The following is a 57,671-nucleotide window of genomic DNA, read 5'->3' on the forward strand; positions in this document are numbered from 1 at the left end:
ACCTCAGACTCTGACCCCACTATTTTATTTGAGGTTGCGGAGGCCTTGGGTGAGGAGTCGGTCTAGTGCGTTGGCGAAGTTTTGTTTGTCACGTTGGGAGAAGGCTTTTGGGCCGCCTGTGTGTTCGCCGCTTGAGCGCATGGTATCCATGAAGTCTCGCATACCCAGTATCTGCTTGATAGACGACTTGTCGTATTCTTCACCTCTGTTATTTAACGCAAGCGCATTTTTTGCCAGTACATCAGCAGCTAGTGGAATATCGTTGGTAATAACCAGATCACCCGCTACGCACTTCTCTACTATATAGTCGTCAGCAGCATCAAACCCTGAGGGAACTTGCGTTAAAGTTATGTGCTTGTCTGGTGGCACAGACATAAAATGGTTAGCCACCAAAGACAAAGGCAGCTTGGTACGTCTAGCTGCCTTAAAAAGAATGTCTTTGATCACTGCAGGGCACGCGTCGGCGTCAACCCATATATGCATGGTCGTATCTCGTAACTGTATCCAATTACGCTAGCATACCACCATCTACCACCACTGTCGTGCCAGTCGTGTAGGTTGAAGCGTCTGATACTAAATACAATACTGTGCCCGCCATTTCATCGGGGTCAGCGACACGACCTAGTGGAATAACTTTAAGCGCGTGCTTCAAGATTTGCTCGTTAGTTGTTAACGCTGACGCAAATTTAGTATCGGTTAAACCTGGCAATAATGCGTTTACGCGAATGTTCAAGCTACCGCACTCTTTTGCAAATGACTTAGTCATGCTGATGACCGCAGCTTTCGTAATAGAGTAGATACCCTGCATGTCGCCCGGTGTTATACCGTTTACCGATGCCGTGTTGAGAATGACGCCACCACCCTGCTCTTTCATCATTTTGCCCGCTTCAATCGACATGAAGAAGTAGCCACGAATATTGACGTCTACAGTTTTATTATAGGCGCCAAGGTCAGTATCTAAGATATGCCCAAAGTAAGGATTGGCTGCCGCGTTGTTTACTAGAATATCCAGTTTTCCAAAATCCCGTTTAATGACGTTAAATGCTTCTGTAATTTGCTCCATTTCACCCACGTGACACGCTAGCGCTGTCGCCTTACCACCTGCGTCACGAATTGAAGAAGCCACGGCTTCACAGCCGTCAATTTTGCGGCTTGATACAATTACATGCGCGCCATACTGGGCAAGCAAACGGGCAATAGACTCACCGATACCGCGACTTGCACCTGTAACCAGTGCCACTTTTCCTGTTAAATCAAAAAGGTTCTTCATTGTCATATCCTTAATTCTTGCTGATAAAGTGCTGTGTGCTTAATTTCTCTTATTAACGCTTGTTACGGTGCCTGCTCTAGGCCAACATACCACCGTCGAGTACTACTGACTGACCCGTCATGAATGACGATTCATCACTACACAACCAAGCAATGGCGTTAGCAATCTCTTCTGGTTTACCCAAACGCTTCATTGGATTTGCGCCAATAAGCCCTTTTTGGCCTCTTTCATCCAATTTTGATAAAACGCCTTGCACCATAGGGGTATCTACAAAGCTTGGACAAACAGCGTTAATGCGAATGTTCGCCCTTGCGTATTCCACCGCCGCCGATTTAGTAAGCCCCACTACCCCATGTTTGGAAGCGCTGTAAGCGCTAATCATAGGCGCAGAGCGCAATCCAGCTACAGAGGCAATATTGATGATGTGGCCACCGCCTGTCGCCGTCATATGCTTAAGGGCGTTCTTCATGCAATACCACACGCCAGCTAAGTTGACCTGAATATTCTTCATAAACATGGCGTCATCGACTTCAGTTAGCGGAGCTGGAAAATGGTCGATACCCGCGTTATTAATAATTACGTCAATCTTGTCGTTATGTGAAAGCGCCGTGTCGAACATCGCTTTGACCTGAGCCGGTTCGGTAACATCCACCGCCACCGCATAGGCTTTGTCACCTGAGGCAACAATTTCTTCAGCCAATGTTTTGGCATTACCTTCGTTTAAGTCGGCAATTCCAACAATTGCACCCCGTGCACTTAATACGCGGGCCGATGCAGCGCCTATCCCCGAGCCACCACCAGTAATAAGAATGTGTTTACCTTCAACATTTGCAGCTACATTCATTAGCTGTACTCCAATTTCGTGAACAAGCGCAACGCTGTTAAATAAAGGTCACTGCGCATGCTCTTTGTTTTGAATGATTAAAAATAACTCGCTTTTACGTTGTTACACGTTGCCTCGCGTGAAGAAAGCACTTCAATATCGCGACTGACCAGCGGTAATTCCCAATTTAAGAAGTATTCCGCGGCCGCTAATTTACCTTCATAAAAATCAGCATCTTGCTCGCCTGCACCGTTAGCGAGTGCTTGTTCGGCAACATTTGCCTGGCGCAGCCAAATCCAGCTCACCACACAACTTGAAAATACATTTAAGAAGCAACTCGCATTGGTTAACAAAACTGGTTGCTTATCTGAACGCAGATCTGCCGCTGCTTGTTGGATTAAACCGCCAAGCTGATCTAGATAAGGTTTTAATTTTGCAACCAGCGCCTGTGCTCTTGGCGTTTCTGCGCGCTTCATATCGCTTGTTACACGAGAAAGCAGCACCTGAAGACCTTTGCCGTCGTGCTGCCATAACTTTCTTCCTAGCAGGTCTAACGCCTGAATACCATTTGTGCCCTCGTGAATTGGGTTTAAGCGATTATCTCGCCAGCACTGCTCAACAGGATATTCACGGGTGTAGCCCGCACCACCTAGAATTTGAATAGCCAAATCGTTGGCTTTAGGGCCAAACTCCGAAGGCCATGCTTTGAACACGGGTGTTAAAAGATCTAAAAGCTGAGAAAGCTCGGTGCGCTTTTCGCTGTCAGTTTCTGTCTCCATCTCATCGATGAGCATGCTGCCGTACAAGCAGAGGGACATACCGCCTTCACAGTAGGCCTTTTGCGCTAGCAACATACGTCGCACGTCACCGTGATTGATAATAGGTGTTGGCTCATCTTCTGGTGCGAGATTTGGCGCGGCACGACCTTGTGTACGGTCTTTGGCATATTCTAGTGAGTAACGGTACCCGCGATATCCTATCATGGCAGCACCATAGCCCACGCCAATGCGTGCTTCGTTCATCATCATGAACATGTAGCGCAAACCTTGGTGTGGCTCGCCAATAAGGTAGCCGTGGCAGTCACCATTTTCGCCAAAGGTTAGTGCGGTTGAAGTTGTACCTCGGTAGCCCATTTTGTGGATGAGGCCAGCAAGGGTAACGTCGTTGCGCACATCTGGATTGCCGTCAGCGTCGAGGCGGTATTTAGGTACAGCAAATAAGGAGATGCCTTTTACACCAGCTGGGCCACCTGGAATTTTCGCCAACACCAAATGTACGATGTTGTTAGAAAGCTCATGCTCACCACCTGAGATATAAATCTTGCTGCCTTTGATTCGATACGTACCATCATCTTGCGGCCTTGCAGATGTACGAATATCAGCAAGTGACGAACCGGCATGGGGCTCAGTAAGTGCCATGGTTCCAGTGAAATCACCCGCTAGCATTTTTGATAAAAACGCACTTTTGATATCTTCAGAGGCAAAGTGTTTAATGACATTAGCAGCCGCTGCAGTTAAGAAAGGATAAGCAGTTGACGATGGGTTAGCCGCCAAGAAGTAGCCCGCACAGGCATTCATAACGGTAACAGGAAGCTGCATACCGCCATCTTCAAAATCAAAATGACCCGCGATAAACCCAGACTCTCTATATGTGTCAAAAGCCACTTTTACGTCATCAATCATAGAGACTTTGGTGCCGTCAAAAGTAGGCTCATTTTTATCAGCAACAGCGTTATGAGGAAGAAACAGTTCTTCTGCCATCTTCTCAGCCATGTCGATAACGGCGTTGAAAGTTTCCACATTGTGCTCTTCGAAGCGTGCTTTTTCACATAAGGCAGCGGTATTTAAAACTTCGTACAGCTGAAATTGCATTTCACGGCGGGGAATAAGTTGGTCGGCCATGGTGTACTGTCCTCTACGAATACTTGTTAACACATTGTGTCATATTCGTTATCGTGCCATTATTGTCATTAATGACACAATAATGGTCAATCACGCCAACAATCACTGAACTTTATATTACTTTATAACTCGAATTATTTTTATGAATAACACGAAATTCACCGTGACCGTACTCGGATTTAATCAAGCGTTAGCATCTGCCATTACGGGAGCCCTCGATGTATTTGCTTTCGCAGGTATTAGTTGGCAGCGAATACACAGCTTACCGACCAGCCCACAGTTCAAAGTACAGTTGGCCAGTCACCATGGGCAGCCTATTCTCTGCTCTAATCAGGTAATATTGCAGCCAAATATCGCCATTGAAGATGTGTCGCACACCGACATTCTGTTAATTCCAACAATTGGTGGCGATATTGATGAAGTGCTAGAAAGCACAGCGCCTCTGCTTGTACATATAAGGCGCCTTCAAAAGATGGGGGCCGACATCGCGGCCAATTGCACGGGCACTTTTCTTTTGGCCCAATCCGAACTACTAAACAATAAAACTGCCACCACCCACTGGGGGTATGCAGATAAATTTAAGACCATGTACCCTACCGTAAACTTACAACCCGAGAAAATGGTCACTGAAGACGATACAGTGTTTTGTGCAGGCGGCGGCATGGCGTGGATTGATTTATCTATCTTGTTGATAGAACGCTACTGTGGCCATCAAATTGCCAGTGATACGGCAAAATCCCACGTGTTAGATGTGTCTAGAACGAGCCAAACTGTTTACGCGAGCAGTCGTCAGAGGCATTTTCACTCAGACAAGGACATTAAAGCAGTGCAATCCTTCTTAGAGAAAAACGTGCAGAACAAATTTACGCTCGGCGAATTAGCGCAAAGGCATAATATGACCGAACGTACACTTATACGCCGTTTTAAAAACGCGTGTGATATTACACCAGGTCAGTATTTACAGTCGCTACGCATTGAGCATGCGAGAAAGCTTTTGGAAACCTCCGGGATGCCGTTAGAGCGCTTAATCAGCGCCGTGGGATATGAAGACCTTAGTTCTTTCACACGTCTCTTTAAAAAAACTACTGGATTATCACCATCTCAGTATCGTGCAAAATTCAAGCGCAGCTAGGAACTGGTGGAATGCTTTTATATAAAACGCACCAAAAAATATCTTTGTTCTAAGACAAATGTTCCACGCCTGTGCACAAAGGCGTTTTGAGTACATGCGCTCTAACTAATATTGTGCATTTGCGATGAAAAACGCGTCGTATTGCACAAATTTGAAGTTTTTACGCAAAAGTTTGTGTAAAATGCAGCGCCAAGCATAGATTGTTAATTTTTGTGCTAAAAACACTACAAAAGTATAAATTTAAAATCATCTTGGTGGAAACATGAGAACACACAAAATCGCCACACTAGCGTTAGCCGTTAGTGCTGCGTTCAGCTCTTCAGTTCTTGCACAAGAGGCCGCGACGACAGAAAAAAAAGAAGCCTCACTTGAACAGATTACCGTCACTGCGCAAAAGCGTACTCAGTCAATTCAGGAAGTACCTATTTCTGTTGCGACGCTAAGCGGTGAGAAATTCGAAAGCCTTTTCTCTGGCGGTGAAGATATTCTTGCTCTAGCAGTTCGTGTACCTGGTCTTTATGCTGAGTCATCAAATGGTCGTGTTGCACCGCGTTTTTATATTCGTGGTCTAGGTAACACCGACTTCGACCTTGCTGCATCACAACCTGTTTCTATTATCATGGACGAAGTGGTAATGGAAAACGTGGTACTTAAAAGCTTCCCGCTTTTCGACGTTCAACAAGTTGAAGTACTGCGCGGTCCACAAGGCACATTATTCGGTCGTAACACTACAGCCGGCATAATTAAATTTGACACCGTTAAACCTACACAAGATGTTGAAGGTTATGCGAAAGCTGGCTTTGGTTCATACGGAACTATGAATTTTGAAGGCGCGATTAGCGGCGGTCTTACTGACGAGCTTTCTGCGCGTTTATCGCTACTATCGCAAGAACGCGACGATTACATCGATAATGCCTTCACCGGAGAAAACGATGCCATCGGTGGTTACGACGAAAAAGCCTACCGTCTACAGCTTCTTTGGGAGCCGTCTGCTGACTTTTCTGCTTTGCTAAACGTACACGGCCGCGAGCTTGAAGGTACAGCGTCTATTTTCCGCGCTAACGTGTTTACTAAAGGCAGCAACGAGCTTAACGAAAACTACGATCGCGAAACTGTATTCTATGACGGCGATCTTCAAGGCGACGGCATTGATAACAACCCACAAGAATACGACGGTTTTGGTGCTTCACTTAAATTAGAGTACGATATGGATGAAGTTACATTCACGTCGATCTCAGCCATTGAAACAGCTGAAGGCTCTAGCCTAGGTGACGTTGATGGTGGCTTTAATCGTGCTGACGGCACTTCAGGCCCTGGGTTTATTCCTTTCTCTGCGGTAACGCAAGATAACCTTGACGACCTAGAGCAATACACCCAAGAATTCAGATTTTCAAGCAACACGCGCGATGCTTTGAACTGGCAGCTAGGTGCGTTCTACTATGACGCATCGTTTAACGTTACCAGCATCGACGGATTCTTTGGTGCAACAACCGTATTCCACGAAAACCAAACATGGGCGGTATTCGGTCAGACGTCTTATCAAGTTAACGAAAAACTAAACGTTACGGGCGGTATTCGTTACACCCATGACTCAAAAAGTTTAGTAGTCGGCGATCAAAACGTTGACGGTTTTGCTCTAGTAATTGGCGCTGCTCAAGTTCAAGACTATGAAGACATTGACGTAGATGACGGTCAAACGAGCTTTGAATTAAGCGCAAACTACCGCGTTACTGATGATATGTCTGTTTTTGCTCGCTACGCTAATGGCTTCCGTGCTCAAACAATTCAAGGCCGCGATGTTGCATTCGAGGGCTCGCCTTCCGTTGCAGATGCAGAAACCATCAACTCATTTGAACTTGGTATTAAGTCGGACTTGTTCGATGATTCACTACGTCTAAACGCAGCAGCATTCTACTACACAGTAGATGACATGCAGTTCTCAGCAATCGGTGGTGGCAACAACTTTACTGCGCTTGTAAACGCTGACAAAGGCGAAGCGTATGGTTTTGAAGTAGACGCACAGTGGCTAGCTACTGATGAGCTCACGTTTACAGCAGGTTACAGCTATAACCACACTGAAATTAAAGATGACTCTTTAACTGTTTCACCGTGTGGAACAAGTGCTGCTGATGGATTTACCGGTAACTGTACGGTAACGGACCCTCGTCCAGACGGCTTCGTGGCCTCTATCGACGGTAACCCATTCCCTCAAGCACCAGAGTCTATCTTTAACTTCACAGCACGCTACACCATCCCTATGGGTGATGATGGCGAGTTCTTCGTATTTACTGATTGGGCGTTCCAAGGTGAAACAAACATCTTCCTATACGAAGCGGTTGAGTTCACTACTGACGACAACTTTGAAGGCGGTCTACGTATTGGTTACGAAAACTTCGCGCACAACTACACGGTAGCGCTATTTGGTCGTAACATTACTGACGAAGACAATGTTAAAGGTGCAATCGACTTCAACAACCTTACAGGTATCGTAAATGAGCCGCGCGTTTGGGGTGTTGAGTTCAAGTACACTTACTATTAAGCAAAAATAAGTAGCTACTTTCATTTATTGTGGCTATTGAGATTATCAAAAGCGGTGGCGTTGAAAAACGGCACCGCTTTTTTATGTCTATCATGCAGCCATATGAATATCAGACGTAGGCATTTGCACTAGCTGCTGCAGTTTTCTACAAACCTGCACCCAGCGCGCGACTTTTTGATAGTAGACTTGCTCTATCAATTGCCCTTTTTCATCAAACAGAAAGCTTGCTAACTTTCCTTTGTTACTCGGCATATAAAAGTGGTGCACAGTAAACTGCTTTGATAATGGGGCATGTGCCACTTTTTGATACATACAAAATGGCAATGCGTTAGCGCGCTCATCGCCACCGGTTAGGCGAGTACGGCGTTGAAACGTGTCTGCACCTAAATCAGCCATAATGCCGTGTTTTGAAATAAGTTGATCAACCGCTTTAATGCCTGTTTGCATAATTTTCTCCTAAAGGTTGTGCAAAGTCGCTCAACCAAATAAGACTCAAAATAAACCATACTGATATTTATACAGTATATGTTCATTTGTTTAAAATGCAAACAAAAAAGCCGCTTTTTACGGCGGCTTGTTTTCTTTGGAAATAGTGCGAAGTTAATTGAGAGCGGATTCCAAAAACGCCCATTGGTCTGCATACCCTTCAATTTGCATCCATGTTGGCGTGCCAGCACCGTGACCTGCGCGGGTTTCTACACGAAGTAATACCGGGTTATCACAGCTTTGATCGGCCTGTAGTTGCGCAGCAAACTTGTAGCTATGCCACGGTACAACGCGGTCATCGTGATCGCCTGTTGTTACCAATGTAGCAGGATAACACGTACCAGGCTTGGTGTTGTGAAGTGGCGAATAGGCATAAAGCGCTTCAAATTCTTCTTTATTTTCACTTAACCCATAATCGGAAGACCAGGCTCGCGCATTTGCACTTGGCGTGTGATAGCGAAGCATATCTAATACACCGACTGCTGGTAAAGCGGCAGAGAAGAGATCCGGGCGCTGTGTTAAGGTCGCACCAACAAGCAAACCGCCATTCGAGCCACCTTGAATACCCATTTTCTCAGGCGTAGTGTAGCCACTTTCAACCAAATACTCGCCCGCTGCAATAAAGTCATCAAATACGTTTTGCTTATCTAACTTAGTCCCAGCCTTGTGCCACTGCTGCCCATATTCGCCACCACCACGTAAGTTAGCTATGGCTAGCACATTACCCTGCTCTACCCATACCATGCGTGATACTGAGTAGCGTGGCAGCAGTGAAATATTAAAACCACCATAACCATATAGCAGGGTTTTATTATTGCCATCCAGCTTTAAGCCCTTTTTATGCACAATAAACATGGGCACCTTAGTGCCATCTTTGCTGGTATAAAACACCTGCTTAGTTTCATAATCGTCGTAGTTAATTCCCGTGTCGATTGTTTTGAATAGTGATGATTCGCCACTTTCAACATTATAGGCATATACCTGACCCGGGTTAGTAAACCCAGTAAGTTTATAAAAAGTGGTACCTGCATTTTTACCGCCATAAAAGCCGCTTACGCTACCGATATCGGAAAACGCAATTTCATCGACCTTTTTGCCGCTTAAATCAAAGACACTTACCTGCCCCTTTACGTCTTTTAGATACTGAGCAAAAAGCTTTTCACCTAAAAGTGAGACACTAGACAAGGTATCTGGAGAACTTTCAATTACAGTGTCTGTTGCTTTAACGCTATTATCAAAAGTGACTTTGATAACCTTACCTGTTGGCGCGCCTGCAGTAGACTTAAAAAATAGCGCATTTTGTTGTTCGCCGATTAAATCGTAACGCCCATCCCACTTATCGAAAACGGGAACAAGTTCACTGTTTTCTTTTTCAAGAGATTTAGCGTAGACACCATTAGCCTGGTACCCCTCGAAAACGGATATAAGCAACGTTTTTCCGTCTTGCACAACTGATGGGTATGGGTTCCAAGTGGGTTTATTATCAAAAGCAAAGACCTTTTTATCTGCGCTTTGCTTCGTACCCATAGCGTGAAAATAGATAGATACGGTTTGGCTATCATCGTATTTGCCTGACTCATTTTTAGGATAACGAGAATAGAAAAAACCGCTTTCATCGGGCAACCACGCAATATTTGAAAACTTAATGCCTTCAATGGTGTCGATTAAGTCTGTTTTGCTGCTGGTGTTACGAACGTGGATAGTTTTCCAGTCGGTACCGCCGTCAGACAGCATATAGGCAAGATATGAAGCTTTAGGGCTAAGTTCAGTCGACGCCATTGAAACGGTGCCGTCATCACTCAATGTATTCGGATCGATAAGTACTTGAGGTTCATCGTTCACGCCATCAGCCATATAAAGCACGTATTGATTTTGAAGGCCATTGTTATATGAATAAAACAGCTTGCCGTTTACCATATAAGGAGTTGAATACTTTTCGTAGTCCCAAAGTGCGGTTAAGCGTTCCTTGTAAAGCTCTCTAGAAGATAGTTCGGTCAGATAAGGGCGAGCAAGCGCGTTCTGTGAGTCAACCCAAGCCTTTACTTCTTCGCTCTTTTCTTCCTCTAGCCAGCGGTATGGATCGCTGACTATCGTACCGTGGTAGTTATCTTTGTGTGCCACAGTTTTAGTTTCCGGATAACTCGAGATCTTAGGCATGGAGGCGCTATTTACTTCATTTTGCTTCGATGCGGTTGTTTCGTTTTGCGAACTTGTACATGACCAAGTTAGGCCTGCAGATGCTGCAACCACGGCAGCGTATATCAGCTTTTTCTTCATGTTTTATTCCTTTAAAGAAAAATGCCGGTATTACCCGGCATTATCTTTTTAGCTTTCTGTCGTAACTTCTGCGTGTTTTCGACCTTTAAACACATTTTTAAGGTCGTTTAAAATAAGGTACAAAGCGGGCACTAACAGTAAGGTAATCACCGTGGCAAATAAAATACCAAAGGCTAAAGAAATAGCCATGGGGATCACAACTTGAGCCTGAAGACTACGCTCAAATACGATTGGCATAAGACCCATAAAGGTTGTTAATGAAGTCAAGATGATAGCTCTAAAACGCTGTGTACCAGCGCTAATAGCCGCATCCATAAGCGACATGCCTTCTTTACGTGCGCGGTTAACAAAGTCCACCATAATTAAGCTGTCATTAACTACGACACCCGACAATGCGATAATGCCGCAGAATGAAAGTACGCTTACTGCCATCCCCAGTACTAAATGCCCGACAATAGCACCGACAATACCAAAAGGAATGACTGACATAATAATGAAAGGTTGGCTGTAAGACCTAAGCGGTATGGCAAGTAAGGCATAAATAGCAAACAATGCAAACAAGAGCCCTTGCATCAGGCTTACCATAGCATCAGCTTGCTCTTTTGAGTTGCCTTGAAGCTGAAACTCTACACTTGGATAGCGGGCTAGTAGGTCTGGCATCAAATTTTCAATTACATCGTTGGTGACTTCTGATGGATCGAGCAGAGCTTTATCCACTGCGGCTGTTACCGTTACCGAACGTTTTCCATCGACACGAATAATCGAATCAAACCCCTGACCCACTGTAAATGTTGCCACTTGCTCAAACGGGATTTCTTGGCCGTTAGGTGCTCGAATTCGCATATTTTCAAGGTGTTCTACAGAGCTTCGCTCCGCTTTAGGATAGCGAACCATAACCTTGATTTCTTCATCATCTCGCTGAATACGCTGAACTTCTGCACCGTAAAAACCAAAGCGAACTTGCTGCCCTAGGTCGCGAAGTGAAATACCTAAAGCATCAGCCTGAGGCTTCAATGCTAACTGAATTTCTTCACTGCCGCCTGAGAAAGTATCGTTGATGTCAGTGACGCCTTCGTATTTATCTAACGCCTCTTTTAGCTGGTCACTGATTGCTCGAAGCGCTTTAATATCGCTAGAACTAAACTCAAAGCTAAGGTCAGAGCCGCCCCCAGGCCCTCCCGGTGAACTGATATTGAACGACTTTACCCCAGGAATTTCGGGTAGCTCTTGGCGCCACAAGTCTTGAATCTCAAAATCAGTCAGCGTACGGGTTTCACCCTTGGTAAGCTCCGCAAAAATTTCACCACCTAGATTGCCATTATCAAAGGCGATGGCGTGCTTAATGACATTTTCCCCCGTCTCTTCTGCGACTTTGTCATCCATGCGGTGCATAGCTTCACGAAGTGTAGTTAGTACCTTGTCTCGCTGCTCAAGTGACGAACCAGGCTCTAACTCAAAGCTGGCCATCATAAAGTCACTAGGAATACTCGGGAAGAATACGAAGCGCACGATGCCACCACCGAATAGCCCCACAGTAAGAATAAGCATCGCCAAAAAAACGGCCACTGTAGTGTAGCGATTGCGTATTGCTTTTGCTAAAAACGGCGCATACTTATTATTAATGAATGTCTTTATGCCTTCACTAAAGAAGTCTCGAAACTTTTGGAACGCGTTAGCTTTTTCCGGATCATAAGGCTTAAGCTTCATGTGCACTAAGTGCGCCGGAAGGATTAACTTCGATTCAATAAGCGAGAAAATAAGACAAACGATTACCACCATACCTATGGTTTTCCAGATAATCCCAAATGGCCCTGATACCATAAGCATAGGTGAAAACGCAGCAATAGTGGTTAAGACACCAAAAGTTGCGGGCATAGCAACTTTTTTAACGCCAGCTATAACGTTGTCAGCACTATGCCCTTTTTTATCAATCTCAGAGTAAGCCGATTCACCCATAATAATTGCATCGTCGACCACAATCCCCAGTACAAGAATGAATGCGAATAGACTCAGCATGTTGATGGAAACACCAACCATATCTAAAGGCATTACCAGTAAGGTGCCAAGAAAGCAGACTGGCAAGCCCACAATTACCCAGAACGCGAGCTTAATTTTCAAAAACAGTGAAAGAACTAAGAATACAAGCAGTGCACCGAAAAACATATTTTCAAGCATCATGTTAAGTCGGTCAGCCAAATAGAAAGAGCTATCCCCCCATGTATCGGCAGTGATGTGTGCTGGAAATTCCGATTTTTGACTGTCAATGTAAGCGTTAACTTGCTCTGAAATTTCTAACGCGTTTTGGTCTCCTACTGCTTGTACCCGAAGACTTACCGCTGGTTTATCATCAAAGAGCGCATATTGATTATTCTCAATAAAACCATCGTTGATATAGGCTACGTCACCAAGCGTAACGCGCGTCCCGTTAGCGTTTGTTACAAGAACAATTTGTGAAAAGTCCCAGCCAGTATAGGCCTGCCCTTTTGTTCTAAGCAGTATATCGCCGTTTTCAGTGCGAATTGAGCCACCGGGTAAGTCCACACTGGTTTGACTTAAACGCGCCACCACATCAGCAAACGTAAGATTGTACTTTTGCAAGTCAACTTCAGATAGCTCAACAGAAATTTCATAGTCTCTTGCGCCAACCACCTGAACACTTGAAATACCTGGCAAATTAGCAATGTCGTCGCGTAAGTCTTTAGCAAATTCCTTAAGCTCCCTTTCAGAAGCATCACCGTAGACTGATAGCCATATCACGTCTTGTTGAATCTTTTGACGATAAATAACAGGCTTTTCAGTATCTGCAGGAAAGCTTGGAATAGCGTCTACTTGGACTTTCACTTCATCAAGTAGTGACTGAACATCGTAATCTTCTTCAACTTGTATACTCACTGTTCCCATGCCTTCAACGGCGGTCGAGTTGAGTTGTTTTATGCCTTCTAAATCTTTTATAGCCTCTTCAATTTTAAGGAGTACCCCTTCTTCAACTTCTTGAGGCGCTGCACCCAGATAGGGTACACGAACGCTAATAACGTCTATTTCAAAGCTTGGAAATACTTGTTTTTGTATACTAAAAGCACTGAACAAGCCGCCCACAATAAGCAAAATCATTAGCAAATTTGCTGCTACATTATTGCGTGCAAACCAGGCAATAATGCCTTTATTAGTATCGATGCGACTCATTAGTTTTCACCTTCCGAGCGTTCACTTTCCACCTTTTCAGAGCTATCGGAGATATCCGCTTCGGCAGTATCGGCAAGTACGGGCTCATCACCGGGAAGTCGAACTTTCATCCCGTTATATGGGTTAGGTACAGCACTAGTTACCACTAAGGCTCCCTCAGTTATACCAGAGCGCACGAACACCTCTTTTGCGGTTGTGCGTGCAACCTCTACAGGTTTAATTTTTATTTCGCGGTTGTCGTTAACAGTCAAAACCGTATTGTCTAAACGCAATATACTGCGGGGAAGCACCACAAGCTCTTCGTTTTGACGAGACGTAATTTCAGCTTCAACGAATTGACCAAAACGCAAAGGTGACTTGTGTGAAGACTTCAAGTTGTATGGGTCTCTCACCTCTACAATGGCGTACACTACGCGGCTGCCCGTATCTAATATACCTTCGGAACGCACCAGCTTACCTTCCCAAGTTCGCTTCATCCCCCCTACAGAAGCTGTTAACGTGACCGGAGCACTGTCACTAGACTGCCCCGCAATGTTAATAAACATCAAATCGCTGTCAGTGATAGGCAACCTTACTTCAGCAGTATCGGTTGAATAAATCGTACCAAGCACGGAGCCCATTGCCACAAACTGACCAAGGTCGATATTGCGCTCAACGACAATACCGTTATAAGGGGCGGTAATTTGCGTTCTGGCCAAGTTGCGCTTGGCGCGCTCTAACTTCGCTTCTGCTGCTTTAACGTTTGCTTGTTCTTTTGCCAACTGCGGTTTTCTTAAACCTAACTCTGGAGGAGCTACACTGCTGACCGAACGCCATTCTTGCTCGGCCACTTTACCCCGTGCGATTTCTTCTTGAAGCGCAGCCTGAGCTTGGGCCAGTTCTGCTTCGGCAAGCTTAAGGTCAGTGCGGTAATCATCTTGTTCAAGTGTTGCCAACACGTCGCCTTTCTTAAACGTGCCACCTGCAATAAACACATCAGATAAACTGATCACTTGCCCACTCACTTGCGCACTTAATGCCGTTTTATTTCGTGGGACCACATTACCTTGAGACTTAACGATAAAATTTACTGGTTCTGCAAAGACTTCTTTTGCATCGACAAGGAAAGCAGGGATTTCTACGGGAACTTGCTCGGGAGGCTTGCGAGACTTGATCATAAAGGCAGCCGCGATAAACGCGACCAGCAATATGACTAATGGAAGACCACTTTTCATCAACATGGAGTTTTTCATTTACTATCCCTAGGAACGAAGGCAAGCAGCGTGAATGAGGTTGGCGCAGCGACTCACTGCACGCATCATTAAACACCCGATAACCCACTAAATTCTATTATTATTGTTACAACACTAGTGTACTAATTTTATGTTTTGCATGCCCAATTTAGATTGTTAAATTTTGTGTATATTTATTGTTTTCAATGTGCACACTTAAATCAGCTTTCCTAATATAAAAAATTATCAAAAGAATACAAAGTAAGATTGATAATTATCAGTTTTTCGTTGATTATTTAATCACTCATTGGTTATGAGTTAACCGACGGCTGCTAGTTAAGTGCAGTCTTAACAGATTGTAGCCTCGGAAATGATTTCGCTACGTTGAAGGGAAAACACATTATGAGTCTTAAGAAACAATACCTTAAATCAAAACCTCTGTGCAAAGTGACATTTCGACTTAATGCGGAAGCGGCGAAGGACGCCAAAGAAGCATCGTTGTGCGGAGATTTTACTGACTGGAAGTCACAGCCACTTACGATGAAAAAATTGAAAAGTGGTGATTTCACGTTAACGGTAGATTTGGAGAAAGATCACGAGTACCAGTTCCGTTATCTGCTTGACGGAGAGAAGTGGGAAAACGACTGGGAAGCCGATGCTTATATTCCCTCACCTGTTAGCATTGAAGATAATTCAGTTGTGCGCGTTTAACTCATTGCTTTAAAAATAGAACATGCCTGTAATACCTCTGGGCGTAGAATAACAATTCCCTACAAAAAAGGCTGCAAGAATGCAGCCTTTCGTTTTATTATCGTTTATAGACGCAGATTAAAGAGAGCCTTCCAACTCTGGTAATACGTCAAACAAGTCACCTACTAACCCGTAGTCGGCAACCTGGAAAATTGGCGCTTCTTCGTCTTTGTTGATAGCAACAATAACTTTAGAGTCTTTCATACCCGCAAGGTGCTGAATAGCCCCTGAAATACCAACAGCGATATAAAGTTGAGGCGCAACAATTTTGCCTGTTTGGCCCACCTGCATATCGTTTGGAACAAAGCCAGCATCTACCGCAGCGCGTGATGCACCAATGGCTGCACCAAGCTTGTCTGCAATACCTTCAAGAAGCTTGAAGTTGTCACCGTTTTGCATACCGCGGCCACCTGAAATAACGACTTCTGCAGCAGTAAGTTCAGGACGCTCTGATTCAGTAAGCTCTGCTGAAACGAAGTCAGACTTCTCACTACCTTTAACAACATCAATTGCGGCTACTTCAGCACTACCACCAGTTGCAGCTGCATCGAATGATGCTGCACGAACCGTAATCACCTTTTTTGCGTCAGATGATTGAACGGTAGCAATCGCGTTACCTGCATAAATAGGACGTACAAAAGTATCTTCGCTCTCTACGCCAATAATGTCAGATATTTGAGCAACATCTAACAATGCAGCTACGCGAGGCATAAAGTTTTTACCTGTAGTGGTTGCAGCGGCAACAACATGGCTGTAGTCGCCAGCAAGTTCTACTACTAGGTCAGCCGTATTCTCAGCAAGCTGGTACTTATAAACCGCATTGTCAGCAACAAGTACTTTTGCTACGCCGTCAATTTGCGCTGCTGCTTCAGCTACCGCTTGGCAACCTTCACCCGCTACTAATACATGGATATCACCACCCATTTTTTGTGCGGCGTTTACAAGCTTATGCGTTTCAGTCTTTAAGCTTGCATTGTCGTGTTCTGCATATACGAGTACGCTCATGAGATCACCTTTGCTTCATTCTTTAACTTATCTACCAACTCAGCAACGTCTGCTACTTTAATGCCACCTTCACGCTGAGGCGGAGGTGTAACTTTGAGTACCTTTACGTTTGATTCAAGCGCAACACCAAAGTCTGCCGCAGCTTTAACATCAAGAGGCTTACGCTTTGCTTTCATAATATTTGGAAGCGATGCATAACGCGGTTCATTCAAACGAAGATCTGTCGTTACAACAGCTGGAAGCGAAAGTGCAACCGTTTGAAGGCCACCGTCAATTTCACGTGTTACATTCACCTTCTCGCCATCTACAACCACTTCTGATGCGAAGGTACCTTGAGGCATACCTGTTAGCGCTGCAAGCATCTGACCAGTTTGGTTGTTGTCAGAGTCAATGCTCTGCTTACCAAGAATAACAAGTTGAGGCTGTTCTTCTTCAACCACTTTCGCCAAAAGCTTTGCCACTTGAAGTGAATCAAGATTTTGGTCGGTATCAATTTGGATTCCACGATCAGCACCTAGGGCAAGTGCTGTGCGTATTTGTTCTTGGCAGCTTTTGTCACCAATTGAAACAACAACGATTTCCGTTGCCACGCCTTTTTCTTTTAATCGAACGGCTTCTTCAACAGCAATTTCACAAAAAGGGTTAATGGCCATTTTCGCGTTTGTAAGATCTACGCCTGATTCATCAGCCTTCACTCTTACCTTAACGTTGTAGTCGATCGCGCGTTTGACCGGTACGAGTATTTTCATATTTACCTCAATTGTTGAGTTCGTCAGTGCTAATTACGTTTCATTAATAATTAACTATTAATAATTAAAAACGTATTACTTCACCACGCTTTTTGAAACTTTAACAATGCTTATACGTTAAAAAAGAAACTGTGGAACGTACGTTTTTTAAAGGCTAGCCTTAAAACGACGTTAACACCACGTTTACGAGCAGGTATAATACGCTGCCAGTTAACGTTAACGTAAACTGCTTTGCAATGTACTTACTGTTGACGTAAACGTCAACCTGCATTACCTTGCAAAACGACAATTAATTTACATGTTTTTGACACAAAGCATTATTTGTTTCATCAATAGTGCACTATAAAAATACAAACATAAGGAGCCTCCCGTGGAACGAGAATCGATGGAGTTTGACGTAGTCATCGTCGGTGCCGGCCCAGCTGGATTATCAACTGCTTGCAAGATTATGCAGCTTGCGAATGAAAAAGACCAAGAACTTATGGTTTGTGTGGTCGAAAAGGGCTCCGAGGTAGGTGCACATATTCTCTCAGGCGCGGTATTTGAACCTCGTTCTCTTAACGAACTATTTCCCGATTGGAAAGAAAAAGGTGCGCCACTTAACACCCCGGTAACCGAAGACCACATTTATTTACTTAATGATGAAACGTCAGCTAAGAAGTTACCAAACGGCATTACGCCCAAAACTATGCATAATGACGGTAACTATATCGTATCTATGGGTAATGTTAGTCGTTGGCTAGCAGAACAGGCCGAGCAGCTAGGCGTTGAAGTATTCCCCGGTTTCGCAGCTTCTGAAGTTATTTACAACGAAGACGGTAGTGTTGGCGGCGTACTTACCGGTGACATGGGCGTGAGTGAAAATGGCGAACCGAAAGACGGTTACATGCCGGGTATGGAACTACGTGCCAAATACACGGTGTTTGCAGAAGGCTGTCGCGGACACTTAGGAAAAGAGCTGATTTCACACTTCAAATTAGATGAAGATAGTTCACCGCAACACTACGCCATCGGCTTTAAAGAAATTTGGGATATAGATCCATCTAAGCATCAGCCAGGCCTTGTTGTTCACAGTGCAGGCTGGCCACTTGATGATGCAACAGGTGGTAGCTACCTTTATCACGCTGAAGATAATCAAGTGTTTGTTGGCTTAATCGTCGACCTTAATTACGCCAACCCCTACTTGAGTCCCTTTGACGAATTCCAACGTCTAAAACATCACCCAGTATTTAAACAGTACTTAGAGGGTGGCAAACGTGTTTCTTATGGCGCAAGAGCCATCGCAAAAGGTGGGTTTAATTCGTTACCTAAAATGACCTTTCCTGGCGGTTTGCTAGTTGGCTGTGAGGCGGGCACGCTTAATTTCGCCAAAATAAAAGGCAACCACACGGCAATGAAGTCGGGCATGTTAGCAGCAGAAAGTATTTTCGAAGCAATATCAGAAAATGCTGAAGCGCCTGTAAAAGAGTTAACCAGCTTTACAGAGAAATTCAAATCATCGTGGCTATATGATGAGTTGTTCCGTTCTCGTAACTTCGGCCCCGCTATTCACAAGCTAGGTAATTTCTGGGGCGGAGCTTTCAATACGCTAGAACAAAATTTCTTTAACGGTAATTTGTTCTTCACTATGAAAGATGAACACAAAGATTATGCGCAGCTTAAGGAAGCAAAAGACGCGAAAGAAATTTCTTATCCAAAGCCGGACGGTGTACTCAGCTTTGACAAATTATCTTCCGTATTTTTGTCGAATACGAATCACGAAGAAGACCAGCCTTGTCACTTAAAATTAAAAGATCCGTCTATTCCTTTGCAGGTTAATTTACCTAAATTTGCAGAGCCAGCACAGCGCTACTGCCCTGCTGGTGTATATGAAGTAATTGAAGAGGAAGGTGAAAAACGGTTCCAAATTAATGCACAAAACTGTGTTCACTGTAAAACCTGCGACATAAAAGACCCAAGTCAAAATATTAAATGGGTAGTTCCGGAAGGTGCCGGCGGACCAAATTACCCGAACATGTAATTTAAAGTATTAATTTGCTATTTAACGGATATTTTTAAAAAGCGAGCTTGGCTCGCTTTTTTTTTGTGCTACTTTTAATTATTATCTTAAAAAAATTTAGTACAACGTATTAAGGTTAATTAATGAGCGAATTTTTAGATATTTTAACCCATGGAAGACGTTTACAAGGTGCTGTTAAGGAATTAAGCATAGAAGAGCTTGAACAAGTTCAGGAAAAACTTAGCGGTATAATAGAAAAAAGAAAAGAAAAATTACTAGAACAAGAAAAACTAAAAAAAGAAAAGTTAGAAAAACTTGCTGCTATTAAACAGCAAATGGAAGAAGCTGGTCTAAACGTCGAAGATTTACAAGCTTTAGATACCGGCACAAATAAAAACGTAGGTAAGAAGCGCCCTGTTAAATATAAACTTGTGGATGACAATGGCGAAGAGCATTTGTGGACTGGCATTGGTCGTATGCCACGCGTTTACAAAGATGCACTAGATAGCGGCAAATCACTCAACGATTACGCTATTAATTAATATCACTATTTAACCTGCTAATAAGGTCTGTTTTTACAGGCCTTATTTTGTTTTTAAGACTAAAGCTATGTCTATCAGACAATTATTTATGGGTAACTAAATTGTGAAGTTAAATTATAAACTTTCAAAGCGAGATGCATCATCACCATGGTTAATTTTAATCCATGGGCTTTTCGGTAATGCGGATAATTTAGCCGTTGCTAAACGGCATTTTGAATCGGCTTTTAATATTATAAGTGTAGACCTCCCGGATCACGGTGAGTCTCCATGGACTGAGAGTTTTTCTATGTCAGCTGCCGCAGATGCAATCTACGACATTATGCAATCTTTAAATATTGAAAAGAGCGCTGTATTGGGTCATTCCCTTGGCGGAAAGGTTGCAATGAAGTTGGCTTTAAATCACAACGAAAATATCACACACTTAATTGTAGCTGATATTGCCCCAGTAAGTTATGACCACAGCCACCAAGCGGTATTTGATGGGTTGAATTCTGTTTCTTTGGACACAATTGAAAGTAGAAAGGACGCTGAAAAACAAATGGCTGCCCACGTAAAAGAAATGGGTGTCAGACAGTTTCTGCTTAAAAGCCTTTATCAAGATGAAAGCGGAGCATGGAAGTGGCGGTTTAATGTGAGTGGGCTAATGAAAAGTTACTCGCACATTATTGATTGGGAACAAACAAATCAAACGTACGATGGCATAACCTTATTCATTAAGGGCAGCGAGTCTGACTACATCACACCGGCCTATCGCGATTCGATAGCTCGCTACTTTCCAAATGCGAAAGCGCATATTATTGAAGGTACGGGTCATTGGTTACACGCAGAAAAACCAGCGATATTTAACGGTATTGTAGAGAGAACGCTTAACAAATCGTCATAAAGTGGAACATTTCTCATCAATCAGGATGAGAATGACTATTATTACATATTTTTGAACGTTTTAGGCTCTTACAGGCGTATATACTGTGATATAGTTGCGCCAGAAATTTTTAAGTAACAACACTATGCTTGCAGAAAATTACGAACTCATTGAGTCCATTATGCTGTATGGCGGCTTATCTATTCTTTTTGGATTGATGGGTTTTGCTGTACACGATGTATTACGTAAGAACGATGTTCCACTTATTGGACGAGTGGTTACCTATGGCGTGCTGGGTTTAGGCGCGTTAGGGTTTCTTGCGAAAGGCATTATTGAATGGTTTTGGCTAAGCACAGGCGTTTAATTAGTAACGATTAATAGAGGTTAGATATGGCAAGCGTTGGCCTATTTTTCGGAAGTGACACGGGTAATACCGAACATGTTGCGAAAATGATCCAGAAGGAATTGGGTAAACAGCTAATTGATGTTAAAGACATTGCCAAGAGCAGTAAAGAAGACATCGCTGAATTTGATTTGCTTATCTTTGGTATCCCTACGTGGTACTACGGTGAAGCGCAATGCGATTGGGATGATTTCTTTCCTGAACTAGAGCAAATTGACTTCAACGACAAGTTAGTTGCTATTTTTGGTTGTGGAGACCAAGAAGACTATGCAGAGTACTTCCTAGACGCGATGGGCATGGTACGTGACATCGTTGAAGCCAAAGGCGCTATTTTAGTAGGTCAATGGTCAACTGAAGGCTACGACTTTGAAGCGTCTAAAGGCATGGCTGACGACAATCACTTTGTTGGTTTGGGTATCGACGAAGACCGTCAACCAGAACTAACTGACTCGCGCGTTAAAGCCTGGTGTAAGCAAATTCACGACGAGCTTTGCTTGGCGGAGCTTGCCTAGAATCGCTGGAGTTTACTTAATCTTTACTGTGAAAGCTGTTAAGTAACTGTATATTGAAAAAACCGCTCTATTGGAGCGGTTTTTTGTTTCATAAAGAGCCTTCTTTTAATTTTTTGGCATAGTTTTTCAGCGCCCGCTAAAGCTGAAACCGCTCTACCGCCCTTCGTAAACTCTCTGTTTGCGCATCCAGCATCATAGTTGATTCGTTCGACTGCCTTGTGCTTTGCGCACTTGAATCGGCCAGTGCTACTATTCGGTTTAAGCTTTTCGCTACATCTCCTAACAACACATCTTGTTGTTCAGTGTCTTCAACAATGTGCTCATTAATATCGCTCAAACGCTCAATAATTTCGCGAATGCTATTTACTTGCTCAGATACTTGCTGAGTTATCACTACCCCTTCTTGGGCTTGCTCGCGACCTGCATTGATGGCCTTCACAGCTTGCGCTGCATCTTTTTGTAAATTACCAATCATCTGCTCAATTTCTTCAGTAGAGTCATGTGTACGGTTTGCCAAAGTTCGAACTTCATCCGCCACAACAGCGAAGCCCCTGCCCTGCTCGCCGGCTCTCGCAGCTTCGATAGCGGCATTAAGCGCAAGTAAATTTGTCTGCTCTGCGATGGTTTTAATCACGTCCAAAATACTGCCAATACTCCGTGAGTTATCATCTAAACGTCCGATAACCTGCGCCGACGACTCTGCCTGTTTGGCTTGATTACTTACTTGCTCACTACTTTTTTGAACGAGTTGACCTATATCTGAACTTTGTTTAGTAATTGTGCGTAACGCATCCATCGCTTCATTAATTTGGGCTAGGTTGCTGCGGCTCTTATCCTGAACATTTTTAGTGTTAGTAGAAGTAACGGTTACTTGTTCTCGCTGTTTGTCTACCTCAGATAAACTTTTATTTCCAAGTTCAACACTTTCTTTTGTAATCTCAATTAAACGCTTTTCTTGTTCAAGAATATTACCGACCAACTCTCGTAAGCTATCGGTTAAGCTATTAACTTTTGCTGAAAGCGCAGAGAATTCATCATTGCCTTCTTCTGGTAATTTAGTACTTAAATCGCCTTGGCTTAACAGGCTTAACCCTTTGTTAATTCTACCAAGAGGTTTTGAAATACTCCGCGTAACAATAACAGCAAGGAAGATAGCAGCGGTAAGCCCCAGTACCGCAACAATAATGTTGCGTAGCAAATTTTCTTGCACAGATTCAAGAATAGCATTTTGCCCTTCCAGTGATTGTGCTTGAACGGTATCAAACAGGGTATTAATGTCTGTTAGTGCAGTTTCTAATGCGAGCTTAGCTCGTTTCTGCGCTTTCGCTGCTTTTTCAACCTCTAAGAGTTTTTGACGTTGAAGCGCGATTAAACCGCTCGAGCCATTCACCGCATCTATCAATAAATCGTATTGCTCGTTAAATGCCTCGATTGTGCCACCATCATCAACCCCTGTGGCCAAGCGATTCACATAGTCTTTGTCTACTTGCAGATTACTTAGCTGGTATTCAAGATCCTCAATAATGCTGGCACTTTGCTCTGCGTCATTAGATTCAGCGAGTTCGATAAAGGAGTCGTTCATCGTTAGCAGCTTGTTGTCGATGGCGGTACCTGCACCAATGAGTGTTTCAATACTTGGGTTGTTACTTTCTAGATAAGAAAGATCGAGCATGAGCGCACTCGCTTCATCAGCAATCATCAGAACGTTTTCAAGTTGTGCCGCAAGCGCTTTTTCTATATTCATCCTTTCATCGATTGCAGAATACATTTCAATGCTATCACTGACATACGCAAGACTCACTTCAACGGCATTTTTAGCTACCGAATTGCTAGGCATAAGCGATTTTAATTGCGCAAGGTCATCGGAGAAGGTTGAAGAAAGCGAATTGAACGTTTGCTTATTAGCATCGAGTTCGTTTCTATTTTCTACGTGATAGCCGTTAGCTGTTATCACCGAAAGAGACAATATTTCTGTTTTAACTTTAACCATGCTGGTCTGTACCGGCATTTTTTGTTCTACCACATTTTGCGCAGAATCCTTTATGCCACTGAGACCAAAATAAGAAAGAATACTTGTTAGTAATAGCAAGCAGCCGAATAAGCCGAAGCCTAACGTAATTTTATTTATAATTGTTAACCGCATGGGTACTTCCACTTAAAAACATGCCAAAAACCACAAAATAGAAAGCAACTCTTTAAGTTTAGTTTAACAGGATGTTAATTCAATACATCAAAAGTTTTAATTATTTTGCTTATTTATCTGATAAATCTGACACTTACATTCTGGTCAGGCCACATGCTATGAGGTCTGTACTTGTGCGCGACGTTTTTAGTCAATTTCTACTTGGGCAAATTTTCGTCGAGGAAACAAAGTTTCCACGGTTTTCCTTTTAAATTGTTTCAACTTACCTATAATAACCACCAAACACCTTTTCACTCGTTTTTAGTAGGCTGTAATGGATCAAAATAAAGAATTGAAAAAAGCAGGGCTTAAAGTAACTCTGCCTCGCCTTAAAATTTTACAAATTCTGCAAGAGCCAGAAAACCAACATATCAGCGCTGAAGACGTCTATAAAATCCTTATCGAACAGGGTGAAGAAATTGGTCTTGCTACTGTATATCGCGTTTTAAACCAATTTGATGATGCAGGCATTCTTAATCGCCATCATTTCGAGGGCGGCAAATCTGTTTTTGAGATAAGCCATAAAGATCACCACGACCACCTTGTTTGCTTGAAATGTGGCAAAGTCATCGAGTTTGAGGATGAGATCATCGAAGAACGCCAAGAGATGATAGCTAAGCAACACAAGATGAAACTCACGCATCATAGCCTGTACCTATATGGTGAATGTACAGACGGAAATTGTGACAACATTCCAGAATAAGTAGCTCTATTCTTATCGTAAAAGGCCCGCTATATTAAGCGGGCCTTTTACTGTTAATTACGCTTTAAATTTGTATGCGTGGTAGGCCTTAATTGCTTTTTCCCACACCTCACCCACTTCCCCTGTACCAATAGGTTTTCCGTCTACTTCAACTACCGGTGCTACTTCCTTGCTTGAAGAGGTTAACCATACTTCATCTGCCTCTAGCAACTCAGCTTTGCTAAACCAGGTTTCAGTTACCACCAGGCCGGCGTGTTTAAAAGCCTCAATTGCTATAGCGCGAGTAATACCGGGAAGAAGTTCATGGTTTAATGGCGGCGTAGAAATACATCCGTCTTTCACTATAAATACGTTACATGAGCTCGCCTCGGTTATCATACCTTCGCTGTTATACAAAATAGTTTCGTTAACACCTGCATCAACGCCTGCTTGATAGTGCATTACGTTGCCTAACAAGGATGTTGATTTAATATGACAACGCTGCCACCTTTTATCTTGCTCAAGCGCAACCTTGAAAGGTTTTGCATCCTCTTTTGCCGTGGGCTGAGGAGGTGCTATTTCGAAGGCAAATCCGAACACTGTCGGCGCTATATTCTTTGGGTAGGCATGAAAGCGTTTTGTATCAGCACCACGACTTACATGGAAATATATACCAATGTTTTCACTTTCAATAAGCGCGACATTTTTCTCAACCAAGCTAGACAAAATGATTTGCCATTCTTCTACCGTATAAGGGTTAGCAATTTCAATGGCTTTAAGACCTTGCGCCATACGCGATGTGTGCCCTATGAAGCCTACTGGGTTGCCGGAGTACGTTGGGATAACTTCATAAATACCATCACCAAAAAGGAAGCCTCTGTCCATCGGAGAAATTTTCGCCTCAGAAAGAGGCATATATTCACCGTTTAAAAACGCAATTGTCACAATATTTCTCCTTGCAAACGGCGGCGTCTACTTGTCATTAGTAGCCAGTCGGCCCTTGCTTCTTCTTCATCTTGAAAAACAAAATTTACTTTTTCACCTGGGACGGCTTGGGCTAAGCGACTTATATCGCAGGGGCTTACGCAGCCAAGTTTTGGATACCCCCCCAGTGTTTGCCTATCGCGCATCATTACAATAGGCTGCCCATCACCAGGAACTTGAATAGCGCCCAAATGAATAGCTTCAGAGCGCATATTTTCTATATCGGCGGTAACCGGTTCACCGATAAGCCTAAAGCCCATGCGATCGATAGCTGAAGAAACCGTATAGCTACTCGTTTCAAAAGTACGCAAAGCAACAGTGCTAAAATTTGAAAACTGATACCCTGGAATAACACGGATAGACTCTAAGAAGCCATAGTCATCGATATGTCGCTGCGCAAGCGAGCGCATTTTAGCGCTTTCTTGATTTCTAGTGTTAGTTAAAACCTCGATGCAGTCTCCTTCTTTTAACGCGCTTCCCTTGCCATCTAACCCGCCAAGCTGTTCGCGAACTACTGTGCAAGCACTGCCTACTGCTTTGGGGACTTGCCAGTTTCCACCTATGGCTAAGTAAACTTTACTACCCAGTAATACGCTACCAAACGTGATAACAGCGCCTGCGGATACCTGTTGGCTTTGATAAGCCGCACTCGGTATTCCATCTATACAAAGTGTGGGCTCCCTTCCAGTAACCGCAACAGTACAATCTTCGTCAACCTTCAATCGCATTTCACCAATGGCTTCAATGCATGGCGTGCCATCTAAATTGAAGGCAAGAAAATTAGCCCAGTCGTAGGCGTTACTATCCATAGGGCCTGATTCACAAAACCCATCCCGTTGCCGCCCTACTCGCCCGTTATCAATAATAAGGCTATATAGTCCCTTATTGAGTACTTCAATTTTCATCGTTCAACCTGCAATCCTGCTCTATATTCCTGTTCAGTAACAGGAACGAATTTAACGACATCTCCTGCTTTTAATCGCGCTTCACTTTGCTCTTCGCTGTGAATGAGCATGTCAAATGCCGTAAGACCCAATAAGTTCCAGCCTCCTGGTGATTCACTGGGATAAACGGCAGTTTGCCTATCAGCGATTGCGACCGCACCTTTAGGTACGCGTTTGCGCGGTGTACCTAGTCGTGCACATTTGAGCGCTTCCGGAATATCGCCCATATAGGCAAATCCCGGAGAAAACCCCACTGCGTATACTTTATAAGTCGTGCTCGTGTGCAATTCGATAATCTCTTCAATAGACAGTGACGTTTTCTTACTCACTACGCTTAAATCACTGGCATTAGGCGCACCGTACCAAACAGGAATTTCAATCACGGCGCTACTTTCATTCTCTTTTGCTTGCAAAGAGAATGATTGCAGGCTCATGTCTTCAGCGCTTAGATTACTTATGGCACGGTATACACCGTGGCTATCAATTAATGCCATATCAAAAACAATTAACAGGCTGTCATAGGAAGGCACGCATTCGCGCAGCCAACGCCATGAATTGCTTTTCTTGTTGCTATCTATCGCTGCCAGCATGCAATGACAGGCATTATTTGCGTCGTCCAAGTTTGCACCATCAAAATACAAAATAATGGCGTCTGCACTTGCAGTAACTATTCGCTTTATGCGACCAAAAGCTTGCATCTACTGTCCTTGTTATTTAAATGGCTGTCAGTGCTTGGTTCTGAGTACTTGGTTTTAGATATACCACTCTCAGCACAACAATGGGTAACAGCCTCTTGTATTGTTCTAGTAAATTGTGTTTTTTATGAGGCAGGTTTATAGAAATGTTCTGATTTTCTTTGCAATATTCACCGCCCCTTTAGTATCGCCATGTACACACAGAGAATCCGCTTCTATTGCAAGTGTTGCACCCGAGGCTGTCGTTACTGTTCCCGATGATATAAGTTGTTTAGCTTGAAGTAATGCGTCGCTCTCGCTTAACACGGCACCTTCGATCAAGCGGGATTGTAGCAAACCTTCATCGGTATAACGCCTGTCTGAAAATGCTTCAAAATACAACGGCAGTCCCCACTCTTGCGCAGCGTCTTTAAGCGCTGCATTTTGCGAAGTAGCCTGTACCATTAGTGCGAGGGGCGAATTTAACGACTGCATATTTATTTCGGCTATGCTTTGCATTACTGTGCGCATGACAGCTGTATCTTTCATCATGTCATTGTAAAGGGCGCCATGAGGTTTCACATAGCTCACGTTGGCCCCACAAACCTTTGCCATTCCACTCAATGCACTTACTTGATATTGGATCATAGCCTTAAGTTCATCAGCGGCAATCGCCATACTTCTGCGGCCAAACCCCTGTAAGTCTGGATAGGCTGGATGGGCACCTATGGCCACGTCATGTTGTTTAGCTGACAGAATAGCCTGCTTCATGACTAATGGATCACCCGCATGAAAACCACATGCAATGTTGGCCTGATCAATTTCTGCCATAATGGCCGATTCCACCGGCATAGACCATGCGCCAAAACTCTCACCTAAATCGCAATTTAACTTCATAATGGTTTAGCTCTTACGTTCATTCCAGTATCATGTTACCTGTTCTTTTAAAAAAGTCAGTGCTGATGATAAATATTGGAAAAATTAATACATTACGCGTGGTAGCCCAATACCCTTTTGGCTACGCTTTAGCGCCACTTGTCGTAAACAACGACGAAAACGACAGCGTAATAGAAATAGATGATGCTGATGAGCAGCAAACCGTTACACTTGCGGTTGACGAAGTAGAGACGTCGTTAACCGAAGGCCACCAGGTAGACGTATTTGTAGCCACAGATCAGCGCGGCGATCTTTATGCCACCATGAAGAAACCTTTGATTCAAGTTGGTGAAACTAAAGTACTTAAAGCAGTATCTGCCACTAATTTTGGCGCATTTTTCGATTGGGGCTTAGACAACGATCTTTTAGTGCCTAACGATTATCAAGCTCAACCTGTTAATCCAGGTATGTACTATGTTGTTCACACCTTTTTTGATGATAAAACCCAGCGTATTTTAGGTGCTACCAAGCTCCACTATTTTCTAAAGGAAAGTAGCGCCTATCTCAACGAGGGCGACACAGTGCAATGCTTGGTTTATGCCAAAACTGATTTAGGTTTTAAGGTAGTTATCAATGAAAAAAGCTTAGGTCTTATTTTCCATAGCGATGCCTTTAAGCCGCTTAAAGTCGGGCAAGCTACTGAAGGGGTAATTAAAACAATTCGTGAAGACGGCAAAGTGGATGTAGCCCTTCAGCGCATAGACAAAGGTGGCCGTGATGCACTTCAACAAGCCATTTTGGATGACTTAGACGCCCACGGTGGGATTTCTACGCTAACAGATAAGAGTGCGCCAGAAGCCATTTACTCTCATTTTAACGTGAGTAAGGCGGCGTATAAAAAAGCGTTAGGGGCGCTATATAAGCAAAAGAAAATCACGCTTAGCCCAGATGCAGTTCGCCTTAACAAATAAACGCACATGTTACAGCTGCATTGAAGCGCTAAACTAGCCTGTGTTGCAGCTTCTCTTATTCTTATGACATTAGGACAAACAATGAAAGCACGTGTTTCTTGGGATCAAGATTTAACTTTTACAGGAACTACAGACAGCGGTTACAAAACGGTTATGGACGGCAGCGGTAAGGCTGTATCTCCGATGGAGTCGGTACTACTAGCGGTTGGTGCATGTTCAAGTATTGACGTCGTAGATATTCTTAAAAAAGGCCGCTTTAACATTGAAGCCTGTAACTGTGAATTAGAAGCTGAACGCGCTGAAGAGCCGCCTCGTGTATTTACTAAAATTCACGCACATTACACGGTGTCAGGCGAAGGTATAAGTGAAAAGGCCCTTGCTCGCGCTGTTCAGCTTTCTGCAGAAAAATACTGTTCCGTAATGTTAATGCTAACGGGTAATGTTGAGATCACTACAAGCTATACTTTGGTTTAATAAACTATAGTAGAACCAGCCTCTTTTTAGCGATTCTCGCTAAGCATTAGTAGAAAAGGCCAACCGCTTAGGTTGGCTTTTTCGTTAAAACTGTTTGTTACACTCGTAAACAATTGAAATAATTAACAATTAACATTAATTAACATCTTTGGCATATTAGCTGCTGTATGTGGTCATTATCATATAACGACAATTACGTTAGGGTTATTGACCATGGAAACTACAACGCACAGCAACACCTCTCTTTCACCATCACATCTTTTATCACCTTTTTCGCCAAACGCGCTTAAACTACTTGTTGGAAGTAGTATTGTTGCCCTTACTCTCTCGATGACAGCATGCTCTGATGCTGATGCCATTAACGACCAAGCCAACGCCACCGAAGTTGAAGAAACTGCTTTCGCTATTCCCGTTGAAACCCAAACCATTGTTACCGGCGACATTACGTCAACCTATGACACAACAGCTATTTTAGAAGCCCGTGAAGAGGCATTTGTGGTTGCGCGTGCATCTGGAATTATCGAAGAAATCTTCGTAGAAGAAGGTGATTATGTTGAAAAAGGCCAGATACTGGCACAGCTTGATAAGCGCCGCTACGAGCTGAACTTATCAAAAGCTTTGGCTGATTTAGCTGGCATTGAAAGCGAACTAGAAAAGGTCAACAAAGTCTATTCTAAAAAGCTTATCAGCGATGACACTTACGACAAGCTCACTTCGCAATTTGAATCAGCAAAAGCATCTGTACGCTTGGCTGAACTTGATTTGAAAGAAGCCACTATCACAGCCCCAATTGATGGATACATTGCAGAGCGAAACGCCAAAGTAGGTAACTTAACCGAATCGTTCCAACGAGAGAGAATGTTCCATATCGTTCAGCAACATAATCTTCAAGGCATTGTGTATCTGCCTGAAAATGAGCTACCCAACGTAGTGATTGGACAAGGTGCAATGCTTACCGTGGCGGCTTTAGGCGACAGAACGATTACAGCCAACGTAGAGCGTATTAGCCCGGTTATCGACGCGACCACCGGCACGTTCAAAGTAACGTTAAAAGTACCTAACGAAGACAACAAACTAAAAGCCGGCATGTTTACCGATGTATCGCTTGAATATGCTACCCATGCAAACGCTACATTATTACCCCGCAGAGCGCTGGTTACCATCGATAACAACCACAGCGTGTTCGTAGTCGATAATGGCAAAGTTAAAAAAGTTGATATTTTAACTGGCTTTGAAAACAACGAAGTAATCGAAGTTACCAATGGTTTAAGCGGCAATGAAGAAGTGGTTACCGCAGGCCACCAAAATTTGAAAGACAGCGCCCCTGTTGAAGTAGTAAACAGCTAATTCGGTCCAACAAGGAATTCACACAATGCGTATTGTAGATATTGCTGTAAAGCGCCCTGTTGCCGTTAGTATGTTCACTTTTGCGGTATTGCTATTTGGTATGGTGTCGTTAGGCAGACTGTCGGTTAACCTACTGCCTGACTTATCTTACCCTACTCTCACCATTCGTACTGACTACGACGGTGCAGCGCCAGGCGAAGTCGAACAACTGGTTTCAAAACCCATTGAAGAAGCCATCGGCGTAGTAAAAGGCGTACGTAAAGTTACGTCCACATCGCGTGCAGGCCAGTCTGACGTAGTGCTTTCATTTGCATGGGGTACTGATATGGATTTCGCGAGCTTAGAAGTGCGCGAGAAACTTGATGTATTACAACTTCCCCTTGATATAGAAAAACCAAGACTCCTTCGTTTTAACCCAAGTCTAGACCCGGTAATTAAACTGGGGCTGACGGCACAAAGCGACACGTCAAGTTTAAGCGTAGCGCAAATGAAGCGATTACGTTTATATGCCGAACAGCAGGTAAAACGAGCTTTAGAGTCGGTAGAAGGTGTGGCAGCCGTGCGCGTTGGCGGTGGTTTAGAAAACGAGATACACATTCTTATCGACCAGCAGAAAGCCAGTCAGCTGTCTATTCCTATTACCCGTATTATTGACCGGGTCAGTGCTGAAAACATTAACGCGGCCGGCGGTCGAATTGATAACGCAGCCCAGGCTTTTTTGGTCAGAACCTTAAATCAGTTTGAAACACTGAGCGATATCGAAAACCTTTTCATTGGGCGTTTTGAAGGCAGAAACATTCAACTTAAAGACGTGGCAACGGTTGAGAGTGCTTATAAAGATCGTGATGTGGTAACGCGTTTTAACGGCAATGAAGGCATTGAAATTGCCATTTATAAAGAAGGTGATGCTAATGCGGTTAACGTTGCGCAAAAAGTGGCTAGCCGGTTAAATGAGGTCAACAACAACTTGCCTTCAAACTACACGCTTAGCGAAATTTATGACCAAAGCGTGTTCATTAAGCAAGCCATAGACAACGTGAAGTCAGCGGCAGTGATGGGCGGTATTTTAGCCATGTTAGTGCTGTACCTTTTTCTTAAAGACTTCTGGGCTACCATTATTATCTCGGTTTCTATTCCGGTATCAGTAATTGCCACCTTTAATCTAATGTATGCTAACGACATAAGCTTAAACATGATGAGCTTAGGTGGTATCGCGCTAGCTGTTGGATTATTAGTAGATAACAGCATTGTTGTGCTTGAAAATATCGATCGCCATAAAAAATTAAAAGTGGCTGGGGGTGATAACGCTACAGCTAATGAAAAAACGACGGCAGAAGCCACAGACACTGAAGCATCTGCCGCTAGCGAAGGAACAAAAGAAGTCTCTGGCGCAATTGTGGCTTCTACACTGACCACTATGGCCGTGTTTGTGCCGCTAATATTTGTAGAAGGTATTGCAGGTCAGCTGTTTAAAGACCAAGCGTTGACCGTCTCGTTCGCTTTAGCTGCATCGCTTGTTGTCGCGCTTACACTGATCCCTGCAATGGCACACAAGAAGAAAAAGCAACAGCTCGATCACGAAGAGGTGTTCACTACACCAGCGCCTCCCCCTCCTACGTCAACGTTTGGCAAAGTTATGTATTACCTTACCCTACCAATCCGTTGGGTATTCAGACTTATCTTTGTATTTTTACCTGCAGCCTTGGTCACCTTGGTGATAGGTGCATGGCATATCGTCAGCAAGTTATTAAGCGTTGCCTTTAAACCACTTATCTGGGTATTTAACAAAGGGTTTGACCTTCTCGCTTCTGCTTATGAAAAGCTGCTGCGCGTAAGTCTTAAAGCCAAAGCGCTGGTGTTAGCTACTGCCTTTATTCTTGCTGCTGGCGCAATAATGCTTATACCAAGACTAGGTATGGAACTTATCCCTACCCTATCACAAGGAGAATTCTCGGTAGAAGTGACCCTTCCTGCGGGTTCGCCACTAGCGCGTACCGACGCTATTATCAGTGAGCTTGCTGCGGTTGCAGTAAATAACAATGATGGCGGCGAAACCACAGTGCTTCGCAGTGATAATAAGGTGCTTCGCACATATGCCATGTCTGGTACGGGCAGCCTTATAAGCGCCGCGCCTAATCAAGGTGGTGATCATTGGGGCCGCTTAAACATTGTCATGCAGCCTTCGGCGACAGCTGCCGATATGGACGCGGTAAAGCGTGCCCTTCGCGATCATTTAGCGTTTAAACCTCAGGTTCAGGCAACGTTTTCAGAGCCAGAGCTATTTAGCTTTGCCTCGCCTATTCAAATTGAAATTGCAGGTTACGACCTTAATCAACTACAACAGTATGGCGACGCCATTGCGACCAAGCTAGCCAGTTTTAATAATTTTGCAGACGTAACGACCAGCATTCGTGACGGAAACCCAGAGCTTAGAATAGCCTTCCATCACGCCAAACTTGCTCGACTTGAGCTTGATGCATCAACCGTTTCTCAGCTTATTGCAGCCAAAGTAGGTGGCCGTGTCGCTACACAGTACAGTGTTGAAGACAGAAAGGTGGATGTGCTGGTAAGAACGCAAGAAAACCAGCGAGATGACATCGCCAGCGTGCGTGCCATTGTTGTTAATCCAGGCTCTGCACAACCTATTCCATTAAGTGCCGTGGCAGACGTATACATGAGTGTAGGTCCTAGCGAGATCACCCGCGTTGGACAGCAGCGTGTAGCGCTGGTATCTGCGAATTTAGCCAAAGGTAAGCTTGATGAAGCGGTTGCCGTTGCTAATAAAGTCATTGATGAAACCCAACTTCCTCTATCTTTAAGTGCAGAGGTAACCGGACAGAGCGAAGACATGCAAAGCAGCTTCCGTTCGCTACAGTTTGCTCTGGCACTTGCAGTGTTCATGGTGTATTTGGTTATGGCGTCACAGTTTGAGTCGCTGCTGCACCCTTTGCTTATTTTGTTCGCAGTGCCGCTAGCCGGTGCAGGTTCTGTGTACGGATTGTGGCTTACCAATACGCCGCTAAACGTGGTGGTATTTATAGGTTTGATTATGCTGTGCGGTATTGTAGTGAACAACGCTATTGTATTAGTTGATCGTATAAATCAGTTACGCCGTCAAGGAGTAGATAAAGACACCGCTATTCTAGATGCTGCAAAGACCCGCCTGCGCCCCATTGTGATGACTACACTTACTACGGTACTGGGTTTATTGCCTATGGCGTTTGGTTTTGGTGAAGGTGCTGAAATTCGCACGCCAATGGCCATCACCGTTATATACGGCCTCCTGTTTGCCAGCTTGCTCACCCTCATATTACTGCCAGTGCTTTACAGCCTGTTCGACGTTAAGAAAAACGTTGCGCAGAAAACGTCTGTTAATACTAATGCGGGCTTTGGTGACGAAGGAACAATGCCAAAAGGAGGTGTACTATGAGTACACCTTCTCACAACGCTAATAACAGTGCTGAAACCCACACTGACAAGCGCCAAACACGTGACCCGAATCAACGCGAGACAGACATAGCTTCGCAGCCGCACCTTTCAAAAATTGCAGGTATAGGCGCCTCGCTTGCACGCTTTGCGTTAAATAAGCCCATTACCATCGGAATGCTGTTTTTGTCTATGTTGCTGTTCGGCATTGTATCTGGCCGCTTATTACCCCTTGAAAAATTCCCTGGGATTTATATTCCAGAAATGGTAGTGCAGATCCCCTACCCTGATGCGACTCCAGTTGAAATTGAGACGATGATAACCCGTCCGGTTGAAGAAGCTGTTGCTACCATGTCGGGGATAAAGCGCTTAAGGGCGCGGTCGTACGACAATATGGCTGAGGTCATTGTAGAGTTCGACTGGGATGAAAACCTTAAAGCCAAAAGTATTGAAGCGCGGGAAAAGATTGACACTATTCGCCATGAACTCCCTGACGATATAGAGCGGATCATGGTGTACAAGTTTAACACCAACGATATGCCTATATTCCAGCTGCGTGTATCGAGCGACCGCGACTTATCGAATGCTTACGACTTGCTTGAGCGTAACCTTAAGCGTCCGCTAGAGCGTGTTCCGGGTGTGTCGAAAGTTGAGCTATACGGCACCATGAAGCGTCAAATTACTATTCGCTTAGATCCTAAGAAAATGGCGGCCTACCAAATAGACGGTACACGCTTAGAGCAGCAGCTTCAAAACGCAAACTTCTCGCTAACCGCGGGCTACATGTACAATAACGGTGAAAAAATTCTGGTTAACCCAACTGGCGAATTTACCGATGTAAACGACTTTAAAAACATGTGGGTTACCCGCAGCGTTCGTTTGTCTGATATAGCCAGCGTGACTTATGAGCTTCCTCAACGCAACGAAGGACGTCATTTAGATCGCACCTTCGCGGTAGGCTTTAACGTATTTCGCGAATCGGGCAGCAATCTCGTAGAAGTTTCCGACGCGGTAATGAAGGTTATCGAAAAAGCCAAGGAAGACCCTGAGTTTACAGGCATTAGTTTATTTGTAATGGACGACACCGCGAAAAGCGTGACTTCGTCGCTGAGCGATTTGCTAAACGCTGGTCTTTTAGGTGCGTTACTTTCAGTTATTGTGCTGTATTTGTTCTTGCGCCAGCTCACCACCACCTTGATCGTTGTGCTTTCAGTGCCATTCTCGATTTGTATTACCTTAGGCGTAATGTATTTATTGGGCTATACCCTCAACATCTTGTCGTTAATGGGCCTCATGCTAGCTGTAGGTATGCTGGTAGACAACGCCGTGGTGATCACTGAAAGCGTATTTCAAGAACGCCAACAAGAGGGAGACATTAAGCGAGCCACCCAGATTGGTGTAAACAAAGTCAGCCTGGCAGTTATAGCCGGAACTGCAACTACGGCAATAGTGTTTTTACCTAATATTATTGGGGTAAAAATAGACGTGACTATTTTCCTAGAGCACGTTGCTGTGGCTATCTGTATATCCCTGTTCGCGTCGCTTTTCATTGCTAAAACACTTATTCCCTTGCTGACAACTAAGGTAAAGATCCCTGTTGTAAAAACGCCTCAAACACCGTCCTACATAAAAGGCTATGGTCGTGCGCTAAACTGGATGTTGAAACACCAGGGCGTAACTCGTGTTATTGCTCTGCTTATTCTCGCGTCGACCTTTGTGCCTATGCAGGTGGTTACGTCTGACGATGAGGGTAACGACAACCAAGAGCGTATTTGGCTTAATTACCACGTGACGCAAAACTTCACCTTGGATGAAGTGGAAAAAACCGTAAATAAAATGGAAGCTTATCTTTATGAGAACCAAGAACGCTTTCACATTAAGCAGGTGTATACCTATTTTACTGCCGGCCATGCAGTAAGCGGTATCACACTTAATGACGAGTTGCCTGTAAGTGTGGGTAAAATTAAGGAGGATATTCGCGAAAACATGCCTTCATTCGTGCGTGCTCGCCCCTCTTTCCAGTGGGATAGCGGCAACGGTGGTGGCGTGAGAGTAACGCTGTTGGGCGAGTCTTCAGAAACCTTGCTAAATATTTCAGAGCAGATCATCCCTATTCTTTCCACTATAGAAGGGCTGGAAGATGTAAAAGCCGACACGGGATCTACCCGTGATGAGGTTCAAATACGCATAGACAGAGAGAAAGCAAACCGTTTTGGCATTCAGGTGAACGATGTGGCTAAACTTATCTCTACGGCACTACGCGGCAGTAATTTACGTACATTCCGCTATGGTGACGCTGGAGAAGTCGCAGTGCAACTTAAGTTTGGCAGCGATATTCAAGCCTCGCTAAGCGAACTTAAGAACATCAATATTGGCTTTACGCAGGGTCAATCGGTAACGCTGAACATGATTGCAGACTTCTCTGTGGTACCACAGCTTTCGCAAATTAACCGCAATTATCGTCAAACAGCGCTAGCCATTGGTGCAAACTTAGAGGGTGAAACCACCACCGAACAAGCTCGTGAACGCATAGAAAAAGCATTAGCTAATATCGAATTGCCGACAGGCTACAAGTGGACGCTAGACGGCAGCTTCTCTCGACAGGATGAAGCCAATGCCGTAATGCAAATGAATATGCTACTCGCGCTTTGCATGATTTATGTTGTGATGGCCGCGCTGTTTGAATCGCTAATTCTTCCAACATCTGTAATTACGTCACTACTGTTTTCGTTCACAGGTGTTTTTTGGGCATTCATGGTTACAGGCACATCTATGTCTATCATGGGAATGATTGGCATGCTGATTCTGATGGGTATTGTGGTTAACAACGGAATTGTATTAGTAGACAGAATTAATCAGCTCATCAATGAAGGCTTGTCGCTGTATGACGCAGTGATTGAAGGATGTATGACACGTATCAGGCCTATTCTGATGACGGTATCCACTACAGTTCTAGGGCTTATTCCACTTGCGATGGGGAGTACTCGAATTGGCGGCGACGGCCCTCCCTACTCACCAATGGCCATTGCAATCATTGGTGGGCTAGTGTTCTCAACGCTAACCAGCTTGTTCTTAGTACCACTTGCTTACGTGTTGCTATTAAAGCTTAGGTTTAAAACGCAACGTTTGTTTAAAACCAGTAAAGCGCGTGTAGCCACGTATATTAAAATCGCCAATTAAGGCGCATTTTAGAGCAAAAAGTAAGACAAAAAGCGGGTCTAGTTTTCACCATTTACGTCAACGTGATTGACGATGAGTGCATGCTAGCCCGCTTTTTCTGGATTTATCGTTACCGCAGTCAACGCCTTAGCTACGCGACGTTAAGTATTCGTGTACCGCATCAGCGTGACGCTCTACTGAAAACTCAATTAGGCTACTGCCATTGCACGTCAACCCTTCTTCAGACGTTACCATACGCAACACTTCACGCTGACTAGCACCAATGCGTCCTACGTTACGTGAAAGACTAGAGCGAAGTACTCTAACGTCATCATTTATCACAGCTTTACAAAACCCTGCAAATTGGGTTTCGCCTACAAAGCGTATGTCTTTTTGTGGTGCTGCGGCAGTTGCGTTTACGCTAAATGCTACGGTTGCAGTTACAACTAGAACTTTTACCGCGTTGGCTAATTTCGATTTAACTGGTTTCATGTTTAATTCCTCAATGTGTAGATAAAGGCTTTAATCAAGTTTGTGGCAAACTCTTAGTTTTTGGTTGAACAAAGCTGAACAATCAACAATTCGCTCAACGCCCTTTATTTATGCATCAAGAATTAAAACTTTTCTGTTGAATGATTGTGTAATGGGGGTAAATGTGTGGTAAATCAGTTTGTTACACCATTGTTACGAGGCTAAATCACTGTTTTATCGAGATTAATTTAGATTACATATTACTAATATATCTAGCGATGGAACTTGTAGGAAGAAAGAAATATAAGACTTAAGTATAAAAAGGCCCCTTTCGGGGCCTCAAAACTGTAATTTTAACAAAATATATAATGATAAAGCGTATTTAATAAGCAGAAACACTCGCCCTTTCCGTAATTAAATTACAGAAAGCGAACGCAATTACTCATATTTGCGTTCGCGCTTAGTTTCAATGGCATCAATATAAGCATGCCATGACGCGTAGCCGACAATGGGCATCAATACAATAAATCCGACAAAGCCGGTAACAAAGCCAATCGCAACAGTGGTGAAGATGATAGCCCCCCAAATAAGCATAGGGACTTTGTTTAACCAAACAGCGTTAACGCTGGTTAATACGGCGGTAGCAAGGTCAACTTTACGTTCCATCAAAATAGGTTGGGTAAACGCCGTAATGAAAAGCATAGCCAATGTAAAACCCGCACCAACAATTGTGCCTAGCGCTAAAAACGGTAACAAGCTTTCTAAGTCGTTTTCTATATAAGGCGGATAAAGCGCGTGGATTAGCGATGCGACACGTAACCAAAATATCATCATCACCATAAGCAGTATGGCAAAGCCCCACTCGTTAAATGCATTTCGGCGCATTGCGCGTAAAGAGTGGCGTAGCGTGGGCTTGTGGCCTTTTTCCATTTCCCAGCTCACATCATAAAGACCAGCAGCCAGAAATGGACCTACCAACATAAAGCAAACAATGGCGGGTAAAATAACTAAGTGCCAACCTGTCATTTCAACCAAGTACATAATGAACCACGGAATAACCGCGAAAAGAACGCCATAAAACAATGTGAGACCTGGTGCGCGCATAGCGTCTCGTAATGCCAATGACAACCATTTTATAGGGTCGCCAACGTCTAATTCTTTACAGGGAATAACGCGTGCTATACCGCTTTGCGTGATTGCATTCTCTGGTGTTTCTTTGAAATGGTGCGACATATTCTTATCACCTCTGCTTGTTAGCCTGTTTGTTACTAACGCGTTTTTTATACACGCCTTACTACTACGATAGGCGCTGAATGAAAAGTTCACAAGCTATTAACATAAATTTTATACTTAAGTGACAAGCGGATCATTCATCTCGTTATGTGGTTAATAAATAACCACTTGGTGAAAAAAGTAGTGCTTAATGCAGAAATACTGCAAAAAGGCCATCGCATATGGCTCTGTATTGCGATAATCTCAGGGTATGTAAATCAACCAGATAGACCATGAAAACTGTATCTCGCTCACATAAATTAGATAACGTTTGTTACGACATTAGAGGCCCAATCGCTGCGCAAGCACGCAAAATGGAAGACGAAGGACACCGCATATTAAAGCTGAATATCGGTAACCCTGCCCCATTTGGATTTGAAGCCCCTGACGATATCGTAAAAGACGTTATTCATAACCTGCCTACGTCTCAAGGATATTCAGACTCGACAGGAATTTATGCTGCCCGCGTGGCCGTGATGCAGTACTACCAGCAGCGCAACATTAAAGACATCCGTGTAGATGACGTTTATATTGGTAACGGCGTATCTGAGTTAATTATGATGGCAATGCAGGCGCTACTTAATCATGGCGATGAAGTGCTTATTCCAAGCCCTGACTACCCGCTTTGGACAGCAGCAGTTAGCCTCTCGTCAGGTTCACCCGTTCATTATCGCTGCGACGAGCAAGCAGGCTGGTTCCCAGATATTGACGACATAAAAAGTAAAATCACCAGTAAAACCCGCGCGATCGTACTGATCAACCCTAACAACCCAACCGGCGCAGTTTACGACAAAGCCCTTTTACAAGATGTGGTTGAAGTCGCCCGCGAACACGGACTTGTTGTATTTAGCGACGAGATTTACGACAAAATTCTTTACGATGAAGCAAAGCACACCAGTATTGCTTCACTGGCTGACGATGTGTTTTTTGTTACCTTTGGCGGCTTGAGCAAAAACTACCGCGTGGCGGGCTTTCGTTCAGGTTGGCTAGTTGTCAGCGGAAATAAACGCCTGGCATCGGACTATATTGAAGGGCTTAATATTCTGTCTTCCATGCGGATGTGCGCTAACGTACCTTGTCAAAGCGCTATCCAAACGGCATTAGGCGGCTATCAGAGTATTGACGATTTGGTAAAGGAAAACGGGCGTTTACGCATTCAGCGTGACGTGACTACAGATATGCTAAACGGCATTGACGGTATTTCTTGCGTTAAACCTAAAGGTGCCATGTATTGTTTCGCTAAAGTGGATGAGAAGAAATTCAACATTCAAAACGACGAACAAATGGTGCTGGACTTATTAAGCTCTGAAAAAATTCTGCTGGTACATGGTCGCGCGTTTAACCTTACTGAAGGCACGTACTTCCGATTAGTATTTTTACCGCACAGCGATGTATTGGTGCCTGCGCTGCATCGTATTGGCAACTTCTTTAGAACGTATAAGCAAGGGGCGTAATGTGTCTGATAAAAGTCACTTTTTTGCGCACCTGGCGCGCTTAAAGCTTATTAATCGCTGGCCGCTAATGCACAACGTGCGCACAGAAAATGTGCAGGAGCACAGTTTGCAGGTGGCCATGGTTGCCCATGCGCTTGCTTTAATAAAAAATAAGTTTTTTGGCGGCACACTGAACCCTGATCGTATTGCTACCATGGCAATATTTCACGACGTGTCGGAGGTACTCACCGGAGACCTCCCTACCCCAGTGAAATACTTTAACCCTGCGATTAAAGAAGAATATAAAAAGATCGAAAAAATTGCAGAGAACAAGCTAATTGAAATGGCACCAGAAGCATTTCGAGAAGACTACGCTGCGCTTATTGATCATCACTACCATAGTGAAGAAGAAGCTTTTATTGTCAAAGCAGCAGACGTACTTTGCGCTTATCTAAAAACGCTTGAAGAATTAGCTGCTGGTAACCAAGAGTTCAAGCTGGCTAAGAAAAGATTAGATAAAACCCTTAAAGAATATCATTCTGAAGAGGTGGACTACTTCTTAACGCGTTACGTACCAAGCTTTTCTTTAAGTCTTGATGAAATTACGCAAGACGATATGTGAGCAAGGCGATTAACAGTCCATAAATAACTATACTGACGAAAAGAAGTAGCATACACAGCGAGGCAGCGAGGTTTTTTTGGCAACAAGCGATTGGGAATTAGCATTACACGAGCGTCGTTTACCCCGTAGTGAAACAAGAGACGGCGATCACCGCAATCCGTATCAACGTGATAAAGCGCGCGTTCTTCATAGCGCTGCCTTTCGCAGATTGCAGGCAAAAACCCAAGTGCTCGGTGTGGGGCTGAGCGACTTCTATCGCACTCGACTAACCCACTCTCTAGAAGCCGCCCAAATTGGCACCGGTATTACTGCCCAACTTTGGGTGAAATTTCCAGATATTGCCACGACGTTAGCGCTTGATCCTACGTTAATCGAAACCCTCTGCTTGGCTCACGATATTGGTCATCCCCCATTTGGCCATGGTGGTGAAATTGCGCTTAATTACATGATGCACCAATACGGCGGGTTTGAAGGAAACGGACAAACTTTTAGGATCATCACTCAGCTAGAGCCCTATACCGCCGAACACGGCATGAATTTATGCAGAAGAAGCGTGTTAGGCTTGGTTAAATATCCGAATTTTATCGATGCCCTTCATAGTAAAGGACCTACGCCAGAGCGACCTGTTTCACTTCGTCAGGTAAAGGCCCACGACTGGCATCCGCCAAAAGGTCTGTTTCGCTGCGATGAGCCCCTGTTCGACTGGCTACTTGCGCCATTTAGCAATGAAGATAAAGATGCATTTATGCAGTTTAATGCAAAGCTAAATAGCCACAGCAAAACGCAATTTAAATCCTTCGACTGCTCAATTATGGAGCTGTCTGACGATATCGCCTATGGCATTCACGACTTAGAAGATGCCATTGTAATGGATATGGTCGATAAGCATCACTTTGTCGAGGATGTAACCACCCCGCTAAAAGCGCTAGATGTACCGTGGCTGTCAGACAAAATAGAAGTGCTAACCAATAAGCTATTTAGCGCTGCACATCACGAAAGAAAAAATGCCATAGGCGCGCTGGTAAATAGCTTTATTACAGCTATTGAAATAAAAGGCGTTGAGGGTTTCGCTCACCCGTTACTGGCGTTTAACGCTGTGATGCCTGAACGTTTTGCACAAGCCTTGGAGCTTTTCAAACGCTTTGTGTTTAACAAAGTAATACGCCGCCCCGACGTGCAGCTTCTTGAATACAAAGGGCAGCTGGTGGTTATGGAGCTTTTTGAGGCATTTGCATCAGATCCCGACCGCTTACTTCCCGAGAACACGCAAGTTCGCTGGCGCAAGGCCTGTGAGAGCGGCAATGGTATGCGCGTTCTCGCCGACTATATATCGGGTATGACCGATGAATTCGCATCTCGCCTATACAGCAATATCTTTTCACCTAAACAAGGCGGTATTCAAGATAGTTTGCATATGTAGATTGTTTTGTTTTTCCAAATTAATTGAAATGAAAAGACCGTACTCTCGGTCTTTTTTATTATGTTGAACTTACTCGTTACATTAACGTAGCTAAATGTACTGGGCGAAGTGACGACCATTTCTCATAGTCTTATCATAATTTAGGTGACGTAATGCCAAAACCATTTAAACCCTCAGTAAAATTAACCGATAACGACGTAACTAATGAAGACGTTTACAAGAGTCGCCGTACATTGCTCAAATCTATGGGCTTTGTGGGAGCGTCTACGCTGTTGGCGAAGTCGGCAGGCGCTGCCGGTTGGTTTTGGGAAGATGAAGAAGAGAAGGCAGCGTTTAAGGGAAAGGCGCTGGAGTTTAGTCAGCCCCCTAAGTTTCAAATAACGGAAACCCGAACGCCTGAAGATAAAGTGACCAGCTACAACAACTTCTATGAGTTTGGCACATCTAAAGATGCACCAGCCAAAAATGCGACTGAATTTCAAACTAATCCATGGACGTTAAAAGTTGACGGGATGGTTAAAAACCCCATTGAGCTTGATCACGATGCCTTAACAAAGCGTTTTCCCCTTGAAGAACGCATTTACCGCTTGCGCTGTGTGGAGGCATGGTCGATGGTGGTTCCTTGGATTGGGTTTGAGTTGGGGGCGTTGTTAAAACAAGCCGAGCCATTAATGTCAGCCAAGTATGTGGCGTTTGAAACCCTATACGACCCTGAGCAAATGCCCGGTCAACGAAGCCGCTTTACCGGTGGTGGTATTGATTACCCTTACGTAGAGGGTTTGCGTCTTGACGAAGCCATGCACCCGTTAACGCTCATGTCGGTTGGTCTTTACGGGAAGACCTTGCCACCTCAAAACGGCGCGCCTATCAGGCTTGTTGTACCGTGGAAGTATGGTTTTAAGAGCATTAAGTCTATTGTGAGAATTCGCCTTACCGACAAGAAGCCGCCTACTACATGGAATCGACTGGCCGCCAACGAGTATGGCTTTTACGCCAATGTGAATCCAAACGTGTCGCACCCAAGGTGGAGCCAAGCCAGCGAGCGTAGAATAACCACAGGTGGGCTACTCGCCAGAAATCGCATCGATACCCAAATGTTCAATGGCTACAGCGAAGTCGCGCCGCTATACAAAGATATGGACTTATCCCGTTATTACTAGCTTGTACTTTTTATTGGGCTACGAGTGAATAGCTAGCCCTTCTTATCAATATCACTTAACTAGAGTTTTTAAATATTATTATTAAGTTGTTCATTTAATGCCGTTAAGAAAAAAACCATTTCGACTCGCTGTATGGCAGCGCCGCAGCCTAAAAGGTCTTATTCACCTTTTCGCATTGGGCTATATCGCCTGGTTGTTTTTTGCAGGGGTAACCGATCAGCTTGGTCCAGACCCTGTAAACACGCTCATCAATGAGACTGGAACTTGGGCAATTCACTTTCTTTTACTAACGCTTACTCTTAGCCCACTTGCAAAATGGCTACCAAGCCCAGAACCGATGCAATTCAGACGTATGATTGGCGTATACACCTTTGTGTACGCCTTTGCACACCTGCTCACATACATTGTGTTTGAAATCCAGCTTGATATGGCACTAGTGGCTAGCGAGATAGTAAGCAGGCCATACATCATTGTTGGCATGGCAGCGTTACTTCTTCTTTTTGCTCTCACCGCTACGTCGTTCAAGCGTATCCAGCGCAACATGGGAAAAAAGTGGCAGAAGCTTCATAACAGCATTTACCTGATCCTGCCCCTTGCACTACTTCATTTCAGCTGGTCGCAGAAGACGTTTTGGCAAGAGCCCGTTTGGTATTGGATGATTGGACTGATATTAATGAGCCCAAGAATGAAGCAGTGGTATGTGACGTATCAGAAGAAAAGTCAAAAGAAGTCGAGAGACAAAAACGCAGTGGCGTGAAAAAACTAAAGTCGAAAACCTTTTAAACGAGCACGTAAAGCAGCGCAGCATAACGCGCTGTTTTGCTAAGCGTTACCGCAAGAATAAAAATCCAAAATGGGCTTCTAAGTACACCTGCTACTAAAGTAATAGGGTCGCCAATAATAGGTACCCAGCATAAAAACAAGCTCCACTTCCCCCACTTTGTAAAGGTGTAGCTTGCACGGTTAAACGCTGCTTCGCTCACTTTTAACTTATCGGTCGCAATTTCTTTTCCGAACTTGAAGCCCAATGCATAATTAACCACCGAGCCGAGTACATTTCCTAACGAAGCAACAACAAGCAACAACACCCAGCTCAACCCACTACTGTATAAAGCACTAAGCACAATTTCAGAACTAAAAGGCAATATAGTGGCAGCCAAAAATGCCGATAAGAACATCCCCAAGTAGCCTAAATGTATTAATGCGCTCAACGCTCCTCCAGCTTTATACAGTAGTTTTCTATGTAAAATTCGCGCGCATCTTACCTTAATCGGAGTATGAATACTTCCTTCAGAATTCGAAAGCACAAAAAAACCATTATCTTTTATATAGTTACTGACAAAGCACCAATTTGTGTGAAAAAAGTACAACTAAATACTTGCCAAATCCCTCTTTTATGAATACTGTATACACATACACACTGTATAAGCAACCAGTATCAATTAATAACAATATTCCTGAAGTTCGATTTATGAACTTAAGGGCAAATGCATAAAGGGTTTTACTATGAACACATCTTCAGTTTCACGATTTAATGCTTTGCGCGCTTCGGTTTCAAATGTTGTTCAACTACCTTTGCCGATAGAAGGGTTTCCTGGCGAAAAACAAGGTAATGGAAAAGGAAATAACGACAAAGGTTGGAATTATCTGCTTTCAAATACGGTGTCGTTTTCTAAATCTGTAGATCACGCTATCCGTATTCAGAAACCTGAAAAAGAAAAAATGCCTGAATGGATCAGTAAGCTGATTACAGGTGGCCAGTGTAAAACACTGTATGTGGAAAACATCGATTTAGACCTTCAACCAACAGACAGTGAAATGATTAGAAAGCTGTGTGAGCTTTACTCTGTCAGCCTGGTGAATGTGCGTGTTAACAGCATTAATGACGAACAAAACGTAGCATTAGGCCCTTGGTAATACAAAGCCTGTTTATGCTTACATTTTACGTTTGCCTGAGTAGCGGTGCGTAAACAAAACCTAAATATTTATTTTCATACAACTCTTTGGCGTGGAATCTCTGACATGTACCCTTTGGCATGGACCGCCAAGGAACCTTTGAATATCGGCAACATTTACGTTTAAAAAAGTTGGGGCTCACGCAACTTATACTTATACTGTAGCGCTTTGTTTTACTCTTAAACTGCGAGTTGTCTTATGCGCTGTTACTGTTGCTCATCAAAATCCTTCGACGAATGCTGCGAGCCTTTTATTAAGGGTGATAAACACCCTAGTTCTGCAGAGCAACTTATGCGCTCCCGTTTTTCAGCCTACGCTAAAGCGCATTATCAATATATTCTTGAAACCTACACCAAAGAAAAGCAGCAGGGTCTTTCTGTAGAAGATTTGGCGCAAAGCGCACAAGGTGCGACATGGTTCGCGCTTAAAGTACACCCCACTCTAGCGGCTAGCTCCGTAGATAACTCCGTAGATAGCTTGGTAGGTAACTCGGTCAGTAGTACTGAAGAGAGTTCGATAGACAGTTCTGTACATGCTGACGCTAAAGTCGAAGCGCAAACCAACGCCGAGGCAATCTCTAAGACTAATTTAAAGTCCATCTCCAAACCCATCACCAAACCCAATAATGCCATTGTTGAATTCACTGCTTACTATTTTGAAAATAAAAGCATGTATCAGCTTCACGAAACGTCTAATTTTAGTGTTGAAGACGGTAAGTGGCGTTATCACGACGGCGTATTACACGACGACTGCGGCAAAATTAAATACGGGAGAAACCTACCTTGTGTTTGCGGTAGCAACAAAAAATTCAAACAGTGCTGCGCAACTAAGAGCCGCTAACCCAGTGGCAATAGCTAACCTTACTCCCTTCCCTGCGCATCTTGATTGTTCATCTTTTCTCTCGCTCCCACATAAAATAGGACACACTATGAAGATGAAGAAACATGCGGCAGGCGTTTTAATAGGCGCAGCACTGAGTACATTAAGTTATCAAAGCTATGCCGACGTTATACTACACGCATTTAACTAGACCTACGACGACGTAGCCGCAAAAGCCCAGGAAATTGCGGACCTTGGTTACACCAAAGTACTTGTTTCGCCTGCTTATAAATCGACAGGTGATCAGTGGTGGGCACGATATCAACCACAAGACTATCGAGTTATTGATAATCCACTTGGTGACACTGCTGACATTCAAGCGATGGTTATATGACCAACTATCATATCAACGCGGTGTTCGACAGCAATATAAAAAACGGCGCGCATGTTTTCGGAGAAATAATTACCACAGGCGGTGCAGGCTCTAGTGAGTATGATAACTTCCTTGCACCTTATTTATCAGCAACAGGTCACTCGGCCTACGATTTCCCGCTTTTCGCGCAAATACGCAGTGCATTTAGCTTCGGTGGTTCGATGAATGCCTTAGTTGACCCAGGTGCGTATGGTCAGGCTTTATTAGGCGACAAGGCCATCACATTTAGTATTACCCACGACATCCCGCTAAACGACGGCTTCCGCTACCAGTTACTTGACCCTACCGACGAACATTTGGCAAATGCCTATCTACTAGGGCGTGACGGTGGTGTTCCACTATTGTACTCAGATAACAATGAAAGTGGTGATAATCGTTGGGTAGATTTGTACAAGCGTGATGACATCAAGGGTATGGTTAAATTCCATAACGGAGTTCAGGACAGTGGCATGCAAGTGGTAAGTCATAATGACTGCGTTATTTTCTTCAAGCGTGACCATCAAGGCGTTGTGGGTATTAATAAATGCGCAGACGGCCAATATATTTGGGTAGATACATCTACGGACAATTTGTGGTGGTATAGAAATTACCGCGATACCTTAAGTAATGATGTGCAATATAGTACAACTCAGTGGCACAAGTTCTATGTACCAGGAAGAAGCGCCCGAATGTGGCTTATGGAATAACCCACTGTTAATAAGAAAAGCCTGAACATCGATTGTTCAGGCTTTATTGTTAAGTTACCCACGTGTCAGGCTTGTAGGATCAGGGCACAAGCACCATCTTACCTTTCACTTCCCGGTTCATGACCTTGGCCATGGCTTTCGTTGCTTGTTCTAAGGGTAATGCTTCATCTACGACCACTTTAACCTTACCTTGCACATACCAAGTTAAAAGCTCTTGCATGTTTTCCGCGAAGCCTTTTGGATCGTGCTGAGTAAACGAGCCCCAAAATACGCCCATGACTGAATAGCCTTTTACCAGCGCTAAATTAACCGGGAATTTCGGGATCTCACCGCCTGCAAAGCCGACCACAAGTAAACGCCCTTCCCATGCCATACTGCGGCTGCAAGCGTGGAATGTGTCACCGCCAACGCATTCATAAACTACATCGACACCTTTGCCGCCTGTGACTTCTTTCAGCGTTTCTTTAAGATCTTTTTCTTTGTAGTTAATTAAAACATCAGCGCCATACTCTTTAGCTAGCGCCAGCTTTTCCTCTGTTGAGCAAACTGCAATAACTTTAGCGCCCATAATCTTGCCTATTTGCACTGCTGCTAAGCCAGTACCACCCGCTGCGCCGGTTACAACCAGTGTTTCGCCTGGCTGCAGCTTTGCGCGCTGCTTTAATGCGTGATGTGCTGTCGCATGCGCAGTTACAAGCGCAGCCCCCTCATTAACATGGATGGGATCAGGTAACGGCATAACATGCGTGGCTGGGATCAGTGCTTTTTCTGCGTAACCACCTAAGTTCGACAGCGCGATAACTCGTTGCCCTTCTTTCAAGTGGGTTACCCCCTCACCTACTTCAGCAATGGTGCCTGCCACCTCATTACCAGGAATAAACGGGAAGTCTGGCTGCATTTGATACAGACCTTGCACCAATAGTCCGTCTGGAAAGTTCACCCCTGCGGCTTCAACATTTACGACTACATGCCCTTTTTTTACTTCTGGGTCTGCAACGTCTTTAAATTGAAGTTCGTCAAGTGGTCCAAAAGATTCGCATACAATTGCTTTCATACTGTCTCCAGTTGCTTTGTTCGACGTGCACGCTATTGATAGCATGACATGTCATTAAATACGTTATATGGCGTTTATTCGCTTTGGTGAATAGTTTGGTTCGCAATTTGCGCCAGAGGTCGCACCATTGCGCCTAATTGCATAGCCTTCTCGCTTGACGCATTGCCATCGTGTGCGCGTTTTACCACGCCTTGTAAAATAGCGGCTAAACGGAAAAAACTAAATGCGAGGTAAAACGTCCAATTGCTAATGCCATCAATACCTCTTCGCTCGCAATACGCATTGATATATTCTTGTTCACTTGGAATGCCTAACTGCTCTCTGTCTAAACCACCTAACCCAGCTGCGTGCGCAATGTTAGAGGGAAGGCGCAACTGCATACATTGGTAAGCCAAATCGGCATACGGATGCCCCAACGTTGATAATTCCCAATCAAGCACCGCGACTACGCTTGGTTTTTTAGGGTCAGACATATCAAACATCATATTGTCTAAACGAAAATCGCCATGGACCAACGAGACTTGGCCATCATCTTTTGGCAGGTTGGCCTCAAGATACTGAATAAGACTTTCAATTTCTTCAATATGCTCAAGTTCAGATGCACGATACTGTTTTGTCCACCTGCTTAGCTGACGTTCAAAGTAGCTGCCAGGCTTCCCATAATCGCGTAACCCTGCGCTTTCAATGTCTACACTGTGAAGCGCTGCAAGCACCCGGTTCATTTCATCATACATGACACCGCGAGTAGTAGAAGATGCTATTTCAGGCAGTGCGCTATTCCAGAAAATGTCACCTTCAACATAGGCCATAATGTAAAACATGCTGCCAATTACGCTGGCATCTACACATAAATGGTACGCTTTGGGCACAGGCACTTCTGAGCCCTGCAACGCGTTGATAACGCGAAATTCTCGGTCAACCGCATGGGCCGACTTCAGTAACTTACCCGGAGGTTGACGGCGTAACACGTAGACGCCGTTATCCGTGGTAAGCTTAAACGTCGGGTTCGATTGCCCACCTGCAAATTTATCAGCGCTTTCGACGTGCCCAATACTCGGGCACGCAGAAGATAAATACGAATTCAGCACTGCTAAATCTATGACATGTGGGGCTTTCGCATTGTCTTTAGACACGTTCACTCCTTACCCGTAATTTTTCTGTATTGTTTATTTACAACAATGACCTATTCAGCAACTGCTTTTTCTGCAATAAGATTACGACCTAACTGCATCATGTGAACCTGATCAGGGCCATCAGCCAGCTTGATAGTACGCGCATAAGCGTACATTGCAGACAATACGAAATCTTGGCTTGTACCTGCAGCGCCGTGCATCTGAATGGCTTGGTCGATAACGTTACAGGCCATAGTAGGTGCAACTATCTTGATAGCAGCGATAAGGTCGCGCGATACTTTGTTGCCATAGCGATCCATCTTATCAGCCGCTTTCAACGTAAGCAGACGCGCCTGTTCAATATCACAGTGCATCTGCGCAATGCTTTCTCTAACCGATTGCTGTTTTGACAACGGTTTGCCAAACGCCACTCGGCTTTCAACTCGTTCACAGGCCATATCGAGCGCGCGCTGTGCACAGCCAATAAGGCGCATACAATGGTGAATACGGCCCGGGCCTAAGCGCCCTTGTGCGATTTCAAAACCACGCCCTTCACCAAGCAGTAAGTTTTCTGCCGGTACACGTACATCTTCAAACAAGACTTCAGCATGACCAATAGGCTCGTCGTAATAGCCCATTGCTGCCATTGGGCGAACAATAGTTACACCCTTGGTGTCCATAGGAACTAAGATTTGAGACTGCTGCTGGTGACGAGGCGCATCGAAATCAGTTTTGCCCATTACAACCATAATCTTACAGTTTTCATTCATAGCACCGCTGGTGTACCACTTACGGCCGTTGATAACGTATTCATCACCATCGCGCTTAATGGAAGTTTCGATGTTTGTCGCGTCACTTGATGCCACTGCAGGCTCTGTCATAGCAAAGGCTGAGCGTATTTCCCCGTTTAAGAGAGGCTCTAACCACTGCTTTTTCTGACTCTCGTTACCGTATTTCGCCAGCACTTCCATATTGCCGGTATCTGGCGCACTACAGTTGAAGATTTCAGAGCTAAACAAAACTCTGCCCATTTCTTCACAAAGTGGTGCATACTCTGCGTTAGTCAAGCCCGCGCCATATGGCTTATATTCTTCAGGTAAAAACAAGTTCCAAAGACCCGCTTCTTTTGCACGCTTTTTCAATGTATGCATCATTTCAGGCGTTTTCCAACGACCTTCGCCATTATTGGCAGAGTCATTTTCTACGGCGTGAATGTAATCCTTTTCAATTGGATACACTTCTTCGTTCATAAACGCTTTTAGTTTTTCTAAAAGTGCTTGGGTCTTTTCATTATATTCAAAGTTCATAACTGCCCCATTTAGCTGTAGGTAATGGCGTGTAACCTGTCAATCACATCCAGGTGAGGTACGCTGTTGAAGTTATTTAGATGAACGCCTCGCGCATTGGCAAAGCATTGAGAAAAACTGGCATTTCGGATCTGCAAATTCATATTCACAACGGTGGCCGCATCGTAGCCAAGAATGTGTTTGAGCATCATGGCAATTGCACCGCCAGAACTCACAACGAGAACACGCTTCGCATCTATACTTTGAAGGTGCGTGAGCATACTGTGAACTCTGTCTTCGAACTGACCCCATGTTTCATCAAGGAGTTCATGCGCCAATTCGTCTTGCGACCAGGCAAGCATTGCTTTTTTTAGCAATCGGTAATATTCAGAAGGCGAAGCACCTTCAGGTACTTTTGCTTCTGGGTAGCGTGTTAAATAGGCGGTAGCCACTGCCTGAAAATTGAATTCATTCAGTGCGCTATTCACTGTAACTTCAGGTAGCGTATAGTCTTCAGTAGCAATACCCGAGGCAATACCTTCTTTGGTTTCGTGATGCCTAACCATGTCGCCAGAGAAAACTGCATCAAATTCAACATTGCGATGCTTGAAATAGTCACCAAGCCAAATGGCCTGTTGCCCACCCAGTTCACTAAGTTTGTCATAGTTCGCTTTGCCAAAAGACGCTTGACCATGTCGCACTAAATAGATGTCTGTCATACCGCTGCCTGATGTTATTAATATGTTAACTTTCAACCAACATACTAAGGAAAACAGCGATATAAGTTTAATTGATATTTTGAATGAGTATGCATCATGTGAAACTATTCACTGCCAAATACCTGTTCGTTTTTTGCACGATGCGAACAAAATTTGACATGATAGCTCCAAATGCGTGCAATATATGTTCATTAGATTGTATAGTGAAAAAGCACTACACGACGTCATAAGGAAGTTGGCGTATTTAAAATGTAAAGGACTGTACGCATTTGGACGCGACCTTGTCGTGATTAATTTTGTTTAAAGCCCCCCGCTTTTGAAAAATAAAAAGAACCAAAATGAAGTCACTTACACACGCTTTGTCTTGTAATAGCTTAAGCATATCTACACCACAAAACGCCATTACGCGTTGCCTGTGTAGTTCGCCGTTTGTTGCCTCTATTGTTTCGTCGACACTTGCTTTGGCTCCCCACGCTCACGCCGATGAGAATGCTCTATCTACTCCGCATAACAAAAAGACGCTGGAACACATTGTTGTACAGGCGCAAAAGACCAGTCAAAACTTGCAAGATGTGCCTGTTGCGGTTACTGCGCTCTCGGGTCAAGACCTAGTTGAAACAGTTAGCCGAGATGTGTTTGACCTGCAAAACTACGTACCTGCCTTTGGCGCGTTTCAAAATCAAAGCGTAACAAATTCAGGGTTTTCAATACGCGGTATTGGCACGTCTTCACAAAACTTCGGCTTCGAGTCTTCGGTGGGTTTATACGTAGATGGTGTGTACCGTGCACGACAAAACGCGTTAATTAACGACTTAGTAGATATTGAATCTATTGAAGTGTTACGTGGGCCACAGGGCACACTATTCGGAAAGAATACCGCCGCTGGCGCAATGACGTTAACTACGGTCGCACCTTCACACGACGAGCGCGACGGCTTTGCCGAAGCCATCATCGGCAATGATAACTTGGTTCGTTTAAGCGCTGGCTCGTCGTTTTCGCTTATCGACGATGTACTCGCCATGCGAGTATCTGGCTTTAGTTCTCACAGTGACGGTTTCATTACCGACGAGCGCAGCGGACAAACCCTAAATAACCGTAACCGTTCTGCGATAAAAGCACAGCTGCTTTACACTCCAACAGCTGACATTAGCGTACGGCTTATCGCTGATTACGGCGAGCTAGATGAACGGTGCTGCGGCGCACTAACTTTTCAAAACAACATTCAGGCTAATGACATAGCGGGTAAATTCGGCACTGATGCGCTGCTGCTACAACCGCCGTTTAATGCAACTATTTACGGGCGCGATAACTTTTATGACTATAAAACCTCGCTGTCGCAAACTCCCCTTTCAAAAATGGAAGACAAAGGACTATCAGTTCAAGTAGATGTGGCTTTAAACAAAGCATGGGATTTAGTGAGCATAAGCGCGTACCGCGCGTTTGACAGCTTAGATACGGTAGATACCGACTTTTCTGATGCCGACCTTCTTACTGCCACTAACGACGCCAAGCAGCAGTCGTTTTCTCAAGAAATTAGATTACATTACACCAGTGAAAATGTGCGCGGTTTAATGGGTGTTTACTATTACAGCCAAAACTTAGATCTAACCTTTGATACTACCACGCAAGATGATTTTAGTGCGTTCTTTAATGCCGCCGCGCCCGATCTGCTGCCTTTGGCTAACGCCATCAACGAGCTATCTGCAGTTACATCAGGCTTTATTGCGCCTGCTGCAGCACCCGCGCCGTCCGGTACTGCTTTCGCGCACAGCGCCTATCAAGAGCAAGATAGTATTGCTTTATTCTCTCAGCTGGATTGGCTGTTAAACAGTGATTTCACCTTAACAACGGGCTTGCGCTATACCCGCGAAGAAAAGTCGATTATCGGAGCCTACGATGAGCAAGGGCCTGGTATTGATGGACTAACTCAAGACCCAGCGCAATGGCCTAATGTAGGTCGTGCTGTAGTGGGGTTACAAAACATCGCTGCTGCGTTAGCGGAGGGACAAGCTCCTACAGCACAGTCCCTTAACGCTATCGCACCATTTCAACGAGCGGGCTGGGGATATTTTTTCTTGGGATCTGCAGCGGTTATGCCACGCCCTGACTTAAACGAAGAGCTTGATGATTCACAGTTAACCGGCACGGTAAAACTGGCTTATCACCCTAATGACAACACGCTAACCTACGCTAGTTTTGCGACTGGTTACAAAGCTGGCGGTACGAATACCGACAGAATCTTACCTTCGCTTAGCCCGCTTTTTGATGCTGAAAAATCGCGAAGTGCTGAAATAGGTATAAAACACGATTTTGAAGAATACGGCGTGCGCGTAAATGCTGCGGCGCACTATACACAAATTAGCGACTTTCAGGCGACGACCTTTACCGGAACGGGGTTCAACCTGCAAAATGCGGGCGATATCATAGTAAAAGGCATAGAGCTTGAAGCTACATGGCTAATGACAGAAAGCACCGAATTACATGCAGTTGCGTCGCGCACATTGGCGAATTTTGATGAGTTCAAACGCGGTACCTGTTGGGTAGCGTACACGTGGCACACGGGCATTGACGACCCGGGCCGTGTGGAGCCTAACGACCCGTTCTGTTCAAGAGACGGAGACCGCGTAGGCTTCGAGCCTCAGAACTCACTATCTCTTATGCTGAATCACTATTTCGAAGTTGGGAGTTATCCTGCCTCCGCCAGTATTGACTACCAATACACGGGCGACGTATTTCTTGATGATGCGAACGACCCGTACAAATACGCTGACGACTTTTCATTATTTAACGTTCGCGTAAGTTTCACTATCCCACAATGGGGTAGCGAAATTATTGCGTGGTCACGCAACGTTTTCGATAAAGAGTACGTTGCGCGAAGTGGCTTTGATGTACCCGTACAAACCGGAAAGATCATGGCCTACCCAGGCGCGCCTAGAAGCTTTGGCGTTACTTTCAGAAAGTCTTTCTAACGCTTTAAATGTGTAGGTTTGGTATGAAATACCGCATGGCACTGAGCAATAACAGACAGCGCTATATGCTCTGGTAGCTCACCGCCAATGTCGAAGCCAGCGGGGCTTGCGAAATACTGAGTAAAGTTGGTATCACCAAGCCCAGCTAAATCCATAATTTCCTGCTTACGGTGCAGCGGACCAAGCATTGCCGTATAGGTTATCGATTGCTTGCTTAGCACCTGCAGCGCTTTTGCATCAATTTCTCGGTGATGGGACATAAGCACCGCAGCTTGAATATTATGTTCGCCCATGTGAAGACGTAAGCCTTCAGTAGACGGGTCTTCAATTAAGTAATTTACCTCGGGAAAGTGTTCAAGTCTTGCTTGTGCAGGCCTTGGATCCCAAAGGCTGACTAAATAGCCCTGCAAACTAGCAAGCTTGGTCATAAAGGTAGCGTCGTAACCACCTCCAACAACAAGTAAGTGGATAGGCGGCAGCATCAACACTGACAACATGCGCTTGCCATCAACGTTGTCTAGCACAGCTTTTCTAGGTGTAGCAGAATGGTCTTCCAATTCCGTGCACTCACCCAGAGTGCCGTCTACAGCGCAGCGCCACTCACACGCTTTCCCGTTTGATAAGCTTTTGCTCACCACATCCAATGATAGATACTGGTTACTCTCGTTAACTGGTACGAGTGCTAAGTGCACCACACCGCCGCATCCAACACCTAGTTTAAACGCGATGTCTTCTTCATCTTCATCATCGTAAACTGCAGTTCGACTAACGCCGTCCGTCATTACTCGCTGGGCTTTTTTAACGATATCACTTTCTAAGCAGCCGCCGCTTAATATACCTAACTGATGCCCTGCATCACTAAACAACATCATAGCGCCGGCTTTGCGATAGCACGAGCCTTCGGTTTTAAAAATGAAACCTAGCACCCATTTGTGCTTGTTTTTAAGTGGAAGCCACTGGGCCAACAAATGGTTAACGTGATTACTCATAACTACCTCTACACCCTTTTAACCTGCTTATTGCTGTGATGCCGCTTGGGCAATAAATGCAGCCAATGTTGCAGGCTCTTGCGCACCAGCCACACCCTGATTACCGATCACAAAAGTAGGTACACTTTGGATACCGCGCTGCATCCAAAGGGTTTCTTCCTCGCGAACTACTTGCGCGTATTTTTCACTTTTAATTACTGCTTCAGCTTCGGTTTTGTCGAGGCCCACACACTCAGCTAATTCTACTAGCACACCAAGATCGTTCACGTCTTTACCATCAGTGAAGTAAGCGTTAAACAAGCTAAGCTTCATATCTTCTTCAAGGCCGTTTTCTGCTGCAAAATGGATAAGTTGGTGCGCCTTAAACGTGTTCTGCATGCGAGAGTCGTCAGTAAAATTAAACGAAAAGCCCAATTGCTCGCCTGCTTCTACTAGCCGCGCTCTGTTCTGCGCGCTTTGCTGCTCACTTATGCCGTACTTTTCCATTATATGCTCGCGAAGGTTTTGCCCTTCTTCTGGCATATTGAGGTTCAGCTCGAACGGGTGAAACTTAATATCAACTTCAATGTTATCTAGGGTTTTAATGGCTTCTTGTAGGCGCTGGTATCCAACAATACACCAAGGGCACACCACATCAGACACCATATTTACCGTTACTCTTTTTCCATCGCGCACATTTTGTGCACCTTGTAAATCTGCTGTCATGAAAGGGCTCACTTTATTGAATTCGAGAATGTGTAAGGGCTTAGATAAGGTTACAAAAAGAAACTTCAACCCCAAACTGCGATTATTTCGTCGCAGTTACATCAGTTTTTGCTGTGACTTTTTTTGTCGTGTCCATTGTGGTGCTGTAAAGCGTGGAAAGTTTTTCAAGGGCTGAGTGTGCCCATATTTCATAGCCTTTCGTGGAGGGATGAAAGCCATCTTCTGCCATCAAACCACTTTGCTGAATATCCGTCATAGTTCCGCTCACATTAAGTGCACTAACATATAATATATCTGCGTTAGCCTGGTCTGTTACGCTATCAGCCAAAGCTTGGTTTAGTAGCCACGCGCGGTAACCTAATAGTGCACGCAAAGGTTGCGGAAGCGCAGGAAAGCAATGAATTGGCGGTAGCGCAGTAAACAATATTGTTTCGCACCCAAATTTATCTGACAGTAGCGTACTCATAGCATCGATGTTTTGTCGCCACCGTTTCAACGGTACAAATTTGGTCACGTCGTTAACACCAATAGAGACGAGCACCGACGAAAAGTGCTCGGCAGGCATTTCATGTAAAAGATTGAGCACATCTTCACTTTTAAAACCTGTTTTAGCATTCAACGTCACTCGCGTTGGCCCATGCTTAACAAGGTTTGAGTACAGCAGACCTGTGAGTGCCCCCATTTGCGTCGTTGCACCAACACCAGCGGCGGCAGAATCGCCTATAACCAAAACGTTATTAGTTAGCAGTAATTTACTATCGGCAGAGGTTAATACCCGCTCGCCGTCAGGCTCTGGTAGTACAGCGGTCTTCTTCCTCACCCACAATGCTTGAAGCAAAATGACTGGAAGAAGTAAAACAATTATCAGGTTTAATACCAAAACCTTGAAGTAGATCAAATCAGCCTCCTAAGCAATCCATTAAGCTTTAACCATCGAATTGAATTCGCGCCTAGATATCTACATATAAGTGCAGAGCCAATATGACAATAATTGCCGTACAACAACGTCCTGTATCAACCATTACCAAATATGCGTTGAATGCTCCTCGCTATACCTCTTACCCTACTGCACTTAAATTTGAACCGCTACACGATGACATACTTCCACAAGCACTTGCAGTGTCAAAAGCGCCGGCAGTAAGTCTCTACGTGCACATTCCATTTTGCAAAACGCTGTGCTACTACTGTGGCTGCAATAAAAT

49 protein-coding genes (1 of these 49 running past the window's edge) are annotated in these 57,671 nt (G+C 44.3%); 24 read left to right on the top strand and 25 right to left on the bottom strand.

Annotated features, from left to right (window positions below; all coding sequences use genetic code 11):
- Nucleotides 1-24 precede the first annotated feature (24 nt).
- The 4 genes from RJ41_RS01580 to RJ41_RS01595 all read right to left on the bottom strand — a co-directional run bounded on the left by RJ41_RS01580 (nucleotide 25) and on the right by RJ41_RS01595 (nucleotide 3,994).
- Nucleotides 25-483, bottom strand: coding sequence for a YaiI/YqxD family protein (locus RJ41_RS01580; protein ID WP_039216436.1), 459 nt, complete (start codon nucleotides 481-483; stop codon nucleotides 25-27).
- 25 nt (nucleotides 484-508) lie between these two features.
- Complete coding sequence (locus RJ41_RS01585; RefSeq protein WP_039216437.1) at nucleotides 509-1,270, bottom strand: SDR family oxidoreductase; 762 nt, start codon at nucleotides 1,268-1,270, stop codon at nucleotides 509-511.
- Nucleotides 1,271-1,346: 76 nt separating this feature from the next.
- Nucleotides 1,347-2,114: an SDR family NAD(P)-dependent oxidoreductase gene (locus tag RJ41_RS01590; RefSeq protein ID WP_039216438.1), complete on the bottom strand. Its 768-nt coding sequence runs from the start codon at nucleotides 2,112-2,114 to the stop codon at nucleotides 1,347-1,349.
- Between the two features lie 77 nt (nucleotides 2,115-2,191).
- Entirely contained in the window at nucleotides 2,192-3,994 is a 1,803-nt protein-coding gene (locus tag RJ41_RS01595) for an acyl-CoA dehydrogenase (protein ID WP_039216439.1), read from the bottom strand.
- A 142-nt stretch (nucleotides 3,995-4,136) separates the two neighbouring features.
- Between RJ41_RS01595 and RJ41_RS01600 the strand changes: the two genes are divergently transcribed.
- Both RJ41_RS01600 and RJ41_RS01605 read left to right on the top strand, forming a co-directional pair.
- The gene (locus RJ41_RS01600) at nucleotides 4,137-5,126 is read left to right on the top strand and encodes a GlxA family transcriptional regulator (protein ID WP_039216440.1); all 990 of its coding nucleotides are present in this window, start codon (nucleotides 4,137-4,139) and stop codon (nucleotides 5,124-5,126) included.
- A 262-nt stretch (nucleotides 5,127-5,388) separates the two neighbouring features.
- Nucleotides 5,389-7,665, top strand: coding sequence for a TonB-dependent receptor (locus RJ41_RS01605; protein WP_039216441.1), 2,277 nt, complete (start codon nucleotides 5,389-5,391; stop codon nucleotides 7,663-7,665).
- Nucleotides 7,666-7,755: 90 nt separating this feature from the next.
- On the opposite strand, the gene RJ41_RS01610 is transcribed toward RJ41_RS01605, so the two are convergent.
- The 4 genes from RJ41_RS01610 to RJ41_RS01625 all read right to left on the bottom strand — a co-directional run bounded on the left by RJ41_RS01610 (nucleotide 7,756) and on the right by RJ41_RS01625 (nucleotide 14,843).
- The gene (locus tag RJ41_RS01610; RefSeq protein ID WP_039216442.1) at nucleotides 7,756-8,112 is read right to left on the bottom strand and encodes a hypothetical protein; all 357 of its coding nucleotides are present in this window, start codon (nucleotides 8,110-8,112) and stop codon (nucleotides 7,756-7,758) included.
- A 153-nt stretch (nucleotides 8,113-8,265) separates the two neighbouring features.
- Nucleotides 8,266-10,428, bottom strand: a complete 2,163-nt coding sequence (locus tag RJ41_RS01615) for a prolyl oligopeptidase family serine peptidase (protein WP_084081746.1) — start codon at nucleotides 10,426-10,428, stop codon at nucleotides 8,266-8,268.
- Between the two features lie 48 nt (nucleotides 10,429-10,476).
- On the bottom strand, nucleotides 10,477-13,611 hold the full coding sequence (locus tag RJ41_RS01620) for an efflux RND transporter permease subunit (protein WP_039216443.1): 3,135 nt from the start codon (nucleotides 13,609-13,611) through the stop codon (nucleotides 10,477-10,479).
- The gene (locus RJ41_RS01625; protein ID WP_039216444.1) at nucleotides 13,611-14,843 is read right to left on the bottom strand and encodes an efflux RND transporter periplasmic adaptor subunit; all 1,233 of its coding nucleotides are present in this window, start codon (nucleotides 14,841-14,843) and stop codon (nucleotides 13,611-13,613) included. The genes RJ41_RS01620 and RJ41_RS01625 overlap by 1 nt, the downstream gene beginning before the upstream one ends.
- 381 nt (nucleotides 14,844-15,224) lie before the next feature.
- Between RJ41_RS01625 and RJ41_RS01630 the strand changes: the two genes are divergently transcribed.
- Entirely contained in the window at nucleotides 15,225-15,533 is a 309-nt protein-coding gene (locus RJ41_RS01630; protein WP_039216445.1) for an isoamylase early set domain-containing protein, read from the top strand.
- Nucleotides 15,534-15,650: 117 nt separating this feature from the next.
- Here RJ41_RS01630 and RJ41_RS01635 read toward each other — a convergent pair whose 3' ends face one another.
- Both RJ41_RS01635 and RJ41_RS01640 read right to left on the bottom strand, forming a co-directional pair.
- Nucleotides 15,651-16,577: an electron transfer flavoprotein subunit alpha/FixB family protein gene (locus RJ41_RS01635; protein ID WP_039216446.1), complete on the bottom strand. Its 927-nt coding sequence runs from the start codon at nucleotides 16,575-16,577 to the stop codon at nucleotides 15,651-15,653.
- Nucleotides 16,574-17,326 carry an electron transfer flavoprotein subunit beta/FixA family protein gene (locus RJ41_RS01640; protein ID WP_039216447.1) on the bottom strand — a complete coding sequence of 251 codons (753 nt, stop codon included), beginning with the start codon at nucleotides 17,324-17,326 and terminating at the stop codon, nucleotides 16,574-16,576. Before RJ41_RS01640 ends, RJ41_RS01635 begins: the two co-directional genes overlap by 4 nt.
- 370 nt (nucleotides 17,327-17,696) lie before the next feature.
- Here RJ41_RS01640 and RJ41_RS01645 point away from each other — a divergent pair, with 370 nt between their 5' ends.
- From RJ41_RS01645 to fldA, 5 genes are all read left to right on the top strand, one after another.
- On the top strand, nucleotides 17,697-19,346 hold the full coding sequence (locus RJ41_RS01645) for an electron transfer flavoprotein-ubiquinone oxidoreductase (RefSeq protein ID WP_039216448.1): 1,650 nt from the start codon (nucleotides 17,697-17,699) through the stop codon (nucleotides 19,344-19,346).
- 122 nt (nucleotides 19,347-19,468) lie between these two features.
- The gene (locus tag RJ41_RS01650) at nucleotides 19,469-19,867 is read left to right on the top strand and encodes an H-NS histone family protein (protein WP_039216449.1); all 399 of its coding nucleotides are present in this window, start codon (nucleotides 19,469-19,471) and stop codon (nucleotides 19,865-19,867) included.
- A 103-nt stretch (nucleotides 19,868-19,970) separates the two neighbouring features.
- Nucleotides 19,971-20,750 (top strand): alpha/beta fold hydrolase, encoded by a 780-nt coding sequence (locus RJ41_RS01655; protein WP_039216450.1) that lies wholly within the window; start codon nucleotides 19,971-19,973, stop codon nucleotides 20,748-20,750.
- A 124-nt stretch (nucleotides 20,751-20,874) separates the two neighbouring features.
- The gene (locus RJ41_RS01660) at nucleotides 20,875-21,093 is read left to right on the top strand and encodes a DUF2788 domain-containing protein (RefSeq protein WP_012519093.1); all 219 of its coding nucleotides are present in this window, start codon (nucleotides 20,875-20,877) and stop codon (nucleotides 21,091-21,093) included.
- Between the two features lie 26 nt (nucleotides 21,094-21,119).
- Entirely contained in the window at nucleotides 21,120-21,644 is a 525-nt protein-coding gene (gene fldA, locus RJ41_RS01665) for a flavodoxin FldA (protein ID WP_014949739.1), read from the top strand.
- Nucleotides 21,645-21,780: 136 nt separating this feature from the next.
- On the opposite strand, the gene RJ41_RS01670 is transcribed toward fldA, so the two are convergent.
- Complete coding sequence (locus RJ41_RS01670; protein ID WP_039216451.1) at nucleotides 21,781-23,787, bottom strand: methyl-accepting chemotaxis protein; 2,007 nt, start codon at nucleotides 23,785-23,787, stop codon at nucleotides 21,781-21,783.
- Nucleotides 23,788-24,100: 313 nt separating this feature from the next.
- Between RJ41_RS01670 and fur the strand changes: the two genes are divergently transcribed.
- Nucleotides 24,101-24,529 (top strand): ferric iron uptake transcriptional regulator, encoded by a 429-nt coding sequence (fur, locus tag RJ41_RS01675; RefSeq protein ID WP_039216452.1) that lies wholly within the window; start codon nucleotides 24,101-24,103, stop codon nucleotides 24,527-24,529.
- Nucleotides 24,530-24,586: 57 nt separating this feature from the next.
- On the opposite strand, the gene RJ41_RS01680 is transcribed toward fur, so the two are convergent.
- The 4 genes from RJ41_RS01680 to RJ41_RS01695 form a co-directional block, all read right to left on the bottom strand.
- Nucleotides 24,587-25,453, bottom strand: coding sequence for a D-amino acid aminotransferase (locus RJ41_RS01680; RefSeq protein WP_039216453.1), 867 nt, complete (start codon nucleotides 25,451-25,453; stop codon nucleotides 24,587-24,589).
- Nucleotides 25,450-26,397, bottom strand: a complete 948-nt coding sequence (locus RJ41_RS01685) for a 5-oxoprolinase subunit C family protein (RefSeq protein ID WP_039216454.1) — start codon at nucleotides 26,395-26,397, stop codon at nucleotides 25,450-25,452. Before RJ41_RS01685 ends, RJ41_RS01680 begins: the two co-directional genes overlap by 4 nt.
- Complete coding sequence (locus RJ41_RS01690; protein WP_039216455.1) at nucleotides 26,394-27,134, bottom strand: 5-oxoprolinase subunit B family protein; 741 nt, start codon at nucleotides 27,132-27,134, stop codon at nucleotides 26,394-26,396. The genes RJ41_RS01685 and RJ41_RS01690 overlap by 4 nt, the downstream gene beginning before the upstream one ends.
- 135 nt (nucleotides 27,135-27,269) lie before the next feature.
- Nucleotides 27,270-28,007, bottom strand: coding sequence for a 5-oxoprolinase subunit PxpA (locus RJ41_RS01695; protein WP_039216456.1), 738 nt, complete (start codon nucleotides 28,005-28,007; stop codon nucleotides 27,270-27,272).
- Between the two features lie 65 nt (nucleotides 28,008-28,072).
- Here RJ41_RS01695 and RJ41_RS01700 point away from each other — a divergent pair, with 65 nt between their 5' ends.
- The 5 genes from RJ41_RS01700 (at nucleotide 28,073) to RJ41_RS01720 (ending at nucleotide 37,384) form a co-directional block, all read left to right on the top strand.
- Nucleotides 28,073-28,957 carry a CvfB family protein gene (locus RJ41_RS01700; RefSeq protein ID WP_039216457.1) on the top strand — a complete coding sequence of 295 codons (885 nt, stop codon included), beginning with the start codon at nucleotides 28,073-28,075 and terminating at the stop codon, nucleotides 28,955-28,957.
- Between the two features lie 81 nt (nucleotides 28,958-29,038).
- Nucleotides 29,039-29,431, top strand: coding sequence for an OsmC family protein (locus RJ41_RS01705; protein ID WP_014949747.1), 393 nt, complete (start codon nucleotides 29,039-29,041; stop codon nucleotides 29,429-29,431).
- A gap of 213 nt (nucleotides 29,432-29,644) precedes the next feature.
- Entirely contained in the window at nucleotides 29,645-30,778 is a 1,134-nt protein-coding gene (locus RJ41_RS01710) for an efflux RND transporter periplasmic adaptor subunit (protein WP_039216458.1), read from the top strand.
- A 25-nt stretch (nucleotides 30,779-30,803) separates the two neighbouring features.
- A complete protein-coding gene (locus RJ41_RS01715) occupies nucleotides 30,804-34,208 on the top strand; it encodes an efflux RND transporter permease subunit (RefSeq protein WP_039216459.1) in 3,405 nt (1,134 codons plus the stop codon).
- A complete protein-coding gene (locus RJ41_RS01720; RefSeq protein WP_084081747.1) occupies nucleotides 34,205-37,384 on the top strand; it encodes an efflux RND transporter permease subunit in 3,180 nt (1,059 codons plus the stop codon). The genes RJ41_RS01715 and RJ41_RS01720 overlap by 4 nt, the downstream gene beginning before the upstream one ends.
- Before the next feature lie 126 nt (nucleotides 37,385-37,510).
- Here RJ41_RS01720 and RJ41_RS01725 read toward each other — a convergent pair whose 3' ends face one another.
- Together RJ41_RS01725 and RJ41_RS01730 are read right to left on the bottom strand one after the other, a co-directional pair.
- Complete coding sequence (locus RJ41_RS01725) at nucleotides 37,511-37,855, bottom strand: DUF3718 domain-containing protein (protein WP_039216460.1); 345 nt, start codon at nucleotides 37,853-37,855, stop codon at nucleotides 37,511-37,513.
- Between the two features lie 417 nt (nucleotides 37,856-38,272).
- Nucleotides 38,273-39,067, bottom strand: a complete 795-nt coding sequence (locus RJ41_RS01730; RefSeq protein ID WP_039216461.1) for a DUF2189 domain-containing protein — start codon at nucleotides 39,065-39,067, stop codon at nucleotides 38,273-38,275.
- 272 nt (nucleotides 39,068-39,339) lie between these two features.
- Here RJ41_RS01730 and RJ41_RS01735 point away from each other — a divergent pair, with 272 nt between their 5' ends.
- From RJ41_RS01735 to RJ41_RS01755, 5 genes are all read left to right on the top strand, one after another.
- The gene (locus tag RJ41_RS01735) at nucleotides 39,340-40,560 is read left to right on the top strand and encodes a pyridoxal phosphate-dependent aminotransferase (protein ID WP_014976750.1); all 1,221 of its coding nucleotides are present in this window, start codon (nucleotides 39,340-39,342) and stop codon (nucleotides 40,558-40,560) included.
- Between the two features lies 1 nt (nucleotide 40,561).
- Nucleotides 40,562-41,161, top strand: coding sequence for a 5'-deoxynucleotidase (yfbR, locus tag RJ41_RS01740; protein ID WP_012519109.1), 600 nt, complete (start codon nucleotides 40,562-40,564; stop codon nucleotides 41,159-41,161).
- A gap of 76 nt (nucleotides 41,162-41,237) precedes the next feature.
- On the top strand, nucleotides 41,238-42,581 hold the full coding sequence (locus tag RJ41_RS01745; protein ID WP_039216462.1) for an anti-phage deoxyguanosine triphosphatase: 1,344 nt from the start codon (nucleotides 41,238-41,240) through the stop codon (nucleotides 42,579-42,581).
- Nucleotides 42,582-42,733: 152 nt separating this feature from the next.
- Complete coding sequence (gene msrP, locus RJ41_RS01750; protein ID WP_039216463.1) at nucleotides 42,734-43,741, top strand: protein-methionine-sulfoxide reductase catalytic subunit MsrP; 1,008 nt, start codon at nucleotides 42,734-42,736, stop codon at nucleotides 43,739-43,741.
- Between the two features lie 97 nt (nucleotides 43,742-43,838).
- The gene (locus RJ41_RS01755; protein ID WP_039216464.1) at nucleotides 43,839-44,498 is read left to right on the top strand and encodes a protein-methionine-sulfoxide reductase heme-binding subunit MsrQ; all 660 of its coding nucleotides are present in this window, start codon (nucleotides 43,839-43,841) and stop codon (nucleotides 44,496-44,498) included.
- Between the two features lie 22 nt (nucleotides 44,499-44,520).
- On the opposite strand, the gene RJ41_RS01760 is transcribed toward RJ41_RS01755, so the two are convergent.
- The gene (locus RJ41_RS01760; protein ID WP_039216465.1) at nucleotides 44,521-44,919 is read right to left on the bottom strand and encodes a YqaA family protein; all 399 of its coding nucleotides are present in this window, start codon (nucleotides 44,917-44,919) and stop codon (nucleotides 44,521-44,523) included.
- A 328-nt stretch (nucleotides 44,920-45,247) separates the two neighbouring features.
- On the opposite strand from RJ41_RS01760, the gene RJ41_RS01765 reads away from it, so the two are divergent.
- The 3 genes from RJ41_RS01765 (at nucleotide 45,248) to RJ41_RS01775 (ending at nucleotide 47,635) form a co-directional block, all read left to right on the top strand.
- Nucleotides 45,248-45,658, top strand: coding sequence for a hypothetical protein (locus RJ41_RS01765; RefSeq protein ID WP_039216466.1), 411 nt, complete (start codon nucleotides 45,248-45,250; stop codon nucleotides 45,656-45,658).
- Between the two features lie 237 nt (nucleotides 45,659-45,895).
- Nucleotides 45,896-46,537, top strand: coding sequence for a YchJ family protein (locus tag RJ41_RS01770; protein WP_039216467.1), 642 nt, complete (start codon nucleotides 45,896-45,898; stop codon nucleotides 46,535-46,537).
- 369 nt (nucleotides 46,538-46,906) lie between these two features.
- Complete coding sequence (locus RJ41_RS01775; RefSeq protein WP_240485709.1) at nucleotides 46,907-47,635, top strand: alpha-amylase family protein; 729 nt, start codon at nucleotides 46,907-46,909, stop codon at nucleotides 47,633-47,635.
- Between the two features lie 79 nt (nucleotides 47,636-47,714).
- Here RJ41_RS01775 and RJ41_RS01780 read toward each other — a convergent pair whose 3' ends face one another.
- The 4 genes from RJ41_RS01780 to RJ41_RS01795 all read right to left on the bottom strand — a co-directional run bounded on the left by RJ41_RS01780 (nucleotide 47,715) and on the right by RJ41_RS01795 (nucleotide 51,806).
- Nucleotides 47,715-48,689 carry an NADPH:quinone oxidoreductase family protein gene (locus RJ41_RS01780; protein ID WP_039216468.1) on the bottom strand — a complete coding sequence of 325 codons (975 nt, stop codon included), beginning with the start codon at nucleotides 48,687-48,689 and terminating at the stop codon, nucleotides 47,715-47,717.
- 74 nt (nucleotides 48,690-48,763) lie between these two features.
- Nucleotides 48,764-49,822: a phosphotransferase family protein gene (locus tag RJ41_RS01785; protein WP_039216469.1), complete on the bottom strand. Its 1,059-nt coding sequence runs from the start codon at nucleotides 49,820-49,822 to the stop codon at nucleotides 48,764-48,766.
- Between the two features lie 50 nt (nucleotides 49,823-49,872).
- The gene (locus RJ41_RS01790; RefSeq protein WP_039216470.1) at nucleotides 49,873-51,108 is read right to left on the bottom strand and encodes an acyl-CoA dehydrogenase family protein; all 1,236 of its coding nucleotides are present in this window, start codon (nucleotides 51,106-51,108) and stop codon (nucleotides 49,873-49,875) included.
- Between the two features lie 11 nt (nucleotides 51,109-51,119).
- The gene (locus RJ41_RS01795; protein ID WP_039216471.1) at nucleotides 51,120-51,806 is read right to left on the bottom strand and encodes a histidine phosphatase family protein; all 687 of its coding nucleotides are present in this window, start codon (nucleotides 51,804-51,806) and stop codon (nucleotides 51,120-51,122) included.
- A 338-nt stretch (nucleotides 51,807-52,144) separates the two neighbouring features.
- Between RJ41_RS01795 and RJ41_RS01800 the strand changes: the two genes are divergently transcribed.
- Nucleotides 52,145-54,775 (top strand): TonB-dependent receptor, encoded by a 2,631-nt coding sequence (locus RJ41_RS01800; protein WP_039216472.1) that lies wholly within the window; start codon nucleotides 52,145-52,147, stop codon nucleotides 54,773-54,775.
- Here RJ41_RS01800 and RJ41_RS01805 read toward each other — a convergent pair.
- The 3 genes from RJ41_RS01805 to RJ41_RS01815 form a co-directional block, all read right to left on the bottom strand.
- Nucleotides 54,772-55,764 (bottom strand): XdhC family protein, encoded by a 993-nt coding sequence (locus tag RJ41_RS01805; RefSeq protein WP_039216473.1) that lies wholly within the window; start codon nucleotides 55,762-55,764, stop codon nucleotides 54,772-54,774. The two genes, RJ41_RS01800 and RJ41_RS01805, sit on opposite strands and share 4 nt — an antisense overlap.
- Before the next feature lie 27 nt (nucleotides 55,765-55,791).
- Nucleotides 55,792-56,469 (bottom strand): DsbA family oxidoreductase, encoded by a 678-nt coding sequence (locus tag RJ41_RS01810; protein ID WP_039216474.1) that lies wholly within the window; start codon nucleotides 56,467-56,469, stop codon nucleotides 55,792-55,794.
- Between the two features lie 82 nt (nucleotides 56,470-56,551).
- Nucleotides 56,552-57,367: an SGNH/GDSL hydrolase family protein gene (locus tag RJ41_RS01815; RefSeq protein WP_039216475.1), complete on the bottom strand. Its 816-nt coding sequence runs from the start codon at nucleotides 57,365-57,367 to the stop codon at nucleotides 56,552-56,554.
- A gap of 83 nt (nucleotides 57,368-57,450) precedes the next feature.
- Between RJ41_RS01815 and hemN the strand changes: the two genes are divergently transcribed.
- Nucleotides 57,451-57,671 carry the 5' end (the start) of an oxygen-independent coproporphyrinogen III oxidase gene (gene hemN, locus RJ41_RS01820; protein ID WP_052235380.1) on the top strand. The gene runs 1,153 nt beyond the window's last position, so the window shows 221 of its 1,374 coding nt (coding positions 1-221); it begins with the start codon at nucleotides 57,451-57,453; its stop codon lies off the right edge, out of view.

Origin of the sequence: Alteromonas marina (assembly GCF_000808575.1) — a bacterium.
Classification (GTDB): domain Bacteria; phylum Pseudomonadota; class Gammaproteobacteria; order Enterobacterales; family Alteromonadaceae; genus Alteromonas; species Alteromonas marina_A.

What these genes read in the sequence shown, in the direction of transcription:
- RJ41_RS01580 (WP_039216436.1), bottom strand. Translation starts at nt 483, where the DNA reads ATGCATATATGGGTTGACGCCGACGCGTGCCCTGCAGTGATCAAAGAC.
- RJ41_RS01585 (WP_039216437.1), bottom strand. Translation starts at nt 1,270, where the DNA reads ATGAAGAACCTTTTTGATTTAACAGGAAAAGTGGCACTGGTTACAGGT.
- RJ41_RS01590 (WP_039216438.1), bottom strand. Translation starts at nt 2,114, where the DNA reads ATGAATGTAGCTGCAAATGTTGAAGGTAAACACATTCTTATTACTGGT.
- RJ41_RS01595 (WP_039216439.1), bottom strand. Translation starts at nt 3,994, where the DNA reads ATGGCCGACCAACTTATTCCCCGCCGTGAAATGCAATTTCAGCTGTAC.
- RJ41_RS01600 (WP_039216440.1), top strand. Translation starts at nt 4,137, where the DNA reads ATGAATAACACGAAATTCACCGTGACCGTACTCGGATTTAATCAAGCG.
- RJ41_RS01605 (WP_039216441.1), top strand. Translation starts at nt 5,389, where the DNA reads ATGAGAACACACAAAATCGCCACACTAGCGTTAGCCGTTAGTGCTGCG.
- RJ41_RS01610 (WP_039216442.1), bottom strand. Translation starts at nt 8,112, where the DNA reads ATGCAAACAGGCATTAAAGCGGTTGATCAACTTATTTCAAAACACGGC.
- RJ41_RS01615 (WP_084081746.1), bottom strand. Translation starts at nt 10,428, where the DNA reads ATGAAGAAAAAGCTGATATACGCTGCCGTGGTTGCAGCATCTGCAGGC.
- RJ41_RS01620 (WP_039216443.1), bottom strand. Translation starts at nt 13,611, where the DNA reads ATGAGTCGCATCGATACTAATAAAGGCATTATTGCCTGGTTTGCACGC.
- RJ41_RS01625 (WP_039216444.1), bottom strand. Translation starts at nt 14,843, where the DNA reads ATGAAAAACTCCATGTTGATGAAAAGTGGTCTTCCATTAGTCATATTG.
- RJ41_RS01630 (WP_039216445.1), top strand. Translation starts at nt 15,225, where the DNA reads ATGAGTCTTAAGAAACAATACCTTAAATCAAAACCTCTGTGCAAAGTG.
- RJ41_RS01635 (WP_039216446.1), bottom strand. Translation starts at nt 16,577, where the DNA reads ATGAGCGTACTCGTATATGCAGAACACGACAATGCAAGCTTAAAGACT.
- RJ41_RS01640 (WP_039216447.1), bottom strand. Translation starts at nt 17,326, where the DNA reads ATGAAAATACTCGTACCGGTCAAACGCGCGATCGACTACAACGTTAAG.
- RJ41_RS01650 (WP_039216449.1), top strand. Translation starts at nt 19,469, where the DNA reads ATGAGCGAATTTTTAGATATTTTAACCCATGGAAGACGTTTACAAGGT.
- RJ41_RS01660 (WP_012519093.1), top strand. Translation starts at nt 20,875, where the DNA reads ATGCTTGCAGAAAATTACGAACTCATTGAGTCCATTATGCTGTATGGC.
- fldA (WP_014949739.1), top strand. Translation starts at nt 21,120, where the DNA reads ATGGCAAGCGTTGGCCTATTTTTCGGAAGTGACACGGGTAATACCGAA.
- RJ41_RS01670 (WP_039216451.1), bottom strand. Translation starts at nt 23,787, where the DNA reads ATGCGGTTAACAATTATAAATAAAATTACGTTAGGCTTCGGCTTATTC.
- fur (WP_039216452.1), top strand. Translation starts at nt 24,101, where the DNA reads ATGGATCAAAATAAAGAATTGAAAAAAGCAGGGCTTAAAGTAACTCTG.
- RJ41_RS01685 (WP_039216454.1), bottom strand. Translation starts at nt 26,397, where the DNA reads ATGAAAATTGAAGTACTCAATAAGGGACTATATAGCCTTATTATTGAT.
- RJ41_RS01690 (WP_039216455.1), bottom strand. Translation starts at nt 27,134, where the DNA reads ATGCAAGCTTTTGGTCGCATAAAGCGAATAGTTACTGCAAGTGCAGAC.
- RJ41_RS01695 (WP_039216456.1), bottom strand. Translation starts at nt 28,007, where the DNA reads ATGAAGTTAAATTGCGATTTAGGTGAGAGTTTTGGCGCATGGTCTATG.
- RJ41_RS01700 (WP_039216457.1), top strand. Translation starts at nt 28,073, where the DNA reads ATGATAAATATTGGAAAAATTAATACATTACGCGTGGTAGCCCAATAC.
- RJ41_RS01705 (WP_014949747.1), top strand. Translation starts at nt 29,039, where the DNA reads ATGAAAGCACGTGTTTCTTGGGATCAAGATTTAACTTTTACAGGAACT.
- RJ41_RS01710 (WP_039216458.1), top strand. Translation starts at nt 29,645, where the DNA reads ATGGAAACTACAACGCACAGCAACACCTCTCTTTCACCATCACATCTT.
- RJ41_RS01715 (WP_039216459.1), top strand. Translation starts at nt 30,804, where the DNA reads ATGCGTATTGTAGATATTGCTGTAAAGCGCCCTGTTGCCGTTAGTATG.
- RJ41_RS01720 (WP_084081747.1), top strand. Translation starts at nt 34,205, where the DNA reads ATGAGTACACCTTCTCACAACGCTAATAACAGTGCTGAAACCCACACT.
- RJ41_RS01725 (WP_039216460.1), bottom strand. Translation starts at nt 37,855, where the DNA reads ATGAAACCAGTTAAATCGAAATTAGCCAACGCGGTAAAAGTTCTAGTT.
- RJ41_RS01730 (WP_039216461.1), bottom strand. Translation starts at nt 39,067, where the DNA reads ATGTCGCACCATTTCAAAGAAACACCAGAGAATGCAATCACGCAAAGC.
- RJ41_RS01735 (WP_014976750.1), top strand. Translation starts at nt 39,340, where the DNA reads ATGAAAACTGTATCTCGCTCACATAAATTAGATAACGTTTGTTACGAC.
- msrP (WP_039216463.1), top strand. Translation starts at nt 42,734, where the DNA reads ATGCCAAAACCATTTAAACCCTCAGTAAAATTAACCGATAACGACGTA.
- RJ41_RS01755 (WP_039216464.1), top strand. Translation starts at nt 43,839, where the DNA reads ATGCCGTTAAGAAAAAAACCATTTCGACTCGCTGTATGGCAGCGCCGC.
- RJ41_RS01760 (WP_039216465.1), bottom strand. Translation starts at nt 44,919, where the DNA reads ATGTTCTTATCGGCATTTTTGGCTGCCACTATATTGCCTTTTAGTTCT.
- RJ41_RS01765 (WP_039216466.1), top strand. Translation starts at nt 45,248, where the DNA reads ATGAACACATCTTCAGTTTCACGATTTAATGCTTTGCGCGCTTCGGTT.
- RJ41_RS01770 (WP_039216467.1), top strand. Translation starts at nt 45,896, where the DNA reads ATGCGCTGTTACTGTTGCTCATCAAAATCCTTCGACGAATGCTGCGAG.
- RJ41_RS01775 (WP_240485709.1), top strand. Translation starts at nt 46,907, where the DNA reads ATGACCAACTATCATATCAACGCGGTGTTCGACAGCAATATAAAAAAC.
- RJ41_RS01780 (WP_039216468.1), bottom strand. Translation starts at nt 48,689, where the DNA reads ATGAAAGCAATTGTATGCGAATCTTTTGGACCACTTGACGAACTTCAA.
- RJ41_RS01790 (WP_039216470.1), bottom strand. Translation starts at nt 51,108, where the DNA reads ATGAACTTTGAATATAATGAAAAGACCCAAGCACTTTTAGAAAAACTA.
- RJ41_RS01795 (WP_039216471.1), bottom strand. Translation starts at nt 51,806, where the DNA reads ATGACAGACATCTATTTAGTGCGACATGGTCAAGCGTCTTTTGGCAAA.
- RJ41_RS01800 (WP_039216472.1), top strand. Translation starts at nt 52,145, where the DNA reads ATGAAGTCACTTACACACGCTTTGTCTTGTAATAGCTTAAGCATATCT.
- RJ41_RS01805 (WP_039216473.1), bottom strand. Translation starts at nt 55,764, where the DNA reads ATGAGTAATCACGTTAACCATTTGTTGGCCCAGTGGCTTCCACTTAAA.
- RJ41_RS01810 (WP_039216474.1), bottom strand. Translation starts at nt 56,469, where the DNA reads ATGACAGCAGATTTACAAGGTGCACAAAATGTGCGCGATGGAAAAAGA.